This window comes from Desulfohalovibrio reitneri (assembly GCF_000711295.1).
GTDB classification, from domain to species: Bacteria; Desulfobacterota; Desulfovibrionia; order Desulfovibrionales; family Desulfovibrionaceae; genus Desulfohalovibrio; species Desulfohalovibrio reitneri.
Map to the genome: position 1 here is coordinate 1 of NZ_JOMJ01000004.1, position 56940 is coordinate 56940.

Annotated in this window: 50 protein-coding genes, 1 tRNA gene and 1 pseudogene (1 of these 52 only partly in view); 21 read left to right on the forward strand and 31 right to left on the reverse strand. The window is 66.1% G+C overall.

All coding sequences use genetic code 11. From position 1 onward, the window contains the following. The 7 genes from N911_RS0112575 to N911_RS0112605 all read right to left on the reverse strand — a co-directional run. Positions 1–756, reverse strand: a 756-nt coding sequence (locus tag N911_RS0112575) for an FAD-dependent oxidoreductase (protein WP_029897713.1), incomplete at its 3' end; no start/stop codon positions are given. A gap of 26 nt (positions 757–782) precedes the next feature. Next, positions 783–1676, reverse strand: a complete 894-nt coding sequence (locus N911_RS0112580; RefSeq protein ID WP_029893269.1) for a CoB--CoM heterodisulfide reductase iron-sulfur subunit B family protein — start codon at positions 1674–1676, stop codon at positions 783–785. Continuing rightward, positions 1673–2230 carry a 4Fe-4S dicluster domain-containing protein gene (locus N911_RS0112585; protein ID WP_029897714.1) on the reverse strand — a complete coding sequence of 186 codons (558 nt, stop codon included), beginning with the start codon at positions 2228–2230 and terminating at the stop codon, positions 1673–1675. The genes N911_RS0112580 and N911_RS0112585 overlap by 4 nt, the downstream gene beginning before the upstream one ends. A gap of 97 nt (positions 2231–2327) precedes the next feature. Beyond that, positions 2328–3509, reverse strand: coding sequence for an iron-containing alcohol dehydrogenase (locus tag N911_RS0112590; protein WP_029897716.1), 1182 nt, complete (start codon positions 3507–3509; stop codon positions 2328–2330). Between the two features lie 331 nt (positions 3510–3840). Then, positions 3841–5193, reverse strand: coding sequence for a sigma-54-dependent transcriptional regulator (locus tag N911_RS0112595; protein ID WP_029897718.1), 1353 nt, complete (start codon positions 5191–5193; stop codon positions 3841–3843). Continuing rightward, entirely contained in the window at positions 5186–6391 is a 1206-nt protein-coding gene (locus N911_RS0112600; RefSeq protein WP_029897720.1) for an ATP-binding protein, read from the reverse strand. The genes N911_RS0112595 and N911_RS0112600 overlap by 8 nt, the downstream gene beginning before the upstream one ends. Beyond that, complete coding sequence (locus N911_RS0112605; RefSeq protein ID WP_029897722.1) at positions 6391–7533, reverse strand: iron-containing alcohol dehydrogenase; 1143 nt, start codon at positions 7531–7533, stop codon at positions 6391–6393. The genes N911_RS0112600 and N911_RS0112605 overlap by 1 nt, the downstream gene beginning before the upstream one ends. 208 nt (positions 7534–7741) lie before the next feature. Between N911_RS0112605 and N911_RS0112610 the strand changes: the two genes are divergently transcribed. Continuing rightward, on the forward strand, positions 7742–8371 hold the full coding sequence (locus N911_RS0112610) for a histidine phosphatase family protein (RefSeq protein ID WP_029897724.1): 630 nt from the start codon (positions 7742–7744) through the stop codon (positions 8369–8371). Positions 8372–8384: 13 nt separating this feature from the next. Here the strand turns inward: N911_RS0112610 and N911_RS0112615 are convergent, their stop codons facing one another. From N911_RS0112615 to N911_RS0112660, 10 genes are all read right to left on the reverse strand, one after another. Further along, positions 8385–9509, reverse strand: a complete 1125-nt coding sequence (locus N911_RS0112615; RefSeq protein WP_035105515.1) for a DVU_1551 family NTP transferase — start codon at positions 9507–9509, stop codon at positions 8385–8387. Continuing rightward, positions 9502–10530, reverse strand: coding sequence for an XdhC family aldehyde oxidoreductase maturation factor (locus tag N911_RS0112620; RefSeq protein ID WP_029897728.1), 1029 nt, complete (start codon positions 10528–10530; stop codon positions 9502–9504). The genes N911_RS0112615 and N911_RS0112620 overlap by 8 nt, the downstream gene beginning before the upstream one ends. Positions 10531–10548: 18 nt before the next feature. Next, complete coding sequence (locus tag N911_RS0112625; protein ID WP_029897730.1) at positions 10549–11892, reverse strand: DVU_1553 family AMP-dependent CoA ligase; 1344 nt, start codon at positions 11890–11892, stop codon at positions 10549–10551. Next, the gene (gene trsS, locus N911_RS0112630) at positions 11883–13238 is read right to left on the reverse strand and encodes a radical SAM (seleno)protein TrsS (protein WP_029897733.1); all 1356 of its coding nucleotides are present in this window, start codon (positions 13236–13238) and stop codon (positions 11883–11885) included. The genes N911_RS0112625 and trsS overlap by 10 nt, the downstream gene beginning before the upstream one ends. Beyond that, positions 13231–13686: a DVU_1555 family C-GCAxxG-C-C protein gene (locus N911_RS0112635; RefSeq protein WP_029897735.1), complete on the reverse strand. Its 456-nt coding sequence runs from the start codon at positions 13684–13686 to the stop codon at positions 13231–13233. The genes trsS and N911_RS0112635 overlap by 8 nt, the downstream gene beginning before the upstream one ends. After that, complete coding sequence (gene trsM, locus N911_RS0112640; protein WP_051694364.1) at positions 13679–14437, reverse strand: DVU_1556 family methyltransferase; 759 nt, start codon at positions 14435–14437, stop codon at positions 13679–13681. Before trsM ends, N911_RS0112635 begins: the two co-directional genes overlap by 8 nt. Next, positions 14434–14649 (reverse strand): DVU_1557 family redox protein, encoded by a 216-nt coding sequence (locus N911_RS0112645; protein ID WP_029897738.1) that lies wholly within the window; start codon positions 14647–14649, stop codon positions 14434–14436. The genes trsM and N911_RS0112645 overlap by 4 nt, the downstream gene beginning before the upstream one ends. After that, positions 14646–16949 carry a pyridine nucleotide-disulfide oxidoreductase/dicluster-binding protein gene (locus N911_RS0112650; protein WP_029897740.1) on the reverse strand — a complete coding sequence of 768 codons (2304 nt, stop codon included), beginning with the start codon at positions 16947–16949 and terminating at the stop codon, positions 14646–14648. The genes N911_RS0112645 and N911_RS0112650 overlap by 4 nt, the downstream gene beginning before the upstream one ends. Positions 16950–17030: 81 nt before the next feature. Then, positions 17031–19745 carry a molybdopterin-dependent aldehyde oxidoreductase gene (locus tag N911_RS0112655; protein ID WP_029897741.1) on the reverse strand — a complete coding sequence of 905 codons (2715 nt, stop codon included), beginning with the start codon at positions 19743–19745 and terminating at the stop codon, positions 17031–17033. Between the two features lie 35 nt (positions 19746–19780). Then, positions 19781–20800, reverse strand: coding sequence for a molybdopterin-binding protein (locus tag N911_RS0112660; RefSeq protein WP_029897743.1), 1020 nt, complete (start codon positions 20798–20800; stop codon positions 19781–19783). A gap of 668 nt (positions 20801–21468) precedes the next feature. On the opposite strand from N911_RS0112660, the gene N911_RS0112665 reads away from it, so the two are divergent. Both N911_RS0112665 and N911_RS0112670 read left to right on the forward strand, forming a co-directional pair. Further along, the gene (locus tag N911_RS0112665; RefSeq protein WP_138774421.1) at positions 21469–22452 is read left to right on the forward strand and encodes an ABC transporter substrate-binding protein; all 984 of its coding nucleotides are present in this window, start codon (positions 21469–21471) and stop codon (positions 22450–22452) included. Further along, positions 22449–24380: a SpoIIE family protein phosphatase gene (locus N911_RS0112670; protein ID WP_029897747.1), complete on the forward strand. Its 1932-nt coding sequence runs from the start codon at positions 22449–22451 to the stop codon at positions 24378–24380. The genes N911_RS0112665 and N911_RS0112670 overlap by 4 nt, the downstream gene beginning before the upstream one ends. A gap of 86 nt (positions 24381–24466) precedes the next feature. Here the strand turns inward: N911_RS0112670 and N911_RS0112675 are convergent, their stop codons facing one another. Both N911_RS0112675 and N911_RS0112680 read right to left on the reverse strand, forming a co-directional pair. Next, positions 24467–25270, reverse strand: a complete 804-nt coding sequence (locus N911_RS0112675) for a sulfite exporter TauE/SafE family protein (protein ID WP_029897749.1) — start codon at positions 25268–25270, stop codon at positions 24467–24469. Between the two features lie 53 nt (positions 25271–25323). Beyond that, entirely contained in the window at positions 25324–26025 is a 702-nt protein-coding gene (locus tag N911_RS0112680; RefSeq protein ID WP_029897751.1) for a FadR/GntR family transcriptional regulator, read from the reverse strand. A gap of 301 nt (positions 26026–26326) precedes the next feature. On the opposite strand from N911_RS0112680, the gene N911_RS0112685 reads away from it, so the two are divergent. Continuing rightward, positions 26327–27823, forward strand: a complete 1497-nt coding sequence (locus N911_RS0112685) for a hypothetical protein (protein ID WP_138774422.1) — start codon at positions 26327–26329, stop codon at positions 27821–27823. 122 nt (positions 27824–27945) lie between these two features. Here the strand turns inward: N911_RS0112685 and N911_RS0112690 are convergent, their stop codons facing one another. Both N911_RS0112690 and N911_RS0112695 read right to left on the reverse strand, forming a co-directional pair. After that, the gene (locus N911_RS0112690; RefSeq protein ID WP_029897755.1) at positions 27946–29127 is read right to left on the reverse strand and encodes an MFS transporter; all 1182 of its coding nucleotides are present in this window, start codon (positions 29125–29127) and stop codon (positions 27946–27948) included. Continuing rightward, a complete protein-coding gene (locus N911_RS0112695; RefSeq protein WP_029897757.1) occupies positions 29124–29426 on the reverse strand; it encodes a helix-turn-helix transcriptional regulator in 303 nt (100 codons plus the stop codon). Before N911_RS0112695 ends, N911_RS0112690 begins: the two co-directional genes overlap by 4 nt. Before the next feature lie 31 nt (positions 29427–29457). On the opposite strand from N911_RS0112695, the gene N911_RS18320 reads away from it, so the two are divergent. From N911_RS18320 to N911_RS0112745, 11 genes are all read left to right on the forward strand, one after another. Beyond that, on the forward strand, positions 29458–29916 hold the full coding sequence (locus tag N911_RS18320) for a hypothetical protein (RefSeq protein WP_138774423.1): 459 nt from the start codon (positions 29458–29460) through the stop codon (positions 29914–29916). 127 nt (positions 29917–30043) lie between these two features. Beyond that, positions 30044–31465 carry a sigma-54 interaction domain-containing protein gene (locus N911_RS0112700; protein ID WP_237559976.1) on the forward strand — a complete coding sequence of 474 codons (1422 nt, stop codon included), beginning with the start codon at positions 30044–30046 and terminating at the stop codon, positions 31463–31465. Then, on the forward strand, positions 31462–31827 hold the full coding sequence (locus tag N911_RS0112705) for a NifB/NifX family molybdenum-iron cluster-binding protein (protein ID WP_029897761.1): 366 nt from the start codon (positions 31462–31464) through the stop codon (positions 31825–31827). Before N911_RS0112700 ends, N911_RS0112705 begins: the two co-directional genes overlap by 4 nt. After that, positions 31821–33548, forward strand: coding sequence for a sensor histidine kinase (locus tag N911_RS0112710; protein WP_029897763.1), 1728 nt, complete (start codon positions 31821–31823; stop codon positions 33546–33548). The genes N911_RS0112705 and N911_RS0112710 overlap by 7 nt, the downstream gene beginning before the upstream one ends. Beyond that, entirely contained in the window at positions 33541–33918 is a 378-nt protein-coding gene (locus N911_RS0112715; RefSeq protein WP_029897765.1) for a response regulator, read from the forward strand. The genes N911_RS0112710 and N911_RS0112715 overlap by 8 nt, the downstream gene beginning before the upstream one ends. Before the next feature lie 249 nt (positions 33919–34167). Continuing rightward, positions 34168–34686 (forward strand): response regulator, encoded by a 519-nt coding sequence (locus N911_RS0112720; protein ID WP_029897766.1) that lies wholly within the window; start codon positions 34168–34170, stop codon positions 34684–34686. After that, complete coding sequence (locus N911_RS0112725) at positions 34683–35807, forward strand: sensor histidine kinase (RefSeq protein WP_081859241.1); 1125 nt, start codon at positions 34683–34685, stop codon at positions 35805–35807. The genes N911_RS0112720 and N911_RS0112725 overlap by 4 nt, the downstream gene beginning before the upstream one ends. Continuing rightward, positions 35804–36229, forward strand: a complete 426-nt coding sequence (locus N911_RS0112730; RefSeq protein WP_035105518.1) for a response regulator — start codon at positions 35804–35806, stop codon at positions 36227–36229. The genes N911_RS0112725 and N911_RS0112730 overlap by 4 nt, the downstream gene beginning before the upstream one ends. A 39-nt stretch (positions 36230–36268) precedes the next feature. Beyond that, positions 36269–37600: a sulfite exporter TauE/SafE family protein gene (locus N911_RS0112735; RefSeq protein ID WP_029897770.1), complete on the forward strand. Its 1332-nt coding sequence runs from the start codon at positions 36269–36271 to the stop codon at positions 37598–37600. 2 nt (positions 37601–37602) lie between these two features. After that, the gene (locus tag N911_RS0112740) at positions 37603–38289 is read left to right on the forward strand and encodes a hypothetical protein (protein ID WP_029897771.1); all 687 of its coding nucleotides are present in this window, start codon (positions 37603–37605) and stop codon (positions 38287–38289) included. Between the two features lie 166 nt (positions 38290–38455). Then, positions 38456–41056, forward strand: coding sequence for a PEP/pyruvate-binding domain-containing protein (locus tag N911_RS0112745; protein WP_051694367.1), 2601 nt, complete (start codon positions 38456–38458; stop codon positions 41054–41056). Between the two features lie 472 nt (positions 41057–41528). Here the strand turns inward: N911_RS0112745 and N911_RS17045 are convergent. Beyond that, positions 41529–42928 (reverse strand): annotated as a pseudogene (locus tag N911_RS17045) (IS1380 family transposase). A gap of 181 nt (positions 42929–43109) precedes the next feature. On the opposite strand from N911_RS17045, the gene N911_RS18325 reads away from it, so the two are divergent. Next, positions 43110–43325, forward strand: a complete 216-nt coding sequence (locus tag N911_RS18325; protein WP_138774424.1) for a hypothetical protein — start codon at positions 43110–43112, stop codon at positions 43323–43325. 99 nt (positions 43326–43424) lie between these two features. Here N911_RS18325 and N911_RS18110 read toward each other — a convergent pair whose 3' ends face one another. Both N911_RS18110 and N911_RS0112760 read right to left on the reverse strand, forming a co-directional pair. Beyond that, positions 43425–43805 carry a hypothetical protein gene (locus N911_RS18110; protein WP_081859242.1) on the reverse strand — a complete coding sequence of 127 codons (381 nt, stop codon included), beginning with the start codon at positions 43803–43805 and terminating at the stop codon, positions 43425–43427. 722 nt (positions 43806–44527) lie between these two features. Continuing rightward, positions 44528–44603, reverse strand: a tRNA-Glu gene (locus N911_RS0112760). Positions 44604–44858: 255 nt separating this feature from the next. Here N911_RS0112760 and msrB point away from each other — a divergent pair. Both msrB and N911_RS0112770 read left to right on the forward strand, forming a co-directional pair. Continuing rightward, positions 44859–45926 carry a peptide-methionine (R)-S-oxide reductase MsrB gene (gene msrB / locus N911_RS0112765; RefSeq protein ID WP_029897776.1) on the forward strand — a complete coding sequence of 356 codons (1068 nt, stop codon included), beginning with the start codon at positions 44859–44861 and terminating at the stop codon, positions 45924–45926. Between the two features lie 101 nt (positions 45927–46027). Further along, positions 46028–46231 (forward strand): hypothetical protein, encoded by a 204-nt coding sequence (locus N911_RS0112770; protein WP_029897778.1) that lies wholly within the window; start codon positions 46028–46030, stop codon positions 46229–46231. Positions 46232–46366: 135 nt separating this feature from the next. Here the strand turns inward: N911_RS0112770 and N911_RS18510 are convergent, their stop codons facing one another. Then, positions 46367–46510: a hypothetical protein gene (locus tag N911_RS18510; protein WP_161781634.1), complete on the reverse strand. Its 144-nt coding sequence runs from the start codon at positions 46508–46510 to the stop codon at positions 46367–46369. A 236-nt stretch (positions 46511–46746) separates the two neighbouring features. Next, positions 46747–47115 (reverse strand): hypothetical protein, encoded by a 369-nt coding sequence (locus N911_RS0112780; RefSeq protein ID WP_051694369.1) that lies wholly within the window; start codon positions 47113–47115, stop codon positions 46747–46749. 352 nt (positions 47116–47467) lie between these two features. Here N911_RS0112780 and greA point away from each other — a divergent pair, with 352 nt between their 5' ends. Beyond that, the gene (gene greA, locus N911_RS0112785) at positions 47468–47953 is read left to right on the forward strand and encodes a transcription elongation factor GreA (protein ID WP_029897782.1); all 486 of its coding nucleotides are present in this window, start codon (positions 47468–47470) and stop codon (positions 47951–47953) included. Between the two features lie 162 nt (positions 47954–48115). On the opposite strand, the gene N911_RS0112790 is transcribed toward greA, so the two are convergent. From N911_RS0112790 to N911_RS0112810, 5 genes are all read right to left on the reverse strand, one after another. Beyond that, positions 48116–49090 carry an ABC transporter substrate-binding protein gene (locus N911_RS0112790; RefSeq protein WP_029897784.1) on the reverse strand — a complete coding sequence of 325 codons (975 nt, stop codon included), beginning with the start codon at positions 49088–49090 and terminating at the stop codon, positions 48116–48118. A 123-nt stretch (positions 49091–49213) separates the two neighbouring features. Beyond that, a complete protein-coding gene (gene betB, locus N911_RS0112795) occupies positions 49214–50689 on the reverse strand; it encodes a betaine-aldehyde dehydrogenase (protein ID WP_029897785.1) in 1476 nt (491 codons plus the stop codon). A gap of 25 nt (positions 50690–50714) precedes the next feature. Beyond that, positions 50715–52361: a choline dehydrogenase gene (gene betA / locus N911_RS0112800; RefSeq protein WP_029897786.1), complete on the reverse strand. Its 1647-nt coding sequence runs from the start codon at positions 52359–52361 to the stop codon at positions 50715–50717. Between the two features lie 64 nt (positions 52362–52425). Next, positions 52426–53241 carry a FadR/GntR family transcriptional regulator gene (locus N911_RS0112805; RefSeq protein ID WP_081859243.1) on the reverse strand — a complete coding sequence of 272 codons (816 nt, stop codon included), beginning with the start codon at positions 53239–53241 and terminating at the stop codon, positions 52426–52428. 254 nt (positions 53242–53495) lie between these two features. Beyond that, the gene (locus N911_RS0112810) at positions 53496–54863 is read right to left on the reverse strand and encodes an L-serine ammonia-lyase (protein ID WP_029897790.1); all 1368 of its coding nucleotides are present in this window, start codon (positions 54861–54863) and stop codon (positions 53496–53498) included. A 171-nt stretch (positions 54864–55034) separates the two neighbouring features. Here N911_RS0112810 and N911_RS0112815 point away from each other — a divergent pair, with 171 nt between their 5' ends. Both N911_RS0112815 and N911_RS0112820 read left to right on the forward strand, forming a co-directional pair. Next, entirely contained in the window at positions 55035–56186 is a 1152-nt protein-coding gene (locus N911_RS0112815) for a c-type cytochrome (protein ID WP_029897792.1), read from the forward strand. A 2-nt stretch (positions 56187–56188) separates the two neighbouring features. Continuing rightward, positions 56189–56940: the beginning of a hypothetical protein gene (locus N911_RS0112820; protein ID WP_029897793.1), read on the forward strand. It continues 916 nt past the right edge of the window; 752 of the gene's 1668 nt are visible here — the first part of the coding sequence; the start codon lies at positions 56189–56191; its stop codon lies off the right edge, out of view.

Sequence of the window (56940 nt, forward strand, 5' to 3'; positions counted from 1 at the left end):
GCACTTCTCCATGCACAGCCCGCAGCCGGTGCAGGCCTCCCAGTCCACGTAGGTGGCCTTGCGGCGGATGGTGGCCGTGTAGTTGCCCACGTACCCGCTCAGCTCGTCGATCTCCGAGGAGGCGTAGAGGGTGATGTTGGGGTGCTGGGAGACGTCCACCATCTTGGGGCCGAGGATGCAGCTGGAGCAGTCCACCGTGGGGAAGGTCTTGTCCAGCTTGGCCATCTTGCCGCCGATGGTGGACTGCTTCTCCACCAAAACGACCTCCAGGCCGCCGTTGGCGCAGTCCAGCGCCGCCTGGATGCCGGCCACGCCGCCGCCCACCACCATGACCCGCTTGTTGACCTCGAAGCTCTTGGGGGTCAGCGGGCGGTCGTAGCGCAGCTTGGAAACGGCCATGGACACCAGGTCCAGCGCCTTGCGCGTGTTGGCTTCCTTGTCCTTGCCGATCCAGGAGACGTGCTCGCGGATGTTGGCCATCTCGAACATGTAGCGGTTCAGACCCGCCCGCTCCACCGTGCGGCGGAAGGTGGGCTCGTGCATGCGCGGGGTGCAGGAGGCCACCACCACGCCGTCGAGGCCGTGGTCGCGGATGGCCTCGATGATGCCTTCCTGCCCCTGCTCCGCGCAGGCGTACATGGTGTCCGAGGCGAAGGCCACGTCCGGCAGGGACAGGGCCTGCTCGGCCACCGACCCCACGTCCACGTTGCCGGCTATGTTGCTGCCGCAGTGGCAGACGAAAACGCCGATTCGCATGATTTCTCCGGTTTCCCCGCCACGCCTCAGGAGGCGGCTTCGGCGGTCTTCCGTTCGGCTTCGCGCAGCGCGAGGCCGGGGTTCACGCACAGCTTGTTCAGGCCCAGGCTGGACTCGTCCAGGCCAAGGGCCAGACCGATGAGCTGGGTGTAGTAGAAAACGGGCATCTCGTGCTGGCTCTTGGTGGCCGCGTTGATCTGCCCCTGCCGCAGGTCCAGGTTCATCTGGCACAGCGGGCAGGCCGTGACCATGGCCATGGCCTGGTTGGCCTCGGCCAAGTCCAAAAGCTTGCCCGAAAGACGCGCCACCACGTCCTTGCGGGCCACGCCGAAGGAGGCGCCGCAGCACTCCACCTTCAGCGGGAAGGGAGCGACCTCCGCGCCGATGGCCTCCATGAGCCGGTCCATGGCCACCGGGTTCTCGTGGTCGTCGAACTCCATGACCTCGGGCGGACGGTTCATGATGCAGCCGTAGTAGGGGGCCACCCGCAGGCCGCTTAAGGGGCGCACCACCCGCTCGGCCAGCTTCTCCGGCCCCACGTCCTCGATGAGCGCCTGCAGCACGGACTTGACCCGCACCGTGTTGCCCACCGGCTCGTCCAGCAGGCTGTTCACCCGGCGCATGAACTCCTCATCGCCCATGCGGTGCACGGCCGTCTTGAGGTTGGTCAGGCAGCTGGGGCAGGGGGTGATGACCGTGTCCAGGCCCATCTTCTCCACCAACCCCAGGTTGCGCGCCGCCAGGGCGCAGGACAGGGTGTGGTCCACGGTGTGCGCCGGAGTGGAGCCGCAGCAGCTCCAGTCCGGAATGTCCACCAGATTCACGTCAAGGGCCTCGCAGATGGCCCGGGTGGACTGCTCGTACTCCATGGAGGTGCCGAGGCCGGAACAGCCGGGGTAGTAGGCGTAGGCGGGGCTCACTTGGAGGCCTCCTTGTAGCGCTCGAAGATCCGGGCCACGGCCTCGCGGCCCTGGATGCGGGACGGAGTGAGGTGCAGCTTGCCCTTGGGCAGGATGCGCGGGCCGAGCTCGGCGTCCGTCCAGACCTTGCCGGTCTTGGCGATGTACGAGGTCAAAAGGCCCATTTCGTACACCCGGCCGTGCTTGGCCACCGATTCCAGGAAGCTGTCCCAGAATACCTTCACGCCGCGCTCGGTGGCGTACCCCTCGCGCCGGGCCATGTGGCGCAACACGTCCACGATCCGCGCCACGTCGATGCCGTTGGGGCAGCGCGTGGTGCAGGACTCGCACGTGGCGCACAGCCACACCGAGTGGCTGGACAAGAGCTGGTCCTTCTGCCCGGCCTGCAACAGCCGCATCATCCGGCTCACCGGAATGTCGAAGGCGAAGGTGTACGGACAGCCAGCCGTGCAGTTGCCGCACTGATAGCACAACCGCACCCGCTGCCCGCTCTCCTCCTCGACCTGGCTGATGAACTCCCGGTCGAGGGATTCGGTGAGATCAAGGATTTCCATGTCGTCGGTCCCGGTGTTTCCGTTGCGCGTTCGGATGGAAAAGTGGGCCGGGGGAGTGGTGTGTCCCCCCCGGCCGGAGGTCCATTTCGGGTCGTCCCTACAGGGCGGCCTCGAAAATGGCCATGACGTCGTTGTCGGTGGGGCAGCGGGGGTTGGTGAACCCGCAGGCGTCCTTCTGGGCGTTCTCGGTCATGGTGGCGATGTCAGCCTTCTTGACCTGCTTGCCGTACTTCTTGCCGAGCTCCACCAGGCCGCTGGGGATGCCGACGTCGGTGGAGAGGACCTTGATGGCATCGACGCACTTCTCGGCGGCGTCGCGCTTGGAGAGGCCCTCGATGTTTTCGCCCATGATCTCGGCCATCTTGGCGAAGCGATCCACGCGGGCGATGAGGTTAAAGCTCTCCACGTGGGGCAGCAGGATGGCGTTGCACTCGCCGTGCGGCAGGTCGTAGAAACCGCCAAGCTGGTGGGCCATGGCGTGCACGTGGCCCAGGGAGGCGTTGTTGAAGGCCATGCCGGCGAGGTACTGGGCGAAGCACATGCCCTCGCGGGCCTCCACGTCCTGGCCGTTGGCCACGGCGCGGCGGAGGAAGGTGAAGATCAGTTCGATGGCCTTCTCGGCGCAGGCGTCGGTCATGGGGGTGGCCACGGTGGAGACGTATGCCTCGACGGCGTGGGTCAGGGCGTCCATGCCGGTGGCCGCGGTCAGGGCCGGGGGCATGCCCATCATGAGCAGGGGGTCGTCCAGGGCGATGTTGGGGGTGACGCGCCAGTCCACGATGGCCATCTTCACCTTCCTGGAAAGGTCGGTGATGATGCAGAAGCGGGTCATTTCCGAGGCGGTGCCCGCGGTGGTGTTCACGGCCAGGTAGGGCGGCAGGGGCTTGGTCGACTTGTCGATACCCTCGAAGTCATGGATTTTGCCGCCGTTGGAGACCACCAGGCCGATGCCCTTGCCGCAGTCGTGGGAGGAGCCGCCACCCAGGGTGATCAGGCTGTCGCACTTGGCCTTCTGGTAGACCTCGACGCCGTTGTGGACGTTCTCGTCAGTGGGGTTGGGGATGGTCTTGTCGTAGACCTCGTAGCTCATCTTGGCCTTGTCCAGCAGGTCGGTGATCTGCTTGAGAATCCCGGCGTTGACGATGCCCTGGTCGGTGACGATCAGCGGTTTGGTGCCGCCGATGTCACGAATTTTCTGGGGGATCTCTTTGGAGGCCCCGATGCCGATCAGCGTCACGTTGGGGATGAAAAACCCATAGACTTCTTCACGCACTGCCATGACACACACTCCGGTTTTTTGGGTTGGCGCTTGAAAATCACACCTGCCAGCCGAATCCGTATTGCCCCCTCTTTAGGCAAGGACCGGGCCAAAAAGTGAAAACGAGTGATTCCGGTGTGTTGTCAGGCGAAGTCAGGATGAAGAGGGGGCGGAGTGGGTCTAAAACGGGACAGGCGGAAGCGGGAAGAAGCGGAAAATGGCCGCCAGGGAACCTGAAAGGGAAGGCGTTACGAGGCCTTAGACGGCTGGGTCATTATGACCCGGGGCACGTGCGGAGCGGGTCGCACGAACGTGAAGCCAGGCCCGGCGCGCCTAGAACGTCCCGGTTCGCCTAGTCGGCCGATGCGAGGCCGTGCTTGCGGAGTTTGCGGTAGAGGGTTTTGCGCCCGATGCCCAGCGCCTCGGCGGCCCGCTGGCGGTTGCCCTGGTACATGGCCAGGACCTTGCGGATGTGCGCCCGCTCCATGGATTCCAGGGAGAGGGGGGAGCCGGCGCAGGCGTCTCCGGACTGCGCCGGCACCACTTCTTTGGGCAGCGTCTGGTTGGTGATGACGCCGTTTTCCGCCAGGATGACGGAGCGCTCCAGCACGTTGCGCAACTCGCGAACGTTGCCGGGCCAGTCGTACCGCATGAGGAACTGCAGGGTCTTGTCCGCGATGGTGCACTTGCGTTTGCCCAGGCGCATCTGGGTCAGGAAATGCTCTATGAGCAGCGGGATGTCCTCCCGCCGCTCCCGCAGCGGGGGGATGTCGATGTTGAAGACGTTGATGCGGTGGAAGAGCGCCTCGTTGAAACGGCCGTCCTCGACTTCCTTGGCCAGGTTTCGGTTGGTTGCGAAGAGGAAGCGGACGTCCACCCGCCGCTCCTCGTTCTCGCCCACGCGGCGGTAGGTCTGCGACTCCAGCACCCGCAGCAGGGAGGCCTGCACTTCCTCGGGAAGGTCGCCCACCTCATCCAGGAAGAGGGTGCCCTTGTTGGCCAGGGCAAGCAGCCCTTCCTTGGCCTCCGAGGCACCGGTGAAGGCCCCCTTGGTATGGCCGAACAGTTCGCTGCGCACCAGTTCCCGCTGGAGCATGGCGCAGTTTTTGGTGATGATGGGCTGTTTGGCCCTGTCGCTTTGTTCGTGGATTTTCCTGGCCACCACGTCCTTGCCCACCCCGCTCTCGCCGGTGAGCAGCACGGGCACCCCGGCCGGGGCCACCCTGGAAACGAGGTAATGCAGGTGCTTGATCACCGGGGAGTTGCCCACCAGCTTCTGCGAGGAGCCGGTGATCTCCTGGGAGTGGCGCAGGCTGCGGTTTTCCCGCTGCAGGCAGACCCGCTGGTAGGCCCGGTCCAGGAGCAGGGAGAGCCGGTCCAGCTTGAAGGGCTTGGTGATGTAATCGTAGGCGCCCAGGCGCATGGCCTCCACGGCGTCGTCGATGGTGCCGTGGCCGGTGATGAGGACCACTTCGGCGTCCGGCAGCTTGGCCTTGCACTCTGTGAAGAGGTCCAGGCCGTCGGAGTCGGGAAGCTTGATGTCCAGGACAAGGAGGTCGTAGTCGCCGTCGTGGATGCGCCGCCGCGTCTCGGCCGCGTTCCGGGCCACGTGTATGGCGCGCTCCTCGGTTTCCAGCTCCTTCTTGAGGAGCTTGCGGATGGACTCTTCGTCGTCCACCACAAGGACGTGGTACGGTTCAGTCATCATCTTCTTCCCGTGGCACCGGCAGGTCGACGATGAAGGTGGACCCCTTGCCCACCTCGCTTTCCAGGCGGATGTCCCCGGCGTGCTCCTTGACCACGATGGTGTAACAGGTCGAAAGCCCGATGCCTATGCCGTTTCCGGCGGGCTTGGTGGTGAAGAAGGGGTCGAAGAGGTTGCCCCGGATGTCCGCGGAAATGCCCTGGCCGGTGTCGGAGATCTCCAGACGGACCATGCCGTCCGTCACGCCGCTTTGCACGGTGATGACGCCCTCCTCCTCCCCGATGGCGTCGATGGCGTTGGTCAGCAGGTTGAGAAAGACCTGCTTGAGCTGCGCCGCGTTGCCGTGGACGAAAGGCAGGTTCCGTGCCAGTTCCGTCCTCATGGTCAGGTTTTGCCGCTTCTTGAGATGGTAGTGCAGCAGATGCAGGGTCTCCATGACCACGTCGTTGATGTTCACCGGGGACTGGGTGGTGGCCTCCGGGTGCCCGAAGTTGAGCATGCTGTTCACAATCTGCTGGCAGCGCTGGCACTCCCGCAGGATAGTCTGGGTATACTCCTCCAGGTCCCCGGCCAGTTCGCCGGGCAGGCTCTTCCAGTGCCTGCCCAGGCGCCGCTGGATGCCCTCGGCGTAACCGGAAATGGCCATCAGGGGGTTGTTCACCTCGTGGGCCACGCCGGTGGCCAGCACGCCCACGGTGGCCATCTTCTCCGCGTGGTAGTACTTGGCCTGGTATTCCTTTTCCAGCGTCACGTCGCGCTTGAAGATGAGCACCTTGTACTCCGGCAGGTCCTGGTTCTTGATGGGCGAGGCCACCATCTCGTACTGCCGGTTGACGCCGTTGATGCGGAAAAAGGCCGTCTCCTTGCACACCGTGTTGGTGGAGAGCGACTTGAAGGCGGGGCATTCGGGGCACGGATGGTCCTGCCCCCGGAATATCTGGTAGCAGTACTTGCCCTCCGGGGCGGGGTCGTCGAACAACTCCCTGAATACGTGGTTGACCGAGATGATCTTGAGGTTCTCGGAGAGTACCATCATCACGTCGGTGATGCCGTCCAGAATGGCGGCGATTTCCTGGCGGCGGTTCTCCGTCTCCATGTTGGCGGCCTTGAGCTCCTCCAGCTTGAGCTGCAACTCGTGGAAGTAGCCGAGCTTGGAGTGCTCGATGCCGACGAGGTCGCTGAGTTCCGTTGGCGGCATTACCAGGCCTCCTCGCATATGCCCCTGAGGTCGCGCCAGGACGACTCCCTGGGGTTGGTCAGGCTGCACACGTCCTGGATGGCCACCCGGCAGATTTGCTCGATGCTGGACTGGTCGGGGAGCAGGTCGCGCAGCCGCTGGTTCACGCCGAGACTGGCGAAGAGCTCCTCCAGCTTATCGATGCCCGCCAGGGCGGCCTGCTGGTCGGAGCACAGCCGCGCCCCGGCGATTATGCGCCCGATGGTGCCCATGGTCTCGGTGCACTCCCGCATGTTGAAGCGCATAACCGACGGCAGGAGGACGGGGTGCACCATGCCGTGCAGCACGTCGTACATGCCGCCCAGGGAGTGGGCTATGGAGTGCAGCACGCCCAGCCCGGCGTTGCTGAAGGCCATGCCCGCGGAGGTGCTGGCGATGGAGAGCTGCCGCAGCGCCTCGGTGTCCTTGTCCTCCACCGCAGGCTGGATGTTCTTGACGATGAGTTCAATGGCCTTGTGGGAGTGCATGCGGGTGATGGGGGTGGCCAGCTTGGAGACGTAGGACTCCACAGCGTGCGCCATGGCGTCGATGGCCGAGGCCAGGATGAGGTCGGCGTCCTTGGAGAGCAGCAGGTCGGGGTCGATGATGGAGATGTTGGGCACCAGCGAGCGGCTGATGATGGACATCTTCACTTCCCGCTCCACGTCGGTGATGATGCAGAACTGGGAAACGTCCGAGCCGCTTCCGGCCGTGCTGGGGATGAGGATCATGGGCGGCAGGGGGCACATGATGCGGTTGGCCCCCTCGAAGTCGCCGATGCGGCCGCCGTTGCCCACCAGCGTGCCGATGCCCTTGGCCGCGTCCATGGGGCTGCCGCCGCCCAGGGCGATGATGACGTCGCACCGCTCACGGGCGTACAGGTCGGCCCCTTCGTGCACCTGGTAGTCGCGGGGGTTGGAGCTGACCTTGTCGAAGTAGACGGCGGGCAGGTCGTTGCCGTCCAGGATGTCCAGCACGCGGTCCACCCAGCCGGATTGCTCCAGGCCGTTGTCGCTGACGAAGAAAACGCGCTTGGCCCCGAGCCGCAGGGCGCATTTGGCCACGAATTCTATGCTTCCGTGTCCGGAGATGACCTCCGGTATGGCGAACTTGGTAATCACGATCCCCACCCGCGCGAAAGGTTGCCGGGCAGCGCCAAGCGGACCGGCCTGTTCGGAACAGTGAAATCATACGGCGGCCGGGGGCTGTCAAGTCCGCTCCGCACGGCCCGCGACGGGCCGCCGGGAAGGATGCGGCGGGCGCGTTGCAATTTCCCCGGACTGCTGGTCAAATCGTCAGACAGCCGCGCCAGGGCGCGGCGTTGGACAATCCATGCTCGCTTCCTCATTGCATACTCCGGCCAAACGGCTTCTTCTCATGCGGCATGGCCAGGCGGGCGACCCGGCAAGCAAGCGCTACATCGGGCGAACCGACACCGGGTTGACCAGCCTGGGCCGCTGCCAGGCCGCTGCACTGGCCGAGTTGCTGTCCGTGGCGCCGCTGCGGCGGGTGGTCAGCAGCGATCTCGGCCGCTGCCTGCACACCGCCCGGGCGGTGGCCGCGCGTCACGGGCTGATTGTGGAGGCCGACCCCGGCCTGGGGGAGATCGACCTGGGGGAGTGGGAGAACAGGACGTTCGAGGACGTGCGGCGCACCGAGCCGGAGGCTTTCCGGCGGCGCGGGGAGGACATGGCCGGGTTCCGGCCGCCGGGGGGCGAGTCCTTCGCCGACCTGCGTAACAGGGTCGTCCCGCGCCTGGAGGCGATTATGGCGGATGCCTCGGGCTGCGTGGCCGTGGTGGCTCATGCCGGGGTCAACCGGGTGGCGCTGTGCCGTTGGCTGGGCATGCCCCTGGCTGATCTGTTCCTGCTGGGGCAGGACCCGGGCTGCCTGAACGTGCTCGATTTCTCTCCTTCCGGCTTCAAGCGGCTGCAAGCGCTCAATTTCTCCCCGGGCGGCTAAGGCGCTCGCCCGGTTACGGCAGCGGCGGCATCCCGCCACAGGCCGCCTCCACTCTCCCGGCGATGCGCCGGGCCTGGTCCCATCGCCTGTCCACGGCCCGCACGGCCCGTCTGTCGCCCGCCCAGGCCGAGCGCTTGGCCTGGAAGCGCTCGTCCAGGGGCGCCACCCGCGTCCCGCGCACCAGCTTGTCCGCCAGATAGACCACCTCGGTCTCGTCCACCCCGGCGTCCTTGTGCGGTTCATGGTCGGCATGGCCGGCAACCACGGCGCACAGTCGGGGGGAGAAGCCCAGCTCGGCAAGCCGGGACGCCCCGGCGGCGCAATGGCCGGGCTGGCCCTTGGCGATGTCGTGCAGCAGGGCCCCGGACACGGCCAGGTCCTCGTCGATGCGGCCGGGCGAGCGGGAGTTGACGGCCTGGGCCAGGGCGGAGGCCACGCGGGCCACGGCCCGGCAGTGGGCGGCCACCTCGCTGTCCGCCCCGCGCTCCATGTCCAGCAGCCGTTCGGCCTCGCCCGGGGTTGGAATGCCCCGCCTGGCCCACAGTTCCTTGGCGCGTTCGTATTGCTCCGGCGTGTCCAGGTCCTCCAGCATGAGCCGGTCCGGAACCTCCGCCACGGCCGTCTCCACCCCCTCCAGCACGCCCCGCAGGCCGTCCCGGCCGTCGTGGGCGGCGATGGCCGCGCGCAATTCCGCACGCAGCAGGGGCGGGTGGCCGGTACGGCCCGCAAAGGCGGGTAGCCAGGCGCGGGCCTCCGGCCTCTCCCGCATGGCCCACAGCAGGCGTGTAAGGGTCAGGGGGCGGACCATGGGCACGTCCACCGGCAGGACGAAAAAGGCCTCAGCCTCCGGGTCCAGGGCGGCCGCCCCGGCTTGGACCGAGGTGAACATGCCCTCCTTGTAGTCCGGATTATGCACCGGCCTGGCCCTGGCCTCGCGGACCAGGGGGGCCAGCTCGTCCGCCCGGTGCCCCAGCACCGCCACCGTGTCGCATGGCCACCCGGGCAATCCCTGGAACAGGCGCAGGCAGTGCTCCAGCACGGTGGCGTCGCCGAGCGGCAGCAGGGGCTTGAAGCCGCGCTGCCGGGTGGACAGCCCGGCGGAGAGGATGATCGCGCCGAGCCGGGGTGGTTCAGGCATGGGCGCGGTGGTTGATGAGTTCGGCCACGATGCTCACGGCGATTTCCTCCGGCGTGTCCGCGCCGATGGACAGGCCGATTGGGCAATGGACCCGGCCCAGATCGGCCTGGGTGAAACCCTCCTGAAGCAGCGATTCGTAGGTGGCGTCGCGCTTGCGGGTGCTGCCTATCATGCCAATGTACCCGGCCGGGGTGCGCAGGGCCTGGGCCAGGACGGTTTTGTCGTGGACGTGGCCGCGGGTGAGGATGACGATGCGGCTGTCCGGCGTGATCTCCAGGCCGTGGAAGCAGTTCTCGAAGCTGTCCACCTTGTGCAGACGGTCCGCTTGGGGCAGGCGCTCGCGGGTGAGGAAGTCCCCGCGGTCGTCCAGCACCACCGCGGGCATGCCGGTGAAGGCGCACAGATGGGCCGTGGCCTGTCCCACGTGCCCGGCCCCGGCGATGACCACCGTCCCGGGCGGGCGAACCGGCTCCACCAGCATGGTGGCCCCGCCGGCGGTGCGGGTGAAGGGGAAGTGCGCGGCGTCGGACAGCTCCCGCGCCTCGCGGCGCAAAGGCTCGGGCAGCTCACTGGGCAGGTTTCCGGGGTCCGTTGTCCTGGTGAGGACGCGGACGTCCCCGCCGTCATGGAGGAAGGCGGTGCACAGCACCCCCCGGCCCGCCTCCCAGGCGCGGAGAAGGTTCTCCACCAGTTCCAGCGATTCGGCCGAGGGCTCCAGGTATTCGATGAGGATCTCCTGCTCGCCGCCGCAGATCATTCCCGCCTCGGCGGCCTGTTTTCCGGTGAGGTCGAGTCGCAGCAGGCTGGAGCGCCGGGTCTCGTGCGCCCTGGCCGCCTCCCGTTGGGCCATGGCCTCGGCCGGTCCGCCGCCCACGGTGCCCCGGGTCGCGTCGTTGCTGGCCACGGCCATGCGCGATCCGGTGGAGCGGGGGGTGGAGCCGCTGCTGGAGATGATGACCGCGCCCGCAACGGGGCGTCCGCCTCGCAGTTCGTCGCGGATGAATTCAAGAAGCTGGCGCATGCGCGTGGTCCCCCTGGTTCAGCGTTGGTCGCGCAGGTGTCGTTTTACGGTATGGGATTGGCCTGGGTCCAGGCCGGTGAGGGCCGTCTCCACGGTCAGCCGCCCGGCGGCGGTTGCCCGTTCGATGGCGGGAAGGGCTGGAAGGGCGCGTCCGGCGGCTTCCTCCAGACTGGAGGCGTCGGGTGTGGCTGGCAGCAGGGCGACATGAAGGATTTCCGTTGTCTGGCCGCCGGGTTCCGTCTCCGCTAGCCGAAGCCCGGCCTCGTATGCCCGCAAGCCCGGCAGGGCCAACAGGGCGCTGTCCAGGTCGGCCAGGGAAAGGCTCTCCCCGCCCGCCAGGCGGAGGGTGTCGCGCAGGCGGCCGCGCAAATCGCGCAGCCTCGCCAGCACGCTGCCGCAGGCGCAGCGGGTCGCCTCCAAAGCCCCCAGGTCGCCGGTGCGGTAGCGCAGAAGGGGCATGCCCCGGCGGGTGAGGGTGGTCAGGACCAGTTCGCCAGTCTCGCCCTCCGGAAGGGGGCGGCCCGTGTCCGGGTCCACCACTTCGAACAGCAGGTCGTTCTCGCGAATGTGGCAGCCCGCTCCCTCGGCGCACTCCACCGCCCCGCCCAGGCCGGACTCGGTGGAGCCGTAATGGGCGTGGACCCGGCAGCCCAGCCCGTGGGCGATGGCCCGCCGCGCCTCGGGCACGGCCACGTCCGAGCAGAGCAGAATGCTTTCCAGGCCCGGCGCGGCCAGGCGGGCGGCTTCGGGGGCGCGGGCCAGGGCCAGCAGATGCTGGGGCATGCCCACCAGGCAGTTCGCGCCCAGGGACGCCGCCGCCCGGGCCACCCCGGCCGGGTCGGAGGCGGGCCAGTGGGCCCCGGCCGCGAACCCGACTTCCCGCAGCCCCTCCACCAGCAGGCTGCCCACGTCGCCGGGCCGCTGGCTGGGCAGCAGGGCCAGGACGGCAGACCCCGCCCGCGTCACCAACCGCATGCCGTACTGGAAAAACTCTCTGGTCCGTTGCAGGTCCTCGGCGGTGAAGAAGATTCGCTTGGGGCTGGCGCTGGTGCCGGAGGTGTGCAGGGTGACGACCCTCTGGATGTCCGCCTGGGAGACGCAGAGCATTTCCCGCCCGTGCCGGCGGATGTCCTCGGCCGTGGTGAAGGGCAGGGCGCGGAGGATGCCGCCGGGATCACTCTGCTCGTCCAGCTCGACGCCACGCAGCCGTTCACGGTGCCAGGAACTGTTTTCCCGGGCCAGACGCACGGTTTCCAGCAGGCGTCGCCGCTGCCACTCCCGCAGCGGGGGCCGGGAAAGCACGGTCTTGCGCGGCAGGCCGATGCGCAGGGAGATCCACGACTCCAGCGGGGTTACGGGCATGGCGCCCCGGCGGTGGCGTCTTCGGCGAGGCCCCTGTACAGGGGGCTGCCGTCGGCGGCCGTGAGGTTGTAGGCGCAGAAGGGGATGAGGCGGCCGTCCGGGGCCTGGACGTGGATGCAGCAGCCCCGCAGCCGCTCCAGGTCCAGGGTCCAGGCATCCTGAAAGGCCATTCCCGAGACGGTGAAGGTCTGTTGCCTGGCCCTGGACAGAAAGCGGTCCAGGTCGTCGATGGGCTCCAAGGGCTCCGGCCCGGGGGCCGGACGCCACCGCTGGGAGGTGGTTCGCACCGCCTTGCGCGCCCCGTCCGACGCCTTGGCCGGGCCCGGGGAGCAGCCGCACTGGCCGAGCCGCTGCAACGCCCCGGATTCGCTGACCAGGTAGGTGGCGTGAAAGGAGCACAGGGCGTGCTCGCAGCCCGGGGGCAGGAAGTCCGAGGCGGGGATGGCCCCATCCGTTTGTTTCTCCACGGCGGTCATGACCTCCGGCAGGGTCAGCCGGTCGGCGTCGGACGGAGCCATCGGGTAGCGGCCGAAGTAGCTCACGGGCTGGAAGTGCACCCCCCGGACGCCGGGATGGCGCTTTAGCCCGTAGCGGATGAGCGCGCCGATGTCCCGAGTGTTGACCCCGGGGACCAGGGTGGACACCAGCACTACGCCCAGCCCCGCTTCCAGAAGGGCGTCCAGGGCTTGTTGCTTGCGTTCCCACAGGGAGTTGCCGCGCAGGCGCAGGTAGGCCTCGTCCCGCACCGAGTCGAATTGCAGAAAGACGGATTGCAGGCCCGCATCGAGCAGGATGCGGGCGAAGTCCGGCTCGGCGGCGAAGCGCAGGCCGTTGGTGTTGAGCTGCACGAGGCTGAAATCCAGCCCAGCGGCCGCCTCCACGAGCAGCGGCAGGTCGTCTCGCATGGTGGGCTCCCCGCCGGAAAGCTGGAGGGTGCAGGCTCCGGCTGTCTCGCGGATGCGGACCAGCCGCTCCCGCAGGACAGGCAGTCCCGGGTCGTCGCCGTGCGCTCCGCTGCGCGCGAAGCAGACGGGGCAGCCGAGGTCGCAGCGGTCTGTGACCTCCAGCAGGGTGGTGCAGGTGTGCTGGGCGTGCTCCGGGCACAGCCCGCAGTCGAAGGGGCAGCCCGCGGACTCCGTGGTTGCGCGGACCGGGGGGCGGGACGGCGTCTTGGGCCGCTTCCATCCGCTGAAGGACGGTTCCCCGCGCCAGATGACGGTGGAGAAGTCTCCGTGCTTGGGACAGGTCTTTTCCAGCCGGGCCTCCCCATTGCGCAGGATCCGGCGCGCGGGGACGCGGGCCAGGCAGACCGGGCAGAGGCTCCGGGTGGGCTCCGCGTCAGTCATGGTTCGCCTCGGAGGGGTCGAAGCCGTTGTCCAGGAGGATGTCCAGGCACTGGTCCAGGGTGTCGGCCACCAGGCGGCCACAGATGTCCGGGTTGGGCCGGGTGGTCTCCTCGCCCAGGATGTCCGCGCAGCTCACCCCGGTGAAGCGTTCTGCGGCGTAGTCGTTGAACCACTGGCCCAGGGTTTCCAGCATCAGGGGCAGCCGCTCGTCCGCTTCCTCGTGGTCGCGCCCCTTTCCCGCGTGCATACCCAGCAGGCAGGCCCCGCCGGTCAGCGCGCCGCAGGTGTGGCCGGTGCCGCCCACGCCGTGGCACAGGCCGGCGGCGGCCCGGATGAGGGGCGGGTTCTCCGCGCCCTGGCTTTGCAGGCCCAGCAGCAGGATGATCTGGCTGCAGCAGTAGCCTTGCTGGGCCAGGGGCAGGATGCTGAGCAGGGTGTCGTCAGACATGGGCGGTCTCCTTGATGGCCACAAAGGAAACGTAGCCGGGTCGCAGGTCCTTTATGCGGGCGGCGCAGTCCCCCCCGGCCGAGGGGCCGAGGATGGCCTGCCAGAACAGGTCCAGTGAGCCGTGCTCGAAGATCAGGCGGCCCGCGGTCTGGCGCATGTGCCAGGTCTGGTCCTCTTCCGAGACGATGGCGAAGCCGGCGTGGCGCAGCCGCTCGCGCCAGTCCGCCAGCCCGGCCGGAGCGGCCAGGCAGGTGGCTCGCGGGGCGCTGGCTGGCCCGGCCGCCGGGGCGCGGGCGAAGACGTCACCGAGGTACAGCCGCCCACCCGGCTTGAGGACCCGGTGAAACTCGGCCAGCCCGAGCTCCGGGCTGGCCAGCAGGGAGAGGACGCACTCGCAGAATACCGCGTCCAGGCTGCGCGCGGCCAGGGGCAGGCTGGAGGCGTCGCCGCGCACAAGCGGCGGGCACGCGTCGCTGTCCGGGCCGGTGAAGTCCGGTTCGCGGTCCAGCCCGATGACCCGGCAGCCCGCCTCGTCGCGCAGCAGGGCGGCGGTCTGGCCCGGCCCGCACCCGGCGTCCAGCACCAGGGAGCCGGGGAGCAGGGGGGCCCGCCGCAAAGCGCTGCGCGTGGAGTCCAGCCCGCCGGGCCGCAGGGCGTCGCCCAGCGCGCGGCGCATGATCGGGGAGGCGTAGGCCGCGCCCCCCGCGAAAGGCGTCGAGGCGGACGCGTCATGGGCGGGGCGGGTGCTCATTTGTCTTCCAGAAGCTGCTCCACCTCGAGCATCTTGCCGCAGGCCATGTCCTCGGTGATGAGGGCGTGGCCGCAGCGGCCGCAGACCAGCACCCCCACGGTGAAGCTGTTGCCCAGGTAGCGCAGCTCCACCTGTCCCGGCTCGAGCGGGGTGCCGCAGGTGGCGCACCGCCATTCGCCGGATTCGGGCCGGAAATCCTGGTTGACCTTCATGACGCGCTCCCGGTGCTGATCTGGCCGATGCGCATGCGGTGGCTGTAGGCCGTGTGGATGGTGTGGTCGCCGTTTTCCGCGCGGGAGAACCCGACCCAGAAGGTCACTTCCCCCACCCGCAGGCTGGCCAGGGTGTGGCCAGACCGCGCCTCGGCGAAGACCTGGCCGTGTGAGGCGGCCTCGGCGATGACCCGCTGGATGTCGCTGTCCAGAATGCGCCGCCGCTCCATCGTTTCCCTGACCGCGTCCGGAATGTCCAGGCTGATGGAGGAGGCGGCCCGGGCCTTGGGCGGGGGCTCGCTCCATACCGAAGCCAGCAGGTCGGCCTTCAGTCGGCGGCGGTTGGCCTGGCTGGCGGAGATGCCCGCGGCCGGCCTGGCGAAGGGGTCGCCCCCGCCTGGGAAGAATACGTCCAGCAGGTGCGCGGCCCGCTTGCCGCTTTTGGCCAACTGCTCCCGGCACATGGCGCAGTAGGTCACGGCGTCGCCGGGGCAACCCTCGGCCCGCTCGCGGGCGGCCCGTTCCCCAAGCCCGGGGTTGGCCTCGCGCAGCAGTCCGCCGTAGCCGCAGCAGGCGGCGAGGGCGTCGTTCAGCCTGGGCTCGCTCCACTCCGGCAGCACGCCGGACACCAGCGCCCGCACCGTTTCCCGCAGAGCGGGCATGTGCCCGGCCGTACAGGGGTCCACCAGGGTGGCGGCCACGGAAGGCGGGGCCGGGGCGAGGGCGGCCTTGCGCTCGGCCAGGACGTCCCACAGGGAGACCTGGGAGGGCTCCGGGTCGAAATGCCCCAGCATCTCCTGGCAGGAGGGGCAGGCCATGATCCAGGTGGGCCCGCCCAGTTCGCGCGCGGCCTGGTGCAGCTGTTCCGCGGCCTCGCGAAAGACCTCGCGCCTGCCGGACCAGCGGGCCGGTGCGCCGCAGCAGGCCAGGGCCAGACCCACGCCGCCCTCCAGGTGCTCCCGCAGCCAGGCGTATGCGGCCTCCACCCGCCCGGGGCTGGCGCCGCACAGCTGGCAGCCGGGGAAGAAGAGCCAGGCGCATTCCGCCTTGCCGGGGTCGCCGCGGACGGTGAAGAACTCCTCGCTCCGGCTGAAGTCGAGGTCGCGCAGGGCGAAGTCGTGGGCCGAGGGGGGCATGGCGCCCTTGGCCGTCATCCGCTCCCTGGAGCCCAGGCAGAGGTCGGCCATGGGAAAGTCGTTGGGGCAGAGGGTGGTGCACAGCCCGCAGAGCATGCAGGAGTTGACCAGCTTGTTGGCCTGGTGGACGCCCTGGACGATGGACTCGTTGTTGTAGATCTGGCGGGCGTAGCTTTTGGGGTAGGCCCCGAAGGCGTCCAGGTAGGGGCAGTCGCGCACGCAGATCATGCACTCGCAGGCCAGGCAGCGCCCGGCTTCCCGCCGGACGGCCTCCGGGTCGCCTACCTCCTCGCCAGTGAGGACCGGGGGAGCGGACTCCACGCCCTCCAGGCTGGTCACCAGCCGGGTATCCACTGGCCCCTCCCGCTCGCGGTCGGCCCGCAGGGAGACCTTCTGGGTGAGGCGGTCGATGGAGGCGGCCGCCTTTCTGCCCTGGGCGGCGGCCTGGATGGCCGTGGGCGGCGTCCCATCCGGGGTGAAGCCGCCCAGCAGCAGGTTGTCGCGCGGGCAGGTCAGGGTGGCCGGGTCCACCTCGCCGGTGGCGCAGGGAGGGACGTCCCCGCCGACCGCGTCCAGCCCCACGTAGACCGGGATGTCCCGGCCCAGCAGGTCCTCCACCAGCGGGGCGGTGATTTCCGACCGGGTGAAGCCGACGCCGATGTTGCCCAGGTGCTGGAGTTCCCCGGCCACGACCTCTTGGGGCACGGGCGTGGGCAGGGTCCGCAGCAGATCCTCGCCCGGGTCGTCGCCCTGGTGATGGACCTCCACCCGGTAGCCCTTGCGTGCCAAGTCGTGGGCTACGGTCAGCCCGCTGAGGGAGCAGCCCACCACGATGGCTCGGCGTCCCCGGTCCGGCACCTTGAGGGCCTTGCCCCGGCGATCCGCGTTCTCCACGCAGTGCCGCTCCAGGTTGCCGATGCGGATGGCCCCGCCCGCCTCGGCGCGCTTGCACCGCCGCTCGCAGGGGGCCTCGCAGATGCGGCCCAGGATGCCCGCCACGGGCATGGTCTTGTCCAGAATGGAACGGGCGCGGGCCAAGTCGCCCTCGGCCATGGCCCCGCAGAGGCCGCGCGCGTCCACGTGCAGGGGGCAGGCGGCCCGGCAGTAGGGCCATTCCTCCTGAATGCAGAGGTATTCCAGTTCCCGCAGTGCTTGTTGATCCATGTCCTTCCAAATGCGCGGGTTGGGGTGTCGGGGAAAAGGCCGGGGCGGGCGTCGGGCCCGCCCCGGTGGGGTCTCGCCGTTTTACTTGGGCATGGCGGCCAGGACCTTCTCCGGACGGGCCGGGAGTTCCCGCACGCGCGCGCCGCAGGCGTCGGCTATGGCGTTGATGATAGAGGCGTGGGGGACGGTCAGGGGCAACTCGCCCACGCCGGACGCGCCGGTGGGGCCGTCCTTGCGCGGGGTCTCCACGTAGAGCAGCTCCATGTCGTCGGGGATCTGCTTGATGTAGGGGAAGCCCGCGCCGGTGAGGGTGGAGTGCTTCTTGATGTCCTCGAAGTCCTCGCTCAGCGCCAGGCCCACGCCCTGGGCCAGACCGCCGTAGTTCTGCCCGTCCACGACCAGTCTGTTGTTGATCTTGCCGGGGTCGGCCACCAGGACCATCTTTTCCACGTCCGTCTTGCCGGTGGCCGTGTCGACCGCCACCTCGGAGAGGAACACCGCGTACATGTAGAAGGCGAAGGGATCGCCCTGGCCGTTCTCGTCGCAGTTGCCGGCGGGGGCGCTCCAGGTGCCGCTGTAGCGCAGGTCCTTACCCGCGGACTGCATCTCCTCATAGGTCATGAAGCCGCCGTTCTTGCGCGCGGCCTGGAGCAGGTTCTCGCAGGCCACGGCCGCGGCGCGGCCCACCACCGCCTGGCTGCGGCTGCCGCCGGCCGGGCCGCCGTCCGGGCACTTCTCGGTGTCGTTGAGGACCAGGTTGATCTTGTCGGGGCCGAGGTTCATGGGGCGCAAGGCCTCGTGCACGGTGCCCAGAAGGCCCATGTCCGCGCCCTGGCCGTGGTCCTCCCAGGTGGTGTAGGCGGTCACGGTGCCGTCGGGGTTCAGCTCCACGTCCACCTGGGCGGTGTCCGGGCCGTCCAGGCCCGCGCCGTACACGCCCACGGCCAGGCCCACGCCGCGCTTCACGCCGTTGGTGGAGTTGGCCTTGGCCCGCTTCTTGGCTTCGTCGTACTTGGGCTTGATGCGGTCCATCATCTCCTCGAGGCTCATGACATCGGGAACCTGGCCCGTGGGCGTGGTGGAGCCTTCCCGGTAGATGTTTTTGTAGCGCAGATCGAAGGGATCCATGCCCAGCTTCTCCGCCAGCTCGTCCATGAGCACCTCGGAGGAGAACTCGGCCTCCGGGGAGCCGTAGCCCCGGAATGCGGAGCCCCAGGCGTGGTTGGTGCAGACGGTGCGGCCCATGCCCCGGATGTTGGGGATGTCGTAGCCCGCGCCGATGTACTGAGCGCCGCGCAGGGTCAGCAGGTCGCCGAACTCGGAGTAGGGGCCGTGGTCCACGCTCCAGTCGGTCTCCATGGCCTTGAGCTTGCCGTCCTTGTCCGCGGCCATGCGCACGTTCATGAAGAAGGGCGAGCGCTTGCCGGTGTAGGTCATCTGCTGGAAGTAGTCGTAGGACAGGAACACCGGGCGGCCGGTGGCCAGGGCGGCCACGCCCACCAGGGCCTCCAGCGTGGGGCTGAACTTGTAGCCGAAGGTGCCGCCGGTGGGGTTCTGCACCATGATCACGTTTTCCGGCTCCACCCCGAGACCCGGGGCGATCATGCCCAGGTGCAGGTTGAGGCCGATGGACTTGGACTGGATGACCAGCTTGCCGTTTTCGTTGGTGTAGGCGAAGCCCACGTCCGGCTCCATGGGCATGTGGGGCTGGCGGCCCACGTAGTAGTCGCCCTCGGCCACCACGTCGGCCGAGTCGAAGATGGGCTTGGTGTCCCCGCCCTTGGCGATTTTCTGCTCGAAGTAGACGTTGGGCGTGCCGGGATGGATCTCGATGGCGTCCTCGGCCATGGCCTCGGGGGCGCTCATGTAGGCGGGCAGCTCCTCCAGGTCCACCTTGACCTTCTTGGCCGCGGCCCGGGCGTTCTTCTCGGTGTCCGCGCAGACGATGGCGATGGCGTCGCCGAACTGGTGGATCTTGGTGTCGCAGAGGATGGGCCGGTCCCAGCCGTCGCCCTTGTTGGTGGGGAAGGTGATGAGGCCGGTGATGCGGTTCTTGCCCTTGACGTCCTTGTGGGTCAGCACGGCGTGGACGCCGGGCATCTTCTCCGCTTCGGAGGTGTCGATGGACTTGATGTTGGCGTGGGAGACCTCCGCCTGCACCAGGGCCAGCTGCAGCGTCTCCTTGGGCATGGACAGGCCGAGGTCGCGGCCGAAGTCCCAGGTGCCCGTTACCTTGGCCTCGGCGCTGGGCCGGGGCATGGTGCCGCCCCAGACGTGGCCGTCCTCGGGCAGCTTGAAGGCCAGGTCCTCCATGCGCATCTCGCCGCGCACCACCTTGGCGGCGTCCATGACCGCGTCCACCAGCTGCTTGTAGCCGGTGCAGCGGCAGGCGTTGCGGTGTTTCTGGAACCAGTCGCGGACGTCATCGCGGCTGGGCGAGGGGGTGGTGTCCAGCAGGCCCTTGGCGGCCATGATGAAGCCGGGGGTGCAGAAGCCGCACTGGGCCCCGCCGTGGACCATCCAGGCCAGTTGCAGGGCGTGCAGGCGGCCGGGCTGGCCCACGCCCTCGATGGTGGTCACCGCGGCCCCGTCGGCCACCTTCTTCATCTTAGTCACGCAGGAGCGGACCACCTTGCCGTCCATGATGACGCTGCAACAGCCGCACTGGCCCTGGCCGCAGCCGACCTTGGTGCCGGTGAGATGCAGTTGCTCGCGCAGGACGTTGGCCAGGGTTTCCTCCGGGTCGACCACGAGCCGTTTCTCCAGCCCGTTGATCCACAAGGTACGCTTGAACATGAAGACCTCCCTTTCTGTGTGCTTGAAATTACGGGTTAACGCTTGCCGAAGGGGCAGACGGGATAGCGGCAGGGCGAGCAACCGGCGCAGAAACCGCCGTGGCCCAGCCTGACGATGTCCCGGCGGGTGACGGGGGCCCCGGCCACAAGGCGGGGGATGATCAGGTCGAAAATGCTGGTCTGGTGGTACATGACGCAGCCTGGCAGGCCGACGAGGGGCACCTCGCCCTTGTAAGCCAGCATGAACATGGCCCCGGGAAAGGTGGGGGAGCCGTAGCTGACCACCTCGCCCCCGGCCATGCCGATGGCCGAGGGGCTCAGGTCGTCCGGGTCCACGGACATGCCGCCGGTGACGACCACCATGTCCGCGCCCTCCGCGATGAGGTTCTCGATGGCGCTGACCGTCATGGCGATGTCGTCGGAGACCAGCACCTGGCGCGTCAGGGAGCAGCCCAGTCGCTCGAACTTGTCGCGCACCACCGGGCCGAACTTGTCCTTGATGCGGCCCTTGTAGATTTCGCTGCCGGTGGTCACCATGCCGACGCGCAGCTGCCGGAAGGGCAGGACCTCGATGAGGGGGCCGTGAGCGCAGATGTCCTCCACCGCCCGGATGGCCTCCTCCTGAATGACCAGGGGGACGATGCGGGTCCCGGCCACGGGGCGGCCCGGGGCGACCTCCTGGCCGGTGTGCACCGTGGCCAGGACAACGTTCTCGATGGAGTTGACGCGGTCCAGGCGGTCCACGTCGATTTGCAGCAGGCCGTGGTATTGGGCCTGGAGGTTGATCCGGCCCTCGCTGGGCTCGGTTGGCTCCAGCCCCTTTCCTGCCACCGCCCCGGCGATGCGCCCGGCGGCCTCGTTCTCGTGCAGCAGCCCGTTTTCCAGGTTCAGGACGTAGAGGTGCTCCTTGCCCAGGTGCAGCAGCCGCTCGACGTCCTCGCCGCTGACCACGTGCCCCTTCTTGAAGGCCCGTCCCTTCCGTTGTCCGGGTATGATTTCCGTGATGTCGTGGCAGAGCACGGAACCCACGGCGTCCTCCACCGGAATCCTCCGCAGCCACCGGGAAAAGTCGGTCATGCACGCGCTCCTTTCGTGGTTCACGGCCCGGTTTTCGCAACGCATGGCGTGGCTGTGGGACCGTCTCCGGGGCACGTCGCGCGGGCTTGATCGCGGGGAGGCCGGACGCGACGGCGATACCTCTTCATTGCGGGGCCCTAGGCAACGGAAATGCCATGTGATCGATAGGCCATGATCCCGGCTTGTTATGTCTTGCATGGCATAAGTCAAAATGTACATAAAGGGTCAGTTTGACTCGGGCCATTCCGGTGGTTGGGTCAAAAACGGGACAGCGTCCTGGCGGCTCGCCAGCCGGGATGCGGGGCGGCGGAACGGCGGTGCCACCTGAGCGGACCAGCCCGCCAACGGCTTGCCCCAAGGCGGACGGCGCGGACGTTCTGACCATTGGATTCGGCCAAAGGCGGATTCGCGACCATTCCGGGCTTTGTTGCGATCCGATACGAATTGGTCAATACTCGCCACGGGATGGAGCGCCGGCGATTCCATGAAAAGGGTTCCGCCCGGCGCGGGCGGTTTTCCTCCCGGAAGCCCGGCCGCCTTCGCCGGAGCCCCGGCGGCCATCCCCGCACAACGTCCGCGCGGCCTTCCCGCTTGAGTGCGCCTGGCCGCGACGGAGCGCGACACAGGGAAAACCGGGGGGTGGACTCGTGATTCGCTCACATCGAGAACAGGCCGTCGCCCTGCTGGCCTCGGCCCTTCTTCTGCTCTTGGCCCCGGCGGCCGCCGGGGCCGTGGAGAAAGCCTCCCTGGTTCTGCACTGGCGGCCGCAAGCCCAGTTCGCGGGCATCTACACCGCTCTGCACAAGGGATTCTACGCCGAGGAAGGCCTCGATCTGGAGGTCATCCCGGGCGGCCCGGACATAAGCCCCGTAGGCATGCTGCTGCGCGGCCGGGCGGACTACGCCACCATGTTCCTCTCCGCCGCCCTGCGCCACCGGGGCGAGGGCGCGCCCATCGTCAACGTGGGGCAGATAGGCCAGGAGTCCGCGCTGCTGCTGGTGGCCAAGAGGTCCTCGGGCATCGAGCGCCTGGACGACCTGGACGGAGCCAGGGTCGGGACATGGAACGAGGACTTCCAGATCCAGCCCCGGGCCCTGTTCGCGCGCGAGGGGCTGGACGTGGAGATGGTCCGCGTGTCGCCGAGCTTCGAGTTGTTCATGCGCGGCGGCGTGGAGGCGGTGACCGCCATGTGGTACAATGAGTACCATACCCTCCTGAGCTACGGCCTCACCCCGTCCGACCTGACGACCTTCTTCTTCAGCGACCTCGGGCTTGACATTCCCGAGGACGGCTTCTACTGCCTGGAATCCACCTGGGAGCACGCCCCGGAGACAGCGCGAAAACTGGTCTCGGCCACCCTGCGCGGCTGGGAGTACGCCTTCGACCACCCCGGCGAGGCCCTGGAGATCGTCCTTGGGGTCATGAAGCGGTGCAACATCCGCGCCAACCGGATGCACCAGAAGTGGATGCTCTCCAAGATGGAGGAGATAATCCGCCCGGATGACGCCGACGCCCTGTCGTCGGAATTGCGCCGTGGGGACTTCGAGTTCACCTCCGGGATGCTGCGCGACTGCGGCCTGCTGGACAAGCCCATGGACTACAAGGACTTTTGCAGGGGGCCGGCCCGATGATCGGACGTGGAATAGCCTTCAAGTTGGCTGTCCTGACCCTGCTCCTGACCTCGCTCATCCTGGCCGGGATTCTGGGCTACAACTACGTCTTTTCCAAGAACATCATCGAGGACCTGGCCGAGGAGAACGGCGAGAACCTGGCCAGGGCCACGGCCGGGCGCATCGGCGAGGTGTTCTCCTCCGTGCGCAAGGTGGTGGACAGCGTGGCCTACACCCTGGACGAGGGAGGCGTCACCCAGACCACCATCCGCGACCTCGGCAGGAGGGTGCTGCGGGACAACCCGGAAATCTACGGCACCTGCGTAGCCTACGCGCCGTACGCCTACGACCCCTCGGTCAAGTATTTCGCCCCCTACCAGTACCGCACGGAGGACGGCATCGCCTCCAGCCATCTCGGGGGGCCGGACTACCAGTACTTCTACATGGACTGGTACCAGCTCCCCATGGAGCTGGAAAAGCCGGTCTGGACCGAGCCCTACTTCGACAAGGGCGGCGGGCAGGCGCTGATGACCACCTACGCCGCGCCCTTCTCCATGGACGGGGAGGAGCCCTCGGGCGTGGTCACGGCGGATATCAACCTGGAGTGGCTGCAGGAGCTGGTGTCCGGCGTATCGGTCTACGAGAGCGGTTTCGTCTTTCTGCTGTCGCGGTACGGCGCCTACATCTCGCACCCGGACCAGGAACTGGTCATGAACGAGACCGTGTTCACCCGCGCGGAGGCGTTGGACAACCCCGGCCTGCTCGAGGTGGGCCGCCGCATGGTGGCGGGCGAGTCCGGCTTCGCCGAGGTGGACGGGCTGCCGGGCAGGGGGGAGTCGTTCATCTACTATCTGCCGCTGCCCGCGGAGCACTGGTCCCTGGGCGTGGTGCTGCCCAAGGACGAGCTGTTCGCCGGGGTGGTCAAGCTGACCCGGGAGAAGGCCCTTCTCGGCGGGCTGGGGTTCGTGGTGCTGGCGGCCTTCATGATCCTGCTGGCCAAGTCCATCACCCGGCCGCTGACCAAGCTGACCGCGGCCACGGACGAGATCGCCTCGGGCAACCTGGACCTGGAGCTGCCCGACATCCGCTCCCGCGACGAGGTGGGCGCGCTGGCCGACTCCTTCCGCTCCATGCGCGACTCCCTCAAGCGCCACATCGCGGACCTCACCGAGACCACCGCGGCCAAGGAACGCATCGAGTCGGAGCTTCGCATCGCCCGCGACATCCAGATGGGCATCCTGCCCAAGATATTCCCGCCCTTCCCGGACCTGCCGGAGTTCGACATCTACGCCTCCATCGAACCGGCCCTGGAAGTGGGCGGCGACCTGTACGACTTCTTCTTCGTGGACGACGACCACTTCTGCTTCCTCATCGGTGACGTGTCCGGCAAGGGCGTTCCGGCGGCCTTCTTCATGGCAGTCACCCGCACCCTGCTCACGGTGCGGGCGGAGGGCATGACCGACCCCGGGGCGGTGCTGGCCATGGTCAACGACGACCTGGCCGAGGAGAACGAGTCCTGCATGTTCGTGACGCTTTTCCTGGGAATCCTGAACATCCACGACGGCACGCTGCGGTACGCCAACGCCGGGCACAACCCGCCGCTGCACGTCAAGCGCGGCGGGAGGGTGGACTGGATACCCTCGCTCAGGGAGCCCATGGCCGGGCCGCTGCCGGGACTGAACTACTCCACCCGGACCATCGAACTGGCCGAAGGCGACACGGTATTCACCTACACCGACGGTGTGACCGAGGCCATGGACAGCGGCCAGGGGCTGTACACGGACGAGCGGCTGGAGCGGACCGTGGCGGACAACGCCGGACTTGGCCCAAGGCAACTCATCGCCGCCGTGGACGAATCCATCAAGGCCTTCACCGGCGGGGTGGCCCAGTCCGACGACATCACCATGCTGGCCATCCGCTACATTGCCCGCGAGGGGTCGAAGGAATAGGGCCGCCGAGGAAGTCGGATTGGCAACGAAAAAGGGCCGCCCCGTCGACGGGGCGGCCCTTTTTCGCGGTGTATCGCCGCGCACCGCTAAAAGAAGAAGACGCTCAGGAGCATGCGGGTGCCAACGGCGAAGAGCAGCAGGGCGAATATTTTCTTGAGGGTGGGGACGGGCAGGGAGTGGGCCAGCCTGGCGCCCAGCGGCGCGGTGACCACGGACATGCAGACGATGCCCAGGAAGGCGGGCAGGTAGATGTAGCCGATGGTCCAGTCCGGCCGCCCGGCCACGCCGATGCCGTTGAGCAGGTAGCCCAGGGTGCCGGACAGGGCGATGGGCAGGCCGATGGCCGAAGCGGTGCCGATGGCGGTCTGCATGACCACGTTGCACCAGGTGAGGAAGGGCACGGAGAGGGTGCCGCCGCCGATGCCCACCAGCGCGGAGAAGATGCCGATGCCGTTGCCCGCGGCGAACATGCCCCCGAAGCCCGGAATCTGCCGCGAGGGGTGGGGCTTTTTGCCGGTGAGCATCTGGAAGGAAACGTAGTAGAGGAAGAGGCCGAAGAAGCCCTTGAGCACGTCGGTGCTCAGCAGGCTGGCGATCCACGCGCCGATGAAGGTGCCCAGCAGAATGCCCGGCGTGATGCGCCAGAAGACGTCCCACCGCACGGCTCCGCGCTTGTTGTGGGCACGGAAGCTGGAGACGGAGGTGAAGATGATGGTGGCCAGGGAGGTGCCCAGGGCCATGTGCAGGATGTGCTCGTGGGGGATGCCCTGCCAGGTGAAGGCGAAGGCGAGCATGGGCACGATGACCAGCCCCCCCCCGATGCCCAGCAGCCCGGCCAGAACCCCGGCGAACGCGCCCAGGGCGATGTAGAGCAGGAAGGATTCGATCATGGTCTCTCTCTTTGTTGGAAGCGTTGGAGTGGCGGTGTTGGTCTCGGCCGGGGTCAGCCATTCGGAAAGAGCAGCCCCTGAATGGACTCCAGGTGCTCGCGCATGGCCGCTTCGGCGGCCGGAGCGTCGCCCTGTTCGATGGCTGCCACGATGCGTTCATGCGCCTCCACGGAAGCCGCGCGCCGCTCCAAGGGCTGCAGCCCCTCGGAGCGGGACTCGTCCAGGATTTCGGCCAGGCTCTCCGTCAGTTTTTCCAGCACCGGGTTGCCTGTCATGGCCGCCAGCCGCGCGTGCAGCGTCTCGTCCTCGGCGCTGCCGTCCGCCCGGGCCTCCACAGCCCGGCGTTGTGCGTCGAGAATCCGCCGCAACTCCGCGACGTCGTCTCCGGTGCGGTTGGCCGCGGCCAGGGCGGCGATCTGCGGCTCCAGCAGCAGGCGCACCTGGAAGATGTCCCGCAGCCGCTTGCGCTCCGCGCTCAGCACGCCCGTCAGGGCCCGGGCCAGCTCGTCCTCGCCCACGTCCGCCACGTAGGTGCCGCTGCCAGCCTTGCTGACCAGAACCCCCTGGTCGGCCAGCACGCGAATGGCCTCCCGCACCGAGTTGCGCGACACGCCGAAGGCCTCGGCCATCCGCCGCTCGGTGGGCAGCCGGTCCCCGGGCGCGTGGTTATTCTCGGCCAGCATGGCCCGGATGCGTTCGGCCACCTCTCCGGAAACCGAACCGCGCCGCACCGCCGACGGCATGGAATAGGGCATTTCTCTCTCGATGCTCCCACCTGAATTGGTAGGTCCAAAGTACCAAAAGTACCAATTCAGTCAAGGGTGGGCCAATCCCCTCCGCAAACCGGTGCCGGACGGCGCGGCGGCATTGGGCCGAGGGCCTGGGAGGCGCGCCGGGCGATGGCTGCTCCGGGGGCGCGGCTTGTGCTCGGGTCGTTCTCCCCATATGGTCCTTCCCGGATTGTGTCGACGCAACACTATGACCGGGCCGAGCAGTGCACCGCAGTCATCCGGCCGTCCGATGGCGCACGGGCTGTTCAGCGGATTGGAAGTGTCCATGACGGAAAACATCTCGGAAAATCCCTCCATCTCCTCGCTGCTGCGCATCCACTACGACAAACGGTTCATCCCCGTGGCCAGGAGCTTTGTGGAGGCCCAGGCCCCGGTTCTGGGGATAGCGGAGGAGTCCGCGCGGTGGCTGAATCTGCTGGTGGAGGAGAGCCTGGCCTTTGTCATGGAGAAATACGTGGACAGCAGGCTCGACGCGCATATCGAGCTGGTGTTCAAGCTGTTCGACGGCGGCGTGGCGGTCATCGAGATCACGGACATCGGGCCGCCCATCCATGAGGACAGGGTGCCGGAGTTCGACCTGGAGGACGACGCTTCGGAATCCGGCCTGTGGTACAAGCTCGTCAAGGACGTGGCCGATGATTTCTCGTTCATCAACCAGCACAAGGACGGCTGGCTGATACGGATGGAGAAGAAGGTGGCCATGGACGGCGAGCGGGCCGGGCTGGACCGGGACAGCGCTCCGGAGGCGAAGCCGTCGCTGGCCGACCACCGCATCAGGCTGGCCACGCCCGGCGACGCGGCCGAGCTCATGGATCTGGCCTTTCTCACCTACCGCTATTCCTACGCGGCGGATTTCTACAACAAGGAACTGCTGGAGCGGGCCATCTCCAGGGGGACGTACGAGATCACGGTGCTGGACAACGGCAGCGCGATCGTCGGCGCGTACGTGGTCATCCATCCGGAATCGGGCGAGAAATGGGCCGAGATTGGCAGCGCCATGGTCCTGCCGGAGTACAGGACCACCCGGGCGGTGATGTACCTGTTCCGGGCCATGGGGGAATACATGAAGGAGAACCCCCGGGGCCTCGACTACTTCACCTCCCACATCGTGACCTCGCACACCCGGTCGCAGAAGCTGCTCCACAAGATACAGCCGCCCTTCAAGCCGCTGTTCCTCTTCCCCAACATGGTGCCCCGCCCGGAGTTCGTCGGCATCAAGCAGGGCTCGGAGGGACGGGAGTCGCTGATCTGGAGCTTCAGCCTGAAGCGCCCGTTGCGGCAGGACGTGCTGTACGCCCCGGAGTCTCGGCGCGCGATGCTGCGGGAACTGCTCGACAATACGGGCCACGGGGACGCCGTGGCCATTGAGGAGGCGTATCAGGAGCCGGCGGAGAGCGAGTCGCTGCTTCACGTGGAGCGGGTGGAACAGCAGGGATTCGCCATGGTCCATCTGGAAACCATGGGCGCGGACTGGTTCACGGCGATGGCGAGGGAAATCATGGCGCAACTCGCCAAGGGGATAGAAAACATCGCCGTGACCATCCCCACCATGTCGCCGCCGCCCCCGGACATGGAAAAACAGCTCGCCTCAATCAACCTGCTTTTCTCGGGCATCCACCTGGCCGCCGTCGACTCGTTGAAGCTGGTCTACTGCCTGACCACCAAGCCCATCGACTTCGAGAACATCCACCTCCACGACCCCGCCGCCCAAAAGCTGCTGGAAACCATGCGCACGGAATACCAGGCGCTCCAGCGGGCCTGAGCCGGACATCGGAAGAACCGGTCCGGTCGCACTCTTCCAAAAAACTTTTGCGGCCCCGCTCGAAAAAAAGGGGACCGCCCGGCCGGACGGTCCCCTTGGATCGTCGGGGTGGGCTGGGCCGCCTACTCGCAGGCGTAGGCGGCGGGGCGCCTGAACATCGCCCAGGCCACGGGCGCCATGCCCAGAACAATGGCCGCGCTGAGGATGACCGCGGGAATGTAGGAGCCGGTGGTGTCGGCTATCCATCCGCCCACGGGCGGTCCCACCAGGGCGGCCAGGCCGTAGCCCAGGAAGCAGACGGGGTAGAGCTTGGGGAAAAGCCGGGTGCCGAAGAGCTCCACCACGGACGAGGCGTAGACCACGAAGCAGGCCCCGAAGCCCATGCCCACCAGAAAGACCGTGGCCAGCACCATGGTTCCGGGCGCGCCGGTGAGCAGGGGCAGCAGGCACAGGCCGAGGAAGCAGAGGGAGAAGGTGATGGCCTGGCGAGAGCCAATCCTGTCGTGGATTTGCCCCCACAGGATGCGGCCAGCGGCGTTGCCCATGGCGAACAGGGAGATGGACAGCGTGGCCGAGGCCGCCGAAAGTCCCAGGGACAGGGCCAGCGGCTTGAGGTTGCCCACCACCAGCAGCCCGGCGAAGGTGCCGCAGAACATGCCCAGGAAGATGAGCGCGAAATTGCGCGACTTGAACACGCTGCCCGCCGCCGGTTCTGGGGTATCGACATTCGCGGCGCTTGTTTCCCCTTGGGGCAGGCGCATGAGCATGGCGCCGGTCAGGGCTATGACGCCGGAGCCCAGGCCGATGAAGAAGAACACCCGCATCACGTCCAGGCCCACGTCCGCCAGCAGGTGCTGGGCAATGGTGGAGAGGAGCACCGCGCCGCCGCCGAACCCTGCCACGGCCACGCCCGTGACCAGTCCCTTATTGTCCGGGAACCATTTCATGCCCACGGTGAGGGGGCAGATGTAGCCGAACCCGATGCCCGCTCCGGCGATGCCGCTGAGGCAGACCAGCAGCATGACGAACTCGCCCTGGGAGAAGGAGGCGAGCAGGTAGCCCGAGGCGAAGAGGACGGCCCCGATGGAGGCGGTGACGCGCGGGCCGTACTTCTGCAGCACGCGCCCGGCGGGGATCATGGTCAGGGTGAACATGGCGATGGTGGCGCCGAAGATCATGCCGCACTGGCTTCTGCTCAGGCCGTATTCGTCGGTCAGGACGGGCACGAACTCGCTCCAGGCGTACACGCCGCCCAGAATCATCTGTATGGCGACTCCGGCGGCCAGGACTATCCACTTGGTCATTCGTCGGTCTCCGTTTTCTTTTCAAGCAGGTCGAGCATTTCGCCGATGCGGCAGTGCCGTTCCAGCGGGTGCCGCAGCGTGGCGTTCCGGTGGAGGATGTACTTGTTGTGCCGCCCCTCGCGCGTGCGCTCGATGTAGCCGGCCTCGCACAGGTCGGAAACAATGCGCTGCACCGCGCGCTCCGTGATGCCCACCTCGGCCGCTATCTCCCGCATGCGCATGCCCGGGGCGCGGGACAGGCAGAGCAGCACGTGGGAATGGTTGGTGAGGAAAGTCCAGGAAGACGAATGGGTTTGCATGGCTGTCCCCGGCGGCCGCATTCCCTGCGGCGTGGCGAAGGAAGAATGTACGACCTGGAATACGCGAAATTCATTTCGTATGTCGGGCTGCAGGAATCTGTCCACTTTGCCCCGGAGTGTCAACCCAAAAGATGCCCGGAAAAGCGATTCCGCAGGCTGGCGGCGGTTCGCGAATCGGATGGGCGGCCCAGGATGGGTCGGGGCCTGGCGAAAAGGAGCAGAGCGCGGCAAGCTCGCTGAGGGCGGGACAATGCGGCGTGAGGGCGTCAACAGGCTGTTTTCGGGGGAGGGCTTGCCTGGTGCCCCCTTGGGAGCGGAAGCCCGGATTTTGGTCGTCCGAAAAGTTTTCGTCATCGGTCTTGGAATCGCCGACCGCCTCAATTTGTTTCATTTTGTTTTGTCACAAAATGTTTCAACTTGTTTCCAAAAGGTTTCTTGGTTTGCGCATCCTGTTTTCATCGTTGATTTTTATTCCTGGCCCGGTTCTTGATTAATGTTTCTCACAATCGACGCGGGCGGCAGGTCCCAGTTGTCTTTTGTTCCGCGTTGCGTTTATTGAGCAGAGTAGTCTCCATTTCCCTTCAACCCCGCTCGGTGCGGGATTTTCGGGGGTGGTCGTGGCGTGCCAGCCGCAGGCCAGCGTGAACGGGGTTTTCGCCGACCCCATCCGGCTCCAGCATCTGCTGGACGACCTGCCCATGGGAGTCATGCTGACAGACAACCGGCGCAGGGTTGTGCTGAAGAATCGACAACTTGAGCTCTTGACCGGCTTCAGCCTTCAGGAGGTGAAGGGAACGCCCTGCCGCGACGTCATGCGCACCGACCAGTGCCTCGCCTCTTGCCTGGCCGATGAGGCGGAGGCCAGAGACTGCACCGTATCCCGCCGTTGCGACATCATCGACCGCGACCGCCGCAAGGTGATGGTGAACGCAACCTCGGTGCCCCTGCGCAATGATTCCGGCGAGGTCATCGGTTTCATGGAAACGTTCACCGAAGCCAACACCGTGGACGAGGACCCCGAGTCCGTAGCCACCCAGATGGAGTTGGGCGGCATAGTGGGCCGGAGCCCCGCCATGGCCGAGGTGTTTCGCATCCTGCCAGTCATCGCCCAAACCGACTCCTCTGTGCTCATCACCGGCGAGACGGGTACGGGTAAGGATTTGCTGGCCGAAATCATCCACCGCAATTCTCCCCGGGCTGATGGCCCGTTTATCAAGATAAACTGCGGCTCCCTGCCCGAAAACCTTTTGGAATCGGAACTCTTCGGTCACGCCAAAGGGGCCTTCACCGGGGCCGTGGCGGACAAAATGGGGCGGCTGCGCATGGCCCACAACGGCACTGTTTTTCTCACCGAGGTGGGCGACCTGCCCCTTTCCCTGCAGGTCAAGCTGCTCACCTACCTCGACGACAAGGTGGTGCACCCTCTGGGCAGCACCAGGGAGTTCCAGACCGACGTGCGGGTAATCGCCGCCACGCATCGCGACCTGGAGGCCATGGTGGCCGCCGGGGGGTTCCGAAAGGACCTCCTTTTCCGGCTCAACGTGGTGCGCGTTTCCCTTCCCCCTCTTCGTCGCCGCCAGGGAGACGTGCCTTTGCTGCTTGACCACTTCCTCAAGCGCTTCAGCGCACGATTCAACAAGGAGGGAGTGGACATGGACGGGCAGGCCAGGGCCTTCCTCCTGTCCTACGATTACCCTGGCAACGTGCGAGAACTGCGCAACATCGTGGAATACGCGGTCAGCATCTGCCGGGGCCGCCGCATCCAGCTGGATGAACTGCCCGCCTACCTCTTTGATCGGCAGCCCGTGCAGACCGAGCATGAAGCCCAGCACTGGGCGGGGGAGGGCGCGACGCCCCAGTCCACGGAACCGTCCAGCAGCGACATGGACCACCGGGCCAGCTGGGCCCAAGTGGAGCGGAGCATGATCCTGGATGCCCTGCGGCGGGCCGGAGGACGCAAAGCCGCGGCTGCCAAGGCGTTGGGCTGGAGCCGAAGCACCCTGTGGCGGAAGATGAAGCGGCACGGAGTGGGTCTGTGAAGCCTCCCAGAGAGGCCCGCAGGGCGGTGATAACGACCTGGGAACAGTACGTCTGCTCCCGTTTCGACCAGGCCCAGGCGGTGCTGCTCGCCACCATCAGGGAGGGGGAGGTGGTGGAGTGCAACGACATCATTCTCGGCCCCACCACACCGGAAAAGCTTTGCCAGTTCATCCTGGGCGAGGATGCCGACACCCTGGTCACGGGGGGCATCCAACGGCGCTATTTCGAATACCTGACGTGGAAGAAGGTGGACGTCCTGGACTCGGTCATGGGGCCCTGGGAAACGGCTTTGAAGCTGCTGACCAAAGGCGAACTCCGGCCAGGTTCCGTGTTGTACACCCCGGAGGAGAACTCGTGCTGAGGAAATTCTTTTCCGATCTGTCCTGCGGTCTGCTACCTCAAAAAACCGGGGAGGATGGCGAGCCGCCTTGCCATTTCAGGGTCCTTCGGCGCAACATCATGGTCCTCATGCTGGTCGTTTCCCTGCTGCCCATGAGCCTGGTGGCGATCATCAGCCACAACGAGTCGCAGAAAGCGGTCAAGGAGGAGGCCCTTTCCCCTCTCAAGTTGACCATTGGCAAGACGCGCCACTCATTTGAGCTTTTCCTGGCGGAGCGCAAGTCCGCCTTGAACTTCGTGGCTTCCTCGGCCACCTTCGAGCAATTGGCCGACCAGAAGCGGCTGGAATCCGTATTCAACATCATGAGCCGCGAATACGGGGGTTTCGTGGACCTGGGCCTCATCGACGCCTCGGGCAGGCAGGTAAGCTATGTGGGGCCCTATGAACTGCGTGGCAAGGAGTACAGTGAGCACGCCTGGTTCCGGGAGGTCATGGTGCGGGGGGGCTACATCTCCGACGTTTTTCTGGGCTACCGCAGCTTTCCCCACTTCGTCATCGCCATGAAGCACTCCGGCCAGGGCGGGACCTGGGTTCTGCGGGCCACCATCGATTCCAAGATACTGCGCGACATCACCCGGCCTTCGGCAGGGGACAAGGGCGGCGACCTTTTTCTGGTAAACGACCAGGGAAGGCTGCAGACCGATTCCAGCTATTTTGGCCCAGTGCTCTCCGAGGTGCCCATGCGCATCGCCAAGACGGGATACGAGCCGGTCTCGGCCACCACGGTGGAGGATAACGGGCGGGATATGATGCTGGTTTACGGACCCATCCCCGAGACACCCTTCACTCTGGTCATGGCCCAGCCGCGCAACGTGGCCCTGGGAGCCTGGATTTCGCTGAAGAACAGGATGGCCATTGTTTTCGGCGTCTGCGTGGTGCTGGTGGTACTGGTGGTGCGGACCCTCTCCAAGCGGCTGGTGGAGCGAATCGAAATTTCGGACCGCAGGCGGGAGGCCGCCATCCACAGCATGGAGCACAACAACAAGTTGGCCTCAATCGGCCGCCTGGCCGCGGGGGTGGCCCACGAGATCAACAACCCCATCTCCATCATCAGCGAGGCCTCCGGACTGATGAGCGACATGCTCCGCGCCAGAAAGGATGTGCCACTTAGGGATCGCTTTTTGGAAATGACGGATTCCATTCAGGAGTCGGTGGAGCGTTGCGGCCGCATCACCCAGCGCCTGCTCGGCTTCGCCAGGCGAATGGACGTGCGCATGGGCATGGTGGACGTGAACAACGTGCTGCGCGAGGTGCTCGGCTTTCTCGATCAGGAGGCCAAGCACCGGGGCATCGAAATGCTGGTGGAACTGGACGGGGGGCTGCCGGAGATTGAATCCGACCGGGGGCAGTTGCAGCAGGTCTTTTTGAACATACTCAACAACGCCTTCAACGCCATCGAAAACGAAGGCCGGGTATCCCTGCGGACGTTCGCCCCGGACCCGGAGCACGTGGCCGTGGAGATAGCGGACAACGGCCGCGGCATGTCCGAGGAGGTCATCAAGCGGGTCTTTGAACCCTTTTACACAACCAGGGAGCAAGGAACCGGCCTGGGGCTTTCCATCACCCACGGCATAGTGAACAAGCTGGGCGGAACCATAGACGTGAAAAGCAGGCCCGGGGAGGGGGCGCGCTTCACCGTGATCCTGCCCCTGATACCGAGAGAGGAGAAGGAACATGGCTGAGTTCACCGTCCTTCTGGTGGACGATGAAACCAAATACGTGTCGCTCATGGCTGAACGGCTGGCCATGCACGACATTGAAGCCTATGTGGCGAACAACGGCATGGAGGCATTGCAGCGACTGGAGGAGATCGAGCCGGACATGATCGTGCTTGACGTGGTTATGCCCGGCATAGGCGGTATAGAAACCCTCAAACGAATCCGGGAGGTCATGCCCCGCACCCCGGTGATACTCCTGACCGGTCGCGGGGAGACCAAGGAAGGAATCGAAGGCATGCGGCTGGGTGCTTTCGACTACCTCAACAAGCCCATCAAGTTGGAAGATCTCATCAAGAAGATGCGCGAGGCATTGCGCTCCTCCGCTGAAGACTAGAAGCTCCTTCACCCCGTGAAGGAGAGGCCGCGCGTCCAGGGCACTGGGCGCGCGGCCTTTTTTCATTCGCCGTTTCGCCAGCGCGACGAAATGCGACGCACCCTCGTCGCAGAGCGTTTCCAGGTGTCGCAAGCCGTATGCTCGTGTGGATTATATGTCTTTTATCACTGGCTTTTTTCATTGGCATCCGTGTTGCTCACCTCTGCACAGGTGGCAACGGTCCTTTGTGACGCAACAAGGAGGAACGAGATGGCCAAGGAACGCTTCAAGGTTCTGCTGGTCGATGACGAGAAGGATTTCGTCGATCGTCTGTCCGAGCGGCTCAAGCTGCGCGACCTGGACGCGGACATTGCCTACAACGGCGAGGAGGCCCTGCAGGCGCTGTCCCGCGGCGACCACGGCGTCATGGTGCTGGACCTCCGCATGCCCGGCATCGACGGTTTGGAGGTGCTGCGCCGGGTCAGGCGGGAGCATCCCGAACTTCGGGTCGTCATCCTCACCGGACACGGCACCGAGTACGACGCGGAGGAGGCCAAGAGACTCGGGGCCTTCGAGTACATGCACAAGCCGGTGAACATCGACGAGCTGGATTCCACCCTGCGCCGCGCCTGGCGCTCCCTGGGCAGGATGAGGGACAACGTGGACTGCGCTCTCATGGCGGCAGCCTTCGGCGAGTGCGGCCTCTTCGATTACGCCGACGAAGTGATGCGGGAACTCGATCCCGAGCAGAAAGCCGACGCCAAGAAGAAGGAGGCTGGCGGGACATGATGACGGCTGCTGCGCGGAGGACCAGGGGAGGGCGGGGTTACTACCGTTCCATACGGCGGGTGTTTCTTTTCAACACCCTGCTCGCCCCCCTGGTTCCCCTGCTCCTGGTGGGAGGGCTGATGATCCATCAGTACGACTTCGTCTTCGGCCGGATGGCCATGGAGTCGGCTCCCTCCGGCCTGGCCTCCGGGTTGGCCACGAAGCTGGCGGGCGCGCGACTTGTGAGCCTGGCGGCCCTGCTGCTGGCGGTGCTGGCCGTGACCGTCAAGGCCTGGAGTCTTTCCCACCGCATGGCGGAGCGGGTGGCCGCCACCGACCGGGAGAAGCAGCGCCTCAATGAGCAGATGTGCCAGACCGCCAAGATGGCCTCCATCGGCGAACTGGCCGCGGGCGTGGCCCACGAGATCAACAACCCCATCGCGGTGATGATCGAGGAGGCGGGCTGGGTGAGGGACCTGCTGGAGGAGGAGGATCCGAAGGCCATCGCCAATTATGACGAGATCATCCGCACAGTGGACCAGATCGCGGTCCAGGGCCGCCGCTGCAAGGAGATCACTGCCAAGCTTCTGCTCTTCGCTCGCTGCGAGGACGCCGATGTGAGCGAGATCAGGGTGGACCTGCTGCTGGAGGATCTTCTGCCTGTGGTGCGCCGGCGGGCGGGCAGGCGCAACACCGCGGTGGAGGCTTCCATCGCCTCCGGCCTTCCGCCGGTGAACATTTCGCATACCGAACTGCAGCAAGTGCTCTTCAACCTTATCAACAACGCCCTCGACGCCATGGAGCCCGAGGGCGGGGACCTGCTGATCAAGGCCGGGCTCGAAGACGATGCCATCCAGGTGGCCGTGGAGGACACGGGCGTGGGCATACCCGCCGAGGACCTCGGCCGCGTCTTCGACCCCTTCTACACCACCAAGCCCGTGGGGCAAGGCACGGGGCTGGGCCTGTCCATCTGCTGGGGACTCGTCTCCAGGTGGGGCGGTTCCATTCAGGCTGAGAGGCGGCCGGGCGGCGGGACAAGGGTGCGGTTCACAATCCCCCTGCACGCCCAGCGCAATCAGCAGCCAAGAGCCGCTGCCTGCCGGATGGCCGGGCCCGAGGTCAAGGCGAGGGAAACGGCATGACCGACATTCGGGTGCTGATCGTGGACGACGAGGCTGAGTTCGTCGAGACCCTGGTCAAGCGGCTGCGCAAGCGCAAGCTGGACGTGGCCGGAGCCAAGGGGGGCGAGGAGGCCCTGACCGTGTTGGAGGAGCGCCCCGTGGACGTGGCCGTGGTGGACGTCAAGATGCCCGACATGAACGGCCTGGAACTGCTGAAGATCATCAAAAAGCGTTGGCCGCTGACCGAGGTGATCATGCTCACCGGACACGCCAGCCTGGATCTGGCCATGCAGGGAATGGAGAGCGGGGCCTATGACTACCTGATGAAACCCATGGACCTGGATGAACTGCTCTACGTCATCGAGGACGCCAACTCCAGGCGGAACCTGATGCGTGACGCCGACCGGACCGAGGAGGAGCCGCCCGCCCAAAGCCAGGGGTGACGGCTCGAGGCCAACCAATCGAAAACGGGAGAAACCACAGTGCGAACCATCAAGCAGTTCGGCGATTTCATGATGGCGGGGGCACGGGCCCACGCGGCGTGGGAGATTGAAAACGCCAGGGTGATTCTGTCCAGCCGAAAGCGGCTGTTTATCCTCATGCTCATGGTCCTGCCGGTTCTGCTGGCCGTGGGCGCGGGCTTCATCTACGCCGAGGAGCTGGGCCAGACCCTGCCGGAAATGCTGGGAGGCAAGAAGGCCTATTCACCGGCCCATTATTCCCTCAACATCTTCCTGGTCTCCATCGCCATCGGCCTGGTGGCCGGGCTCATCACCGGCTGCATCGGGGCGGGCGGCGGCTTCATCATCGCCCCCGCCCTGATGAGCGCGGGCGTCAAGGGCATTCTGGCGGTGGGCACCGACCTTTTCCATATCTTCGCCAAGGCCATCATGGGCAGCGTGCTGCATCGCAAGCTGGGTAACGTCAACGTCATGCTGGCGGTTGTATTCCTGGTGGGGGCAATCCTCGGAGCCACAGCGGGCGGGCTGATCAACCGCACCCTCTACGAGATCAACCCCATCCTCTCCGACGCCTTCATCACCACGGTCTACTCGGTGATGCTGGGTGGCCTGGGCTTTTACGCCCTGATCGATTTCCTGCGAGCCCACAGGGCCAGCAAGCGCAAGGGGCCCGCTCCCGGCGCGCCCCACGGCGGCCGGGACGAGGGCGCGGAACTGGGCAACCTGCCCCGCAAGCTTCAGGACATGCGCATTCCGCCCATGGTCGGCTTCGACCAGGATATCACCCCGGGCGGCCGTTCCATCTCCTGGGTATTCCTTGTGCTCTCCGGAGCCCTGGTGGGCATGGCCGCGGGCATTATGGGTGTGGGCGGAGGCTTCCTCACCTTCCCCATCTTCGTGTACATGCTGGGCGTGTCCTCCATGACCACGGTGGGAACGGACATCTTCCAGATCATCTTCACCGCCGGCTACGCCTCCATCAGCCAGTACGCCATCTACGGGTTCATCTTCTACACCCTGGCCATGGGCATGCTGCTGGGCTCCCTGCTGGGCATCCAGATCGGCGCCATGGTCACCAAGGTGGTGCCCGGCATCATGATCCGGGGCTTCTACGCCACCGCGGTGCTGGCCGGGTTCATGAACCGCATCTTCGCCCTGCCCTCCAAGCTGGCCTCCATGGAGCTCATCCCCCTGGGACAGGGAGCGGCGCGAATACTTGAAACCATAGGAAACGTCGCCTTCTTCGTGGTGCTGGGCACTTTCGCTGTGTGGGTATTCTACACCTTCTTCAAGAATATCGGCGTACTGCGCGGCAAGACCAAGGACGCCGACTACACGCCGCAGGAGGTCTAGCCATGGCTGTCAACAAGAAAGAATTCGCCCTCGGGGCGGGGCTCATGGTGGTGTTTCTGGTCGTCCTGGTGGCCATGTTCATGCCCTTGTTCAATGGCCTCAACGCCATGCAGTACCTGGACAGGTTCTACAACCAAGTCTCCAAGGAGTCGGCCTACTACATCCCCGAGCAGGTGGAGTTGGCTGAGTCGTTGCGGGGCCAGGACATCGACGCGGAGTTGCCCGCCGCCAACCCGGCGGAGGCGGAGCGGATGGCCAAACTTTTCCAGGCCACGGGCGCTTCCGCATCCGCCATGGAGAAGGCCGTCCGTGTCTCCGGGGATCTTGGGGCGCTCCTGCTGGGTTCGCTGGAGGACGCCGAACTGATGTACCGCAACAACGACCAGGCCCTGGAGGCCAAGTACGGCTTCCCCGGCAGGCTGGCCTTGTATGACTGGTGGCTGGCCCTGGGGTCGCTGGACAAGCAGCTCGGCAAGGAGAAGCGGTTCGAGGCGGCCACCAAGGTGCAGTCCATACGCGGCAGGGCGGTGGAGGCCTCCTACAACTTCTTCGGCATCGAGCCCATGAGTATTGCCGTTGGTCTGTGGGTCGCCGCCGGATCCCTCGCCTTCTACGTGGTCTACACCCTGTGGTACGGCTTCTCGATCCTGTTCATGTTCGAAGGAGCGGGCTTCAGGCTGGAGCATTAGCCAACCAGGCGTGGCCAAGGCCGGATTCGGGAATGCCATACCCTCCCCGGAATCCAGACTTCGGCGCGCCTTTCGGCCGGGGGTCAACATGCGGGCCCCCGGCCTTTTCCATTTTCGTGCGCGAGTGTAGGTTCATCTTGCGGCCATTGGCCGAGGGAGGCGCGAGATGGGGCTGTTGAACAGACTGTTGGGCTCCAGGAAAACCGATCCGGATGAGGCCGGGCGGCTGCGGCTTGAATTCCGCAAGCGTTACCACTGGTTCAAGCGCCTTATCCGGGCCAACCGGGCCACCCTGGAGGGGATGGCCGAAATCCAGGAGATGCTGCGCTGGGAGCGGCCCTTCTCCATGGTCCGGGCCCGGACGGTCTGTGCCCGTGTCTCCCTGGAGACCTGGAAGATAGTGGACGCAATGACCAACATCGCGCCCAGCCGCTACGATGTTCTTAGTGAGCGGTTCGCGGCCCTCAAAGCGGGGCTGGAGGAGCGGCTGGAGCCCATCCGGCACGCCCAGGACGGGCCGCTGGTACTGCCCCTGGCGGAGATCGGCCTGGACCGGACCATGGAGGTGGGCGGCAAGGCCGCGGTGCTTGGCGAGATGGCCGGGCCGCTTGGCCTGAACACCCCCGGGGGGTTCGCGATCACCGCCTCGGGCTTCGCCCGCTTCATGGCCCACAACGAACTGGACTCGGAGATAGAGAGCCGCATCAGGGCTGCTTCCCCCTCCCATCTGGACGAACTGTACGCCCTGCAGTCGGAATTGTACGGACTGGTCATGGCCGCTGAATTGCCCGCGGAATTGACCCGGGCCATGGAGGAGGCGGTGGAGCGGACCAGGCAGGCCTTTGACCAGGGCCGGGCCGCGGTGCGCAGCAGCGCGCTGGTTGAGGACCTGCCCGGGGCCTCATTCGCCGGCCTGCACCGTTCCCTTCTCAACGTGGAGTTGGATGAACTGGGCAGGGCCTACAAAGAGGTGGTGGGCAGCCTCTTCTCCCTGCCAGCCATGACGTATCGCTTCGAGCGCGGCATTCCGGATGAGGACGCCGTCATGTGCGTGATTGTGCTGGGCATGCAGCAGGCCCGCTCCGGTGGCGTGCTCTACACGGCCAATCCAGTGGACGGAAGCCGGGAGGTGGTCGTCAACTCCGTCTGGGGGCTGCCCAAGGGGGTTGTGGACGGCCGTTGCCGACCCGACGTCTTTACAGTGCGCGACGGGGAGGTGGACGTGTGCACCGGCGACAAGGTCTGCGCCTATCAGCCGCTGGACGAGGAAGGGGTGGCCAGGAGGCCGGTGGGGGAGGATCTGGGCGGGGAGCCTTCCCTGACCCGGGAGGAGGTCCTCACGTTGGCCGAGGTTGGCCGCAGGCTGGAGGAGCGCTTCCAAGGGCCGCTGGACGTGGAGTGGCTCATCGACACGGACGGAAAACTGGTGCTTCTCCAATGCCGTCCATTGCACATCGCTTTCGCGGAAGAGTCGTCCGTCGAGTCGCCCGCGCGGGAGCCCCTGTATACGGGCGGTGTGGCGGCCTCGCCCGGAGTGGCCGGTGGCCCGGTGAAAGTGGTGCGGCGGGCGGCGCAGGAATTGAATTTTCCCCAGGGGGCGGTGCTGGTGGCGCCCCAGGCCCTGCCCAGGCTGGCCTCTCTCATGGGGCGGGCCTCGGCCGTGGTGGCCGGCACGGGCAGCGTTACCGGCCACCTGGCCAGCGTTTGCCGCGAGTTCGGGGTGCCCGCCCTGTTCGGCCTGCCCGAGGCTGTGGAGGAACTGGCGGACGGCCAGGAGATCACTGTGGACGGACGGGCCGGGACCATCCTGCCGGGCCCGCCGCCGCCGGAGGCCGCAACGGCGCGGCCCGATCTCGGCCAGTCCGCGCCCGTGCGGGAATTGCTCGCCCGCGCGGCCGAACTCATCACCCCTCTGCATCTTACCGACCCCTCCTCCATCAGCTTTCGGGCCGGGAACGTTGCCACCTACCACGACATCACCCGCTTTTGCCACGAGAAGGCGGTGGAGGAGATGTTTCGCTTCGGTCGCGACCACCACTTCCCGGAGCGTTCCTCCAAGCGCCTCTACACTCACGCCCCAACCCAGTGGTGGGTGCTCAATCTTGACGACGGCTTCCGCCAGGAAGTGGAAGGCAAGTTCGTGCGGCTTGAGGATATAGCCTGTCTGCCCATGCTGGCCCTGTGGAGCGGGGTGGCCTTCGAGCCCTGGCAGGGGCCGCCGAGGCTGGACACCGGAGGGTTCATGTCGGTCATGTTCCGCTCCACCACCGACCCCTCCCTTGTCGCGGGCGCCCGCCCCAAGCAGACCGAGCGCAACTACTTCATGATCTCCCGCGAGTACTGCAGCTTGACTTCCCGCCTGGGCTACCACTTCTGCACCGTGGAGGCGCTGGTGGGGCAGAGGCCCGGGGAAAACCACGCCGCATTCTCTTTTCAGGGGGGTGCGGCGGACGATGAGCGCAGACATATGCGGGTGCGGCTCATCGGTTCCATTCTTGAGGAACGGGGCTTTCAGGTGGAGATTCGCGGGGACGTTCTGCGTTCCTCGGTGCAGGGGCTGGAGGCCGAGGCTATGTATGACGCTCTCCGCGTGCTGGGCTATCTGACCATCCACACCCGCCAGATCGACATGGCAATGGCCAATCAGGCCGAAACCCGCCGTTTGACGGAAAACCTCCGCCAGGGACTCGACCGTTTGCTAGCGCAAGCAGGGGGGCGCGCACCGGATTTGAGAGCGGCAGAGCCAGGGGGCGACACTCCTTCCTAGGAAGCCTGCCCATTCTGTTTCCATCGTCCCGACCGACGGCGACGCATCGGCTGGTGTGGCGCTTCACCGGGCTATGAAGAAGCTGGGCGGGATTGAAATACTCTTCCTTCCTGGGAAGAGCGGGAATGGTTGGTGAGGAGGTCCAGGAATACGAATGGCCATGCATAAGATTTCTCCGGGGATTGTACCCTTGGCCTGACTATGTGAAAAAAGCGCGACTCAGAATACGTGCAATTAATTTCGCATGTCGGCTGCAGGAATGCGTTACTTTGCTCCCGCCTAAATCAAGCGTTCCGGGCACTGCAAAAGTCTCCAGAGACAAAACCTGGCGCTGCAGCACGAAAAGACGCCGATTCGGACGAAGGGTTGACGGCATAGGGGCCGTGAAGAGCCTGCGCATGACAAACTTGGCCCCTTTTCCCGATCAAAGGACGCACTTCTCCCGCCGATGTTCACGGGACAGGTGAATGGTTCATCTCCAGGCGAAACGAGGAGCGCAGAGACATCGCTCCCACAGCTCTTTGAAATTGAGCGACTCCATGGTGACGGTCGTCACCTTGAGCACGGTCCTGCCCGCATGGGTGACGACCTTGGCTGCGACGTCCACCAACCGGCGGCGAAGCGTGGTCGGGAATGCGGTGACGGGCACCGCCGGCTCGCTGACATCCTCCTTGAACGCCTCGAACAGGAAGAAGCCGAGGAGCATGGTGTAGTAGAAGGCGGCGTTGTGGATAAAGTGTTGGAACGGCAATTCTTCGAAGCCGAAATCTTTGAAGGCTCGGTGCACCAGTTCATCCGCTCCGCGCTGATGGTAAGAGTGGATGACGGCGTTGGTCTCGGTCAGGCAGCCAAGGCCGGCGTCTCGCAACTGCTGATCAACGACCCCGCCCATGCCGAGGTTGGTGTAGGCGATCGTCCCAGGCCGGCTCCCGGGCAGAAGGTACTGCTTCTCCTCCAGCAGGGGACGCCCGAAGATGGTTCTGTAGAAGCGGTCCCAGGACTGGCGGCGGTCGCCGAACTCGAAGCACTGCCAGACATCCTCGTCGGTCTTGCCGAAGTGGTGGGCATACGCGGCCTCGGCAGCGTCTCGATCATGGCCTTGATGCCGCCGTAGAACTTGCCGCCGCAGATGAAGCCGATGTCGAGCTTCTCTATCTCGGCAAATAGGTCCTGATCGAAGAAGCCGGAGTCCATGCGGATGATGATGGGCGCGGTTTCGCTATAGCGGGTGCGGATCATGCGCACCACATGACGGATCATCTTTTCGGCGGTGTCGCCGTTGTTGGAGTGCTTGTCGCCGCCACGGAAGACGGCGTCGATGATGAAGCGGCCCCAGGTCATCTGAAGCGGCTGAAAGCCTTTGACTTTTTTGTAAGTGGGTTTGACGCCATGGCGCTTCGGGGCCTGGTCGTTGTCCATGACCATGGTGTCGATGTTCAACTCGATCACGTCGGGACGGGCAATAGTGAGCCGCCAGAGGAAGAGCTGCTGCAGAAGGTGGCGGAACTTGTATGTCCGCACCGGGGAGAAGGCCCGGTAGAACCGCTTGATGGTGTGCGAGGAAGCCATGTCGGTTCGGTCTGTTTCGATGGCGGCGGCGTAACCGGGGTCCTTGGCTAGGACATCGAAGTGGGCCAAGTGACGGCTTGTGCCGTCAAAGAGGAAGCAGAGAATCTGCTTGAACAGTTCGTCGATAGGCGCGCCCTTGGGGTGCTTGCGCATGGAGCCGAAGAGGCGGTCGAGGTGCGGGAACAGGTCGATGCCGCGCAGGTAGCGAGCGAAGAGGTTGAGGCCAGCCCGACCCGTCAGGCAGTCGTTCGTGACCTGGACATCGTGGATGAAACTTGCTCTTTTGGACTTGCACTTGGACATCCAGCCCTCCACCATATGGGTGACACGTCCATGGCCTCTGGCTGGATATGATTGTAAACGAAAGCAAGGCGATATGCCAGAAATGGCGTTGTGTCAGGCTGGCGTATCGCTCAGATTAGGTTTGAAGAACACTAGAGGGCCTGCCCGTCAAGGGCCGGGCCGGAAGCCATGGGGGGGTATCATGAGGAGTTCAGCCGAACGTAAACGAGCCGAACGTGAACGCCTGCGGGAGCGAGGCGCACGTCAGTTCCTTGTGACCCTGGAGGGCGAGGCCCTGGCCGAACTGGAGAGGCGGACAGCCGAAGGCCAGACCGTCTCTCAGGTGGTGGAAGGGCTGCTCGTGGGGGCGGCCAAGGCGAAGAAGGATGCCCGGAGGTTCTACCTCCGCAGGACATGACTAGTCGCATGATGGGGAGGCAGGGGCATATGGTTCACCGGTTTCATGAAACCCGCACGCGCGCGCGAGGGAGTGGCCCAAGAAAGGGGAAGGGTGGGGCTATGGATTGCGGGTGTTGCTTTGGTATGAAACAGAACCCATGGCCGAACACGATGTTATACCAGTGAGGCCATTCCTCCCCATGGACACTTTGATAGTCTGTTCATTTATAGGAAGAACACTCTTTCCAACAGATTCTCCATGCTCGTGGGCGATACTCATGAGTTGCTGCTTGCATGACTCCAAAACTGCATCACTTTCCGGCACAAACTGGTATCTTGAATAATAAATTACAATTGTAAATCCACCATCTTTTTCATCTATTCTATAGTCTGTATCTTTGTCATAGGATTGAAGAGGCTTGTTTGTATACCCAACTGGAGTTGCACAAGACGCTAACAACATTGCCAGGGCCACACATAGCATTGTCTTATGTAGCATGAGAACCTCTTATGATTCGGGGTATGCTGCCCCGCCGGGGGCCAGGGAAAACCTTTCACCCCGCCGGTGTGAACGCTTAAGGGCAAGATACCCATGGGGGCGGTCCTGTGCAAGCCCCCATCAAGCATCGGGGCGTGCCCTCGCCTTCAAAATCGTAACCGACCAAGCGTTGGCAAAAGAAATCCCCGCCACCGAGGTGGCGAGGGATACCCCCGTCGAACACCTGGAAGGAAACGTGCAAAGCGCCGGGGGTAGTACGCCAAACACACCACGACCAGGGTCTTATAAAGTACGGGCTGGCCAAGGCCAGGTCAAGGCCCTGTCTGTCCTTTTGGCGGCATTGCTCCCATGTTGGCGCGTGTTCTTCGCTATTGGGCCATATTCACCCTAGTTGGCGCCTATTCAATTCTGCTGGATCATGTTGCCAGGCCACGGCTCCGGCCAATGTGGCGCAACAACTTCCATCACCTCAAGAAGGCAGGACAGGTGAGGTAGGCCTACCTCCCGGACGGCCACGGCCTCACGCCCTGGCTAAGTCCGCTTATTCGCCTCCGGCTCAACGCAAGCTGACCACTGACCACCTCCGAACTCTGGCGGGGCTGAGGGCAACTCCTGAGCCGTCAAGCCCCCAAAAACGGCTTGAAGGTTGGAAATACGGTTGGAAAAAATCGGTTGGAAATGGAAAAGGGCCTAGGATTCACTCCTAAGCCCTTGAATTTCCTTGGCGTCCCCAGGGGGATTTGAACCCCCGTTGCCGGCGTGAGAGGCCGGAGTCCTAGGCCACTAGACGATGGGGACGCGGTGTGGCCATGCGGGGATCACCCGCGCGGAAGAAACCGTTTAGATGCGTTGGGGCGGGTTGTCAAGGTTCGTGGGCAAAGATTTCGCGTACGGCGCGCGGAGGGCGGTCGGCCGGTTTTCGGGGCGGGAGTGGCAGCGCGACGGGCCATCCCTTGTCCACGAAACTCCCACCCTTTCCCGAAATCTCCCCAGCCCCTTACCAGCCCGGCGCGGGCGTGTTATCTTATCCGCAAAATCGGAGGTTCGCGCGTGATGCGCTTCATCTTCATTCTGACCATGTGCCTGGCCCTGCTGGCCGGGCTGGGAGGGACGGCTATGGCTGAGCGGGCCCGGGCCTATTTCGCTGGCGGGTGTTTCTGGTGCGTGGAGGCGGATTTCGAGAAACTGCCCGGCGTGGTGGAGGCGGTCTCCGGCTATGCCGGGGGCGAGGAGGAGAACCCCAGCTACGAGCAAGTGGCCTCCGGCTCCACGGAGCACCTGGAGTCGGTGCGGGTGGAGTACGACCCGGATGTCGTCTCCTACCGCGATCTGGTGGACGCCTTCTGGCGCATGATCAACCCCACGGACGACGGGGGGCAGTTCGGCGACCGGGGCCACCAGTACACCACGGCCATCTTCTATCAAAACGAGGAGGAGAAGCGCATCGCGGAGACATCCCGCGACGAACTGGCCGTCACGGGCAAGTACGACAAGCCCGTCAAGACGGACATCCGGCCCCTGAATGCTTTCCACGAGGCCGAGGACTACCATCAGGACTACTACAAGGAGCACGGCATCCGGTACAAGTCGTACCGCTTCTTTTCCGGCCGCGACTCTTACCTGGAGGATAAGTGGGGAGATAAGCCGCTGCGGGACATCAAGGAGCGGATCAAGGGCGGCGGCTGGGAGAAGCCCAGCGACGAGGAGTTGCGCTCGCGGCTGACGGACATGCAGTACCGCGTCACACAGAAGGATGGTACCGAACCCGCCTTCGACAACGAGTACCACGACGAGAAGCGGCCCGGCATCTACGTGGACATCGTCTCCGGCGAGCCCCTCTTCTCCTCCACGGACAAGTTCGACTCCGGTACGGGCTGGCCCAGCTTCACCAAGCCGCTGGAGCCGGGCAACATCACCGAGCACGTGGACCGCAAGCTGCTCATGACCCGCACGGAGGTGCGCTCGGCCAAGGCTGACTCCCACCTTGGTCACGTCTTCGACGACGGCCCCGCGCCCACGGGCAAGCGCTACTGCATCAACTCCGCCGCCCTGCGCTTCATTCCCAGGGAGAAACTGGAGGAGGAGGGGTACGGGGAGTACCTGCGCCTCTTCGAGGAGTAGCCCGGCAGAATCTTCCGGCACGGTTCGTGAAACGCGTCCACCGACGGGAACCCACTCGGGAGGGGAAAACCCCGAAGACGGGCAACCCAGAGGAGGACGCCATGTCGCAGATCAACGGACTGGGCGGCTCCCCCATGGCCGACGCGGCCAAGGGAATCGCCGAGGAAATGAAGGACATCCGCAAGCTGAAGATGTCTCGCGAGGCAATGGTCGACCCCAGCAAGGTCGGCAAGCTCATCCAGATGCAGGCCAATCCCATCTACAACGCCAGCGGCAACATCATCCAGACCGCAGGCAAGCTCTAGGCTCGTGTTCCCGTCGTCACTGCCCGCCCCGGCCGCCATCCCGGCGGCCGGGGCGACACGTGCCTGACCCGTCACGAAAAAAGGGCCCGCCGATCATCTCGATCGGCGGGCCCTTGTCTTGGCCTCACGGCCGGCCTACTTGCCCTGGCCCCGGTAGCGCTTGTGGTGGCGCTTGGAGTGCTTGTTCTTGGGCCGGGTGTTGCGGCTGCATCCGATGGAGGTGATCTTGTACTTCTGGGTCTCGTTGCTGTTCTTGGCGGTCACGGACTTCTTGGCCATGGCTCGTTCTCCAGGTCCTGCTTGCCCCCGTTGCGGGGAACGAGTTGGTTTGGCCCGCCGGGCGCGTGGGGCGCGGTCCGGGCGAGCGGTCTGACAACGTGAAGACGGACCGCTCGAGTGGTTCGAATGGTCCGTCTTTCAAGGAAAAAGCGAACGGCCGGAGATGCGGCTCCGGCCGGTTCGGCCCTGGATATGTTCCGGGGACGGGGGACGAATAATTTTCCGCGCCGCCGCTGTCAACAGGTCTCTTCGCCGCGGGCCACGCACTGCAGCAGGGTGCGGAACTCCGTGGTGGCTTCGTGCTCCTCCAAAAAGTCGAAAAGCCGGTTGGAGACCTTCTTGTTCAGGGTCAGCTCGCCCTTAGCGTCGTAATGGAAGGGAATGAAGGTGGCCTTGGCCGGGCTGCGCAGGGTGATGGTCACGAAGCGCGGTCGGCCGTTGACTTCCTTGAGGGAGGCGTCGAACTCCACGTTGCGCCCGTGCAGGCTGAGGGCCTTGCGGTTCAGCACGCGGTCGGAGCGGCTGGGCTCGCGGGAAGTGGTGGCCACAACGGCCCGCTCGAAAGCCTCGAGATCCTGGCGCAGCGATTTTTTGTCGTTTTGCATGGGCGCCCTCCATTCGGCGGATTGCCCGGCGGTATTGAAAGGGAATTGCCGACCGCTCGGGGTGGGAATATGCCACCTGGCGAGCTCGCGGGCAAGGCGGGCGCGCGAGTCGCACGGCGGCCTTTATTTCCTGATACGCCTCGCGGCGGAGTTTGCAAAGGCGGACTTGACCGGGATTCGAGGATGTCTTACCGATTGAGGCATCGACGCCCGGCGAGGTCCGGGCACCGCAATCCGCCGCATCTGGCGGGGCGCATCGAATGGAACCACGGGACGCACCGGCCCGCGAGAGCGGTCCGGCGGGTTCCGCTTTTGTATTTCAAAGGGCGCGCACGCGCCGGGGATGAGAGAGATGAGCGAGATTCCCATTTCCAGGCAGGGGTTTAAGAAGCTCGAGGAAGAGCTGGAGCAGCTCAAGAAGGAGCGGCCCGAGGTCATCCAGGCCATCAAGGAGGCCCGCGAGGAGGGCGATCTTCGCGAGAACGCGGGCTACGACGCGGCCAAGGACCGCCAGGGCATGCTCGAGGCGCGCATCAACTACATCGAGTCGCGCCTGCCGCAGTGCTGCGTCATCGACCGCGAGGAGCTGGACGGGGACAAGGTCATCTACGGGGCCACCGTGGAGATCGAGGACGTGGACACCGGCGACGTCAAGACCTGGACCCTGCTCGGCCCGGACGAGGCCGACCACACCAAGGGCTCTATCTCCGTCTTTTCCCCCGTGGGCAAGGCGCTCATCGGCAAGGAGGTTGGCGACGAGATCGTGGTGGACGCCCCCCGCGGCCGCATCACCTACGAAATCAGCGACATCAACTTCGATCCCAACGCGGGCTGCTGAGCAGCCGAGACACATTCGCCGAGACCATGCAGGCCCGGACGCGCATGCGTCCGGGCCTTTTTTGCGTCGAACTTCCGCCCCGGCGCGGGGACGTAAAAGAAGCCCGGGCTCGCTCGGAGCCCGGGCTTCTTCGCGTCGTACGCACCCGTTGGGGGCGTCAGACTATTTTTTCAGGGTGGGCAGGCAGTCCTTGAACACCGGCAGGGCGGGCTTGCCGTCCTTGGTGGTCACGCCGTCCAGCCACTCGGCGTACTGGTCCGGGTTCTTCTCCAGCCAGCGCAGGGCGGCTTGGCGGGGCTTGAGGCTGGAGTCCTCGTGCAGCGTGGTCATGATCTGGTTCATCATGGGAATGGGGAAGGTGAACTGCTTGAAGAACTTGGCCAGGTTGGGGTTGTCGTCCAGGAAGCCGTCGCGCACGTTGGTGTACACCGTGGCGGTGCCGTCGTTGCCCCCGAAGGTCTCGGAAGTGGAGCCCTTGAGGTAGGTCATGTCGATGCGCTCGTTCATGGAGTGCGGGGCCCAGCCCAAAAAGACGATCCACTTCTCGTTGCGGGCGTAGGACTGCACCTGGGAGAGCATGCCGGCCTCGGAGGAGGGGACCAGCTCGAAGTCGGCCAGGTCGAACATGTCCTTGTCGATCATCTCCTGGATGATGAGGTTGCCGTCGTTGCCTTCCTCGATGCCGTAGATCTTGTTGTCGAGCTTGTCGGCGTACTTGGCGATGTCCTTGAAGTGGGTCAGGCCACCTTCGGCGACATACGTGGGCACGGCCAGGGTGTATTTGGCCCCGGGCATGTTGGCCACGTAGTTCTCCACGGTGCCTTCCTCGAAGAAGGGATTGGCGATGGAGGCCATGGAGGGCATCCAGTTGCCCAGAAAGACGTCGGCCTCGTCCATGGCCATGGCCTCGTAGGCGATGGGCACCGAGACCATGGTGTTGGAGGACTCGTAGCCCAGGCAGTTCATGATGGCCACGCCGATTTCGGTCTTGATGGTCACGCCGGTCCAGCCCACGCTGACGAAGCGGACTTCGTCCTCCGTGTCCAGGGCGGGGCCGGCCTCGTCCGCCATTGCCGGGGCCGCCAGCATGAGGGCGGCCAGCAGGGTGAGAAGAAGTGTGCGAGCGATACCAGTCATGGCAACTCCTTGGTTGGGGTTCGCATCCGGCCGCTTCGGGACCCGGTCCCGGCGGCCTCCCATCCCCCTTGTTCGGGGCGGGAGAGGGCACCGAGGCCCTCCCCCTCTCGGTCCGATGTATGGTTACTTACCGAACCAGCCGATCTCCTGGGTGGCGTGGTTCTGGTAGATGTGCTTCACTTCCTGGTACTCCTCCAGGCCCATTTTGCCGAGCTCGCGGCCAAGGCCGGACTGCTTGTAGCCGCCCCAGGGGGCCTGCACGAAGTAGACGTTGAAGTCGTTGACCCAGACGGTGCCGAAGCGCAGCGCCTTGGAGACGCGGTGAATGCGGTCCGGGTCGCGGGTCCAGAAACCGGCGGACAGGCCGTAGACCGTGTCGTTGGCCAGCCGCACGACTTCCTCCTCGGTGGAGAACTTCTCCACGGTGATGATGGGCCCGAAGTGTTCCTCCTGCACGATGCGCATCTCGTGGCGGCAGTCGGCGATGAGGGTGGGCTCGTAGAAGAAGCCGTCGGCCAGGGCCGGGTCGTCCGGCCGCTTGCCCCCGCACAGCACGGTGGCGCCCTCCCCGCGGGCGATTTCCACGTAGTTGGACACGTTCTCCAGATGTTCCTTGGAGATGACCGGCCCCATCTGGGTGCCCTCGTCAAAGCCGTTGCCCAGCTTGATCTTGTCGATGCGCTCCTTGAGGGCGGCCACGAAGCGGTCGTGGATGCCCTCCTGCACCATCAGCCTGGTCCCGGCGGAGCAGATCTGCCCGGCGTGGAAGAAGACGCCGTTCAAGGCATAGTCCACGGCCAGGTCGAAGTCGCAGTCGTCAAAGACCAGGTTGGGGTTCTTGCCGCCCAGCTCCAGGGCCATCTTCTTCACGTTGCTCGACGCGGCCTGGATGATCCGCTTGCCGGTGACGATGCCGCCGGTGAAGGAGATGAGGTCCACGTCGAGGTTCTCGGACAACTCCGCGCCCACCTTGGAGCCGGGGCCGAGGACGAGGTTGACCACGCCCGGCGGGATGCCGGCTTCCTCGCACAACTCCACGCACTTGACGGCGGTCAGGGGGGTGATCTCGCTGGGCTTCATGATGACCGTGCAGCCCGCGGCCAGGGCCGGGGCCAGCTTCCAGGCGGCCTGCAGGAGAGGGTAGTTCCAGGGGGATATCTGGCCGCAGACGCCGATGGGCTCGCGCACCACCACGGAGGTGGTGTCCGGCACCGGCGAGGCGATGACCTCGCCCTCGTCCTTGTCCGCCAGACCCGCATAGTAGCGGAAGATGCCCGCGATGTCGTCCATGTCCCAGCGGGACTCCTCCACGGTCTTGCCGGTGTCCAGGCTTTCCAGCCGGGCCAGCTCCTCGCGGTCGCGGGCTATGAGATCGGCCAGGCGGCGCACCGCCTCGCCGCGCTCGGCGGCGGGCAGGTGCGGCCAGGGCCCGTTGTCGAAGGCGTCCCGGGCGGCGGCGATGGCCACCTGGGCGTCCTCCCTGCCCCCTTCGGGCACCTCGGCGATGACCGATTGGTCGAAGGGGTTGATGATGTTCACGGTGGCCCCGGAACGCGCCGGGACCCACTCGCCGTTTATGTACATCTGCTTGCGAAGCATGCTCGTTCTCCGAATGCCTGGTCCGCTAGGCGTCCTTCTTGTGGTTGTAGAAGGGCAGCTCGGACTTTTCCATGGAGTTGCCCAGGATGTGGTCGGCGGCCTTTTCGCCGATCATCATCACCGGGGCGTAGATGTTGCCGTTGGTGATGTAGGGCATGACCGAGGCGTCCACCACGCGCAGGCCGCGCACGCCGTGCACCCGCAGGTCGCTGTCCACCACGGACATGTCGTCGTAGCCCATCTTGCAGGTGCAGGAGGGGTGGTAGGCGCTCTCGCCCTCGCGGGCCACGAAGTCCAGGATCTCCTCGTCCGTCTCCACTCCCTCGCCGGGAGCGATCTCGTGCTTGCGGAAGGGGTCGAAGGCGGGCTGGTTCATGATCTCGCGGGTCTTGCGGATGGCCGCGATCCAGTCCCTGCGCTCCTGCTCCGTGGAGAGGTAGTTGAAGAGGATGGCCGGGTACTCGCGCGGGTCGGAGGACTTGATCTTCACGTGGCCGCGCACGTCGGTGTTCATGGGGCCCACGTGGACCTGGTAGCCGTGGCCCTCGGCCGGGGCGCTACCGTCGTAGCGGATGGCGATGGGCAGGAAGTGGTACTGCAGGTCGGGGTACTCCACCTGATCGTTGGAGCGGATGAAGCCGCCCGCCTCGAAGTGGTTGGAAGCGCCCGCGCCCTTGCGCTGGAAGAGCCACTGGAAGCCGATCCAGGGCTGCCGCCACCACTTCAGGGCCGGGAAGAGGGAGACCGGCTGCTTGGAGGCGTACTGCACGTACAGCTCCAGGTGGTCCTGCAGGTTCTCGCCCACGCCGGGGAGGTCCTTGACCACGTTGATGCCCAGGGAGCGCAGTTCCTCGCCGTTGCCGATGCCGGAGAGCTGCAGCAGCTGCGGGGAGTTGATGGCGCCGCCGCAGAGAATGACCTCGCCGCCGTGGACGGTGTGGGTCTTCTTGCCGCAAGCATACTCCACGCCAGTGGCCCTGTCACCGGAAAAGAGCACGCGGAGCACCTGGGAGCGCAGTTTGATCTCCAGGTTGCGGCGGTACTTGGTGGGGTGCACGTAGGCGCGGGCCGCGTTCCAGCGGCGGGCGCGGTGGGTGGTGCTGTCGAACTTGCCGAAGCCTTCCTGCTGGTAGCCGTTGACGTCCTTGGTCAGGGGGTACCCGGCCTGCTGCACGGCCTGGAAGAAGGCGGAGAAGAGCGGATTGTCGCACTCCGGGGTGTCCAGGTACAGCGGCCCGGCCCCGCCCTGGTACTCGTCGGAGCCGCGCACGCGGCACTCGAAGCGGCGGAAGTAGGGCAGGCAGTGGGAGTAGTCCCAGTTCTCCAGGCCCTCCTCCCGGCCCCACTTCTCGTAGTCCATGGGGTTGCCGCGGATGTAGATCATGCCGTTGATGCAGCTGGAGCCGCCGATGACCTTGCCGCGCGGCTGGTAGATGCGGCGGTTGTGCATCCAGGGCTCGGGCTCGGAGTCGTACCACCAGTTGTAGGTCTTGCCCGCCAGGGGATAGGTCAGGGCCGCGGGCATGTGGATGCGGAAATCCCAGCGGCGGTCCCAGCCGCCGGCCTCCAGGACCAGGACCTTGTTGTTGGGGTCGGCGGAGAGGCGGTTGGCCAGGACGCTGCCCGCCGAGCCGCCGCCCACGATGATGTAGTCGTAATGCTTGGTCGCCATGTCTTTTTCCTCCGGGTGTATTGCTTGTCCCCTGGGGGGACCGATGTCTTGAGGTTTGGCCGGGTCAGCCGGCCTTCTGGGACTCCGGGCCAGTAGTATACCGCCCTGCGTCGCCTTCCACCAGCAATTCGTTGGCCGGAAGCGATTCAGGGCCGAGGTCGCGCACGCAGCGGCGCAGCAGCACGTAGTGGTGGCCGATGGAGGAAAGGGCCTTCTGGGGCTCGCCCTCGGCGATGGACCGGGCGGTCTCCACCCAGTTGGCCACCGTGGCCGCGCGGTAGGCGGGCTCCTCGTACAGCGCGTAGTCGTAGGAGCTGAAGCCGGACTGCACAGCGCCCATGACCCACTCGAAAATGGGGTTGTCGGCCAGGCGGACAAGTTGCAGGTTCAGCTCGCGGTCCAGCTCGCCCAGGGCGTGCATGTCCGGGGACTCGGCCATGGCCAGCCCGGCCAGCCGCTCCGCCCCGTCCACCAGGGCGCTCTTGGCCTCGGCGGAACCCCGGGCGATGGCCAGCACGGTCACGGTGCGGTCCATGGACTCGCGGAACTCGATGAGCCGTTCCGGGGCGAAATTGTTGGTCTTGAGAAAGAGGGCCAGGGACTCGCTCACCCGGGCCACCTCCATCTGCTTGACGAAGGCCCCGCCCTTGGCGCCCTTGCGGATTTCCAAAAGCCCCTTTTCCTTGAGGGCGCGCAGGGCCTCCCGCACCACGCCGCGCGAAGTGCCGAAGATGTCCTGCAGCTCGCGCTCGCTGGGCAGTCCCTCGCCTGGGGACAACTCCCCGGAGAGGATGGCCGCCTCGATCTGCAGGGCGACGTCCTCGGAGGAGCGGCCGTGTCCGGCGCGGTGGAACAGGGAGATGGGGTCCTTCTTGCTCATTTGGTCCTACTTTATCTCAGCGCCTGAGCGCGGTATTCTCCGGGGCGCTTGGGCCGCCCGCAGGCATTTTGACTTGTTTTTCTTTGTTTTCAGGGCGGTCTCGCGGACTCGGGAGAGTCGGGCCGCGCGTTCTGTGAGGCAATTGGTACGACCTTTCGCTCTCGGGGTCAACCCCTTTTTGGCGAAAAGTCGGACCAATCTCGTATCGAGAGGGGGTGCGGCGGCCGGAGGCGGGCGCGGACGGAGAGGGCGGGTCAGCACTCGGTGAGGCTGAGGGCCAGCCCGCCCAGGGAGGTCTCCCTGTACTTGGCGTGGAGGTCCCGCCCGGTGGCGGCCATGGCCCGGATGCAGCGGTCCAGGTTGACCTTGTGCTTGTCCGGGTTCTGGATGGTGGCGATGAGGGCGGCGTTGTACGCCTTGACCGCGCCCATGGCGTTGCGCTCGATGCAGGGAATCTGCACGTAGCCGCCCACGGGGTCGCAGGTCAGGCCCAGGTGGTGTTCCAGGGCGGTCTCGGCGGCGTTTTCCGCCACCCGGTAGTTGTGCCCGCGCGCGTAGGCGATGAGGGCCGCGGCCATGGCCGAGGCCACGCCGATCTCCCCCTGGCAGCCCACCTCGGCCCCGGCGATGGAGGCGTTGTTCTTGGCCAGAAAGCCCACGGCTGCGGCCGCCAGCATCCCCTCGCGCAGGGCCTCGCGGGGGATGTCCAGGTGCTCGCGCAGGGCGTGCAGCACCGCCGGGATGACCCCGGCCGAGCCGGAGGTGGGGGCGGTAACTACCACGTGCCCGGCGGCGTTTTCCTCGGCCACGGCGAAGGCGTAGGCGTTGAGTTGATGCAGGAAGCGGTCCGAGGCCGGGGCGGCCGCCCGCCCGCGCCGGTACAACTCCGGAGCTTTGCGGGCCAGGCGCAGTTCGCCGGGCAGCACGCCCTCCTCGGCCAGCCCCCGCTCCACGGATTGGCGCATGGCCTCCATGATGCGGTCCAGCTCGCCCAGGACCTCCGCTTCGCTCCGCCCGGTGATGGCCGCCTCGTTGTCCAGGATGATCCGGTGCAGCCGCTGTCCCGTGGCCTGGATGTGCGCCTTGAGCCCGTCCATGTCCGCGTAGGGGTAGGCGGGGTCGCCCGCCGCCTCCTCCGGCTCGTCCGGGCTGGTGACTGAGCCGCCGCCCACGGAATGGTAGGTCCGTTCCAGCAGGGGGCCGTCCGGTCCGTCCAGGGTCAGGACGAGGGTGTTGCTACAGGGGTGGCCATGCCCCTCCACCGCGCCGAATACCACTCCGTCCACGGAAACGGTCAGATCGGCTCCTTCCAGGGGGATGCGGCGGGGTTGGCTGGGGTGCATGGCCAGCTCCTCTAGAAAGGCCTGCTCCACCTCTTCCGGGCGATGGCCCAGCAGCCCGGCCACCAGGGCGCGGTCCGTGCCGTGCCCCCTGCCCGTGGCCGAGAGCGAGCCGAACAGCCTGGCCGTCACCCCTGTGGCCCGGGCCAGGGCGTCGCCATCCAGTCCGCGCAGGACCTGGAGAAATCTGTGTCCCGCCCGCATGGGGCCTATGGTGTGGGAGCTGGAAGGGCCTGGGCCGATGGTGAACAGGTCGAATATGCCGGTGCGAATGGGCTGCATCCAGACCCTCCTGCCTCGCTTGTGCGCGGGCGGGGTTCGGTTGTCAACAGTCCACGACTTGACCTGATACCGCGCGAGTGGTCTAAAGTGAATGGAAGAGCCTGTATTTACCTACCTTTTTGGTAGGCAAGCCGGATTGGCCGGGACAGGGCCGCGAGCAAGGAAGGAGATATGCGAATCGCCAAGAAGCCCTGGGGACTGCTGGCCGCGCCGCTGCTGGCGGCCGCGCTGCTGTTCTGGGCGGCCGGCCTGGCCGGGGCGGAGGATGGGCGACTTGGAAGCGATCTGCCCTCGGACCCCGAGGCCCTGTACATGAAGGCCTGCGCCGCCTGCCACGGCCCGGGCGGCACGGGCGCCGATCCGGAGGAGTTCGGCTTCGACGTGCTGCCGCCGGACTTCACCGAGTGCAACTTCGCCTCCCGCGAGCCCACCCAGGACTGGTATTTCGTGGTGGCCGAGGGCGGCCCGGCGCGGGGTTTCTCCGAGTTCATGCCCGCCTTCGGCGACGCCATGACCATCGAGCAGGTCGACAAGACGCTGCGCCACGTCCACTCCCTGTGCGGCGACGACGATTGGCCGCGTGGCGAGCTGAACCTGCCCCGGCCGCTGGTGACCACCAAGGCCTACCCCGAGGACGAGCTGGTGGTGGAGCTGGAGGTGGACGACAAGAAGCGCCAGAGCACCCGCCTCAAGGCCATTTATGAAAAGCGCATCGGGCCGCGCTTCCAGTTGGAGGCGGCCGTGCCCTACGAGTGGCGGGAGCAGGACGACCAGGACTGGGAGTCCGGCGTGGGCGACGCCACCCTGGGCGCCAAGCTGGTGGCCTACTCCAGCCTGGAGTACGGCTCCATCGTCTCCCCGGGGCTGGAGGTGGTCATCCCCACGGGCGAGGAGAAGAACGGCCTGGGCGGCGGCGTGACCAAGCTGGAGCCGTACTTGGCCTGGGGGCAGATATGGCCGCTGTGGGACGTATTCACCCACGCCCAGGTGGGCTACGCCCACGTCATGGGCAACCCCTCCGACCGCGACGTCAACGACGAGTGGTTCTGGCGCACTGCCGTGGGCCGCACTTTCACCTTCGGCCGCTTCGGCCGCACCGTGACCCCCATGGTGGAGTTCGTGGGCCAGGAGGAGATCGGCCGGAACACGCCCACGGAGTGGGACGTGGTGCCCCAGGTGCAGATTCCCCTGAACCGCCGCCAGCACGTGCGGCTGGGCCTGGGCGTGCGCTACCCCCTGAACAACTACCAGACACGCGACCACCGCTACATGGCCTATCTGCTCTGGGACTGGTTCGACGGCGGTTTCTTCGAGGGATGGTGAGCATGCGCGCGATACGACTCCTGCTCGTTCTCCTGCTGGTGTTGGCCGGTACGGCCGTGGCCGCTGGCGGCGGTGACGCCGGGAACGGGGCCGCCCCCGCCCGGAACCTGTTCGTCACCCACGAGCGCTGCCTGGCCTGCCACAACGGACTCACCGCGCCTTCGGGCCTGGACATCTCCATGGGCAACGACTGGCGTTCCTCCATCATGGCCAACTCCGCCCGGGACCCCTATTGGCAGGCTTCCATCCGCCGCGAGGTGCTGGACCACCCTCGGGCCGAGGCGGAGATTCAGGACGAGTGCTCCGCCTGCCACATGCCCATGGCCCGCTACCAGGCCAAGGTGGGCGGGACCATGGGCCGGGTGTTCAGCCACCTGGCCGCCCTGCGGCGCATGGCGGCGGCCGGACAGGCCGCGCCCAATCCCATGACTCCGGCGGCCAGGCTGGCCTCGGACGGCGTTTCCTGTTCCATGTGCCACCAGATCGAGGCGGAGGGGCTGGGAACGCCTCAGAGTTTCGTGGCCGGGTTCACGGTGGACGAGGCCAGCGGGCTGGGCGCGGACCGCCAGGCCTTCGGGCCCTTTGAGATCGACGGCGGGCGGAAGCGGGTCATGCGTTCCTCCGCTCTGCTGGAGCCGAACCAGTCCAAACATGTGCAGGACTCCGCCCTGTGCGGCTCCTGCCACACCCTCTACACCCACACGCGCGGGCCGGGAGGCGAGGTCATCGGCAGGCTGCCGGAGCAGATGCCCTA

Coding starts and splice junctions, on each gene's coding strand:
- N911_RS0112585 (WP_029897714.1), bottom strand. CDS start 2,230: ATGGAAATCCTTGATCTCACCGAATCCCTCGACCGGGAGTTCATCAGC.
- N911_RS0112590 (WP_029897716.1), bottom strand. CDS start 3,509: ATGGCAGTGCGTGAAGAAGTCTATGGGTTTTTCATCCCCAACGTGACG.
- N911_RS0112595 (WP_029897718.1), bottom strand. CDS start 5,193: ATGACTGAACCGTACCACGTCCTTGTGGTGGACGACGAAGAGTCCATC.
- N911_RS0112600 (WP_029897720.1), bottom strand. CDS start 6,391: ATGCCGCCAACGGAACTCAGCGACCTCGTCGGCATCGAGCACTCCAAG.
- N911_RS0112610 (WP_029897724.1), top strand. CDS start 7,742: ATGCTCGCTTCCTCATTGCATACTCCGGCCAAACGGCTTCTTCTCATG.
- N911_RS0112615 (WP_035105515.1), bottom strand. CDS start 9,509: ATGCCTGAACCACCCCGGCTCGGCGCGATCATCCTCTCCGCCGGGCTG.
- N911_RS0112620 (WP_029897728.1), bottom strand. CDS start 10,530: ATGCGCCAGCTTCTTGAATTCATCCGCGACGAACTGCGAGGCGGACGC.
- N911_RS0112625 (WP_029897730.1), bottom strand. CDS start 11,892: ATGCCCGTAACCCCGCTGGAGTCGTGGATCTCCCTGCGCATCGGCCTG.
- trsS (WP_029897733.1), bottom strand. CDS start 13,238: ATGACTGACGCGGAGCCCACCCGGAGCCTCTGCCCGGTCTGCCTGGCC.
- N911_RS0112635 (WP_029897735.1), bottom strand. CDS start 13,686: ATGTCTGACGACACCCTGCTCAGCATCCTGCCCCTGGCCCAGCAAGGC.
- trsM (WP_051694364.1), bottom strand. CDS start 14,437: ATGAGCACCCGCCCCGCCCATGACGCGTCCGCCTCGACGCCTTTCGCG.
- N911_RS0112645 (WP_029897738.1), bottom strand. CDS start 14,649: ATGAAGGTCAACCAGGATTTCCGGCCCGAATCCGGCGAATGGCGGTGC.
- N911_RS0112650 (WP_029897740.1), bottom strand. CDS start 16,949: ATGGATCAACAAGCACTGCGGGAACTGGAATACCTCTGCATTCAGGAG.
- N911_RS0112655 (WP_029897741.1), bottom strand. CDS start 19,745: ATGTTCAAGCGTACCTTGTGGATCAACGGGCTGGAGAAACGGCTCGTG.
- N911_RS0112670 (WP_029897747.1), top strand. CDS start 22,449: ATGATCGGACGTGGAATAGCCTTCAAGTTGGCTGTCCTGACCCTGCTC.
- N911_RS0112675 (WP_029897749.1), bottom strand. CDS start 25,270: ATGATCGAATCCTTCCTGCTCTACATCGCCCTGGGCGCGTTCGCCGGG.
- N911_RS0112680 (WP_029897751.1), bottom strand. CDS start 26,025: ATGCCCTATTCCATGCCGTCGGCGGTGCGGCGCGGTTCGGTTTCCGGA.
- N911_RS0112685 (WP_138774422.1), top strand. CDS start 26,327: ATGACGGAAAACATCTCGGAAAATCCCTCCATCTCCTCGCTGCTGCGC.
- N911_RS0112690 (WP_029897755.1), bottom strand. CDS start 29,127: ATGACCAAGTGGATAGTCCTGGCCGCCGGAGTCGCCATACAGATGATT.
- N911_RS0112695 (WP_029897757.1), bottom strand. CDS start 29,426: ATGCAAACCCATTCGTCTTCCTGGACTTTCCTCACCAACCATTCCCAC.
- N911_RS0112715 (WP_029897765.1), top strand. CDS start 33,541: ATGGCTGAGTTCACCGTCCTTCTGGTGGACGATGAAACCAAATACGTG.
- N911_RS0112720 (WP_029897766.1), top strand. CDS start 34,168: ATGGCCAAGGAACGCTTCAAGGTTCTGCTGGTCGATGACGAGAAGGAT.
- N911_RS0112725 (WP_081859241.1), top strand. CDS start 34,683: ATGATGACGGCTGCTGCGCGGAGGACCAGGGGAGGGCGGGGTTACTAC.
- N911_RS0112730 (WP_035105518.1), top strand. CDS start 35,804: ATGACCGACATTCGGGTGCTGATCGTGGACGACGAGGCTGAGTTCGTC.
- N911_RS0112740 (WP_029897771.1), top strand. CDS start 37,603: ATGGCTGTCAACAAGAAAGAATTCGCCCTCGGGGCGGGGCTCATGGTG.
- N911_RS0112745 (WP_051694367.1), top strand. CDS start 38,456: ATGGGGCTGTTGAACAGACTGTTGGGCTCCAGGAAAACCGATCCGGAT.
- N911_RS18325 (WP_138774424.1), top strand. CDS start 43,110: ATGAGGAGTTCAGCCGAACGTAAACGAGCCGAACGTGAACGCCTGCGG.
- N911_RS18110 (WP_081859242.1), bottom strand. CDS start 43,805: ATGCTACATAAGACAATGCTATGTGTGGCCCTGGCAATGTTGTTAGCG.
- msrB (WP_029897776.1), top strand. CDS start 44,859: ATGCGCTTCATCTTCATTCTGACCATGTGCCTGGCCCTGCTGGCCGGG.
- N911_RS0112770 (WP_029897778.1), top strand. CDS start 46,028: ATGTCGCAGATCAACGGACTGGGCGGCTCCCCCATGGCCGACGCGGCC.
- N911_RS18510 (WP_161781634.1), bottom strand. CDS start 46,510: ATGGCCAAGAAGTCCGTGACCGCCAAGAACAGCAACGAGACCCAGAAG.
- N911_RS0112780 (WP_051694369.1), bottom strand. CDS start 47,115: ATGCAAAACGACAAAAAATCGCTGCGCCAGGATCTCGAGGCTTTCGAG.
- greA (WP_029897782.1), top strand. CDS start 47,468: ATGAGCGAGATTCCCATTTCCAGGCAGGGGTTTAAGAAGCTCGAGGAA.
- N911_RS0112790 (WP_029897784.1), bottom strand. CDS start 49,090: ATGACTGGTATCGCTCGCACACTTCTTCTCACCCTGCTGGCCGCCCTC.
- betB (WP_029897785.1), bottom strand. CDS start 50,689: ATGCTTCGCAAGCAGATGTACATAAACGGCGAGTGGGTCCCGGCGCGT.
- betA (WP_029897786.1), bottom strand. CDS start 52,361: ATGGCGACCAAGCATTACGACTACATCATCGTGGGCGGCGGCTCGGCG.
- N911_RS0112805 (WP_081859243.1), bottom strand. CDS start 53,241: ATGAGCAAGAAGGACCCCATCTCCCTGTTCCACCGCGCCGGACACGGC.
- N911_RS0112810 (WP_029897790.1), bottom strand. CDS start 54,863: ATGCAGCCCATTCGCACCGGCATATTCGACCTGTTCACCATCGGCCCA.
- N911_RS0112815 (WP_029897792.1), top strand. CDS start 55,035: ATGCGAATCGCCAAGAAGCCCTGGGGACTGCTGGCCGCGCCGCTGCTG.